Origin of the sequence: Pseudomonas sp. IT-93MI4 (genome assembly GCF_949767635.1) — a bacterium.
Lineage (GTDB): Bacteria > Pseudomonadota > Gammaproteobacteria > Pseudomonadales > Pseudomonadaceae > Aquipseudomonas > Aquipseudomonas putida_A.
On record NZ_CATKPP010000001.1, the window covers coordinates 1 to 57,671 of the forward strand.

General features: G+C 61.0%; 45 protein-coding genes (1 of these 45 running past the window's edge). 22 read left to right on the forward strand and 23 right to left on the reverse strand.

Going from position 1 to position 57,671, the window contains the following annotated elements; translation table 11 throughout:
* Nucleotides 1-1,827 (reverse strand): DUF6531 domain-containing protein (locus ACM6I7_RS00005; RefSeq protein WP_414887718.1); only part of this gene is annotated, 1,827 nt, incomplete at its 3' end.
* Nucleotides 1,828-2,073: 246 nt separating this feature from the next.
* Here ACM6I7_RS00005 and ACM6I7_RS00010 point away from each other — a divergent pair.
* Nucleotides 2,074-2,769 carry an HAD-IA family hydrolase gene (locus ACM6I7_RS00010; protein WP_027613306.1) on the forward strand — a complete coding sequence of 232 codons (696 nt, stop codon included), beginning with the start codon at nt 2,074-2,076 and terminating at the stop codon, nt 2,767-2,769.
* A gap of 79 nt (nt 2,770-2,848) precedes the next feature.
* On the opposite strand, the gene ACM6I7_RS00015 is transcribed toward ACM6I7_RS00010, so the two are convergent.
* Nucleotides 2,849-3,595 (reverse strand): 3-oxoacyl-ACP reductase family protein, encoded by a 747-nt coding sequence (locus ACM6I7_RS00015; protein WP_027613305.1) that lies wholly within the window; start codon nt 3,593-3,595, stop codon nt 2,849-2,851.
* 126 nt (nt 3,596-3,721) lie between these two features.
* On the opposite strand from ACM6I7_RS00015, the gene ACM6I7_RS00020 reads away from it, so the two are divergent.
* On the forward strand, nt 3,722-4,648 hold the full coding sequence (locus tag ACM6I7_RS00020; RefSeq protein WP_414887719.1) for a LysR family transcriptional regulator: 927 nt from the start codon (nt 3,722-3,724) through the stop codon (nt 4,646-4,648).
* A gap of 131 nt (nt 4,649-4,779) precedes the next feature.
* Here the strand turns inward: ACM6I7_RS00020 and ACM6I7_RS00025 are convergent, their stop codons facing one another.
* The 3 genes from ACM6I7_RS00025 to ACM6I7_RS00035 all read right to left on the reverse strand — a co-directional run bounded on the left by ACM6I7_RS00025 (nt 4,780) and on the right by ACM6I7_RS00035 (nt 8,414).
* A complete protein-coding gene (locus ACM6I7_RS00025) occupies nt 4,780-5,508 on the reverse strand; it encodes an aspartate/glutamate racemase family protein (protein ID WP_414887720.1) in 729 nt (242 codons plus the stop codon).
* 53 nt (nt 5,509-5,561) lie between these two features.
* Nucleotides 5,562-7,100 carry an NCS1 family nucleobase:cation symporter-1 gene (locus ACM6I7_RS00030; RefSeq protein WP_183782132.1) on the reverse strand — a complete coding sequence of 513 codons (1,539 nt, stop codon included), beginning with the start codon at nt 7,098-7,100 and terminating at the stop codon, nt 5,562-5,564.
* A gap of 579 nt (nt 7,101-7,679) precedes the next feature.
* Nucleotides 7,680-8,414 (reverse strand): phosphoadenylyl-sulfate reductase, encoded by a 735-nt coding sequence (locus ACM6I7_RS00035; protein WP_003223260.1) that lies wholly within the window; start codon nt 8,412-8,414, stop codon nt 7,680-7,682.
* 163 nt (nt 8,415-8,577) lie between these two features.
* Between ACM6I7_RS00035 and thrH the strand changes: the two genes are divergently transcribed.
* The gene (gene thrH, locus ACM6I7_RS00040) at nt 8,578-9,195 is read left to right on the forward strand and encodes a bifunctional phosphoserine phosphatase/homoserine phosphotransferase ThrH (RefSeq protein WP_027613301.1); all 618 of its coding nucleotides are present in this window, start codon (nt 8,578-8,580) and stop codon (nt 9,193-9,195) included.
* Nucleotides 9,196-9,305: 110 nt separating this feature from the next.
* Here the strand turns inward: thrH and pabB are convergent, their stop codons facing one another.
* The 4 genes from pabB to ACM6I7_RS00060 all read right to left on the reverse strand — a co-directional run bounded on the left by pabB (nt 9,306) and on the right by ACM6I7_RS00060 (nt 13,928).
* A complete protein-coding gene (gene pabB, locus ACM6I7_RS00045; RefSeq protein ID WP_103369337.1) occupies nt 9,306-10,649 on the reverse strand; it encodes an aminodeoxychorismate synthase component I in 1,344 nt (447 codons plus the stop codon).
* 215 nt (nt 10,650-10,864) lie between these two features.
* Nucleotides 10,865-11,851 carry an alpha-L-glutamate ligase-like protein gene (locus ACM6I7_RS00050; RefSeq protein ID WP_103369338.1) on the reverse strand — a complete coding sequence of 329 codons (987 nt, stop codon included), beginning with the start codon at nt 11,849-11,851 and terminating at the stop codon, nt 10,865-10,867.
* Nucleotides 11,851-13,386, reverse strand: a complete 1,536-nt coding sequence (locus tag ACM6I7_RS00055) for an inactive transglutaminase family protein (protein WP_007960894.1) — start codon at nt 13,384-13,386, stop codon at nt 11,851-11,853. Before ACM6I7_RS00055 ends, ACM6I7_RS00050 begins: the two co-directional genes overlap by 1 nt.
* A 5-nt stretch (nt 13,387-13,391) precedes the next feature.
* On the reverse strand, nt 13,392-13,928 hold the full coding sequence (locus ACM6I7_RS00060) for an ATP-dependent zinc protease (RefSeq protein WP_414887722.1): 537 nt from the start codon (nt 13,926-13,928) through the stop codon (nt 13,392-13,394).
* 404 nt (nt 13,929-14,332) lie between these two features.
* On the opposite strand from ACM6I7_RS00060, the gene ACM6I7_RS00065 reads away from it, so the two are divergent.
* The 6 genes from ACM6I7_RS00065 to prpD all read left to right on the forward strand — a co-directional run bounded on the left by ACM6I7_RS00065 (nt 14,333) and on the right by prpD (nt 22,931).
* Nucleotides 14,333-15,055, forward strand: a complete 723-nt coding sequence (locus ACM6I7_RS00065; RefSeq protein ID WP_169432611.1) for a GntR family transcriptional regulator — start codon at nt 14,333-14,335, stop codon at nt 15,053-15,055.
* Nucleotides 15,052-15,945: a methylisocitrate lyase gene (prpB, locus tag ACM6I7_RS00070; RefSeq protein WP_003223269.1), complete on the forward strand. Its 894-nt coding sequence runs from the start codon at nt 15,052-15,054 to the stop codon at nt 15,943-15,945. The genes ACM6I7_RS00065 and prpB overlap by 4 nt, the downstream gene beginning before the upstream one ends.
* A gap of 137 nt (nt 15,946-16,082) precedes the next feature.
* Nucleotides 16,083-17,210 carry a 2-methylcitrate synthase gene (prpC, locus tag ACM6I7_RS00075; protein WP_027613297.1) on the forward strand — a complete coding sequence of 376 codons (1,128 nt, stop codon included), beginning with the start codon at nt 16,083-16,085 and terminating at the stop codon, nt 17,208-17,210.
* Between the two features lie 199 nt (nt 17,211-17,409).
* Nucleotides 17,410-20,004 (forward strand): Fe/S-dependent 2-methylisocitrate dehydratase AcnD, encoded by a 2,595-nt coding sequence (gene acnD, locus ACM6I7_RS00080; protein ID WP_183782168.1) that lies wholly within the window; start codon nt 17,410-17,412, stop codon nt 20,002-20,004.
* A 54-nt stretch (nt 20,005-20,058) separates the two neighbouring features.
* Complete coding sequence (gene prpF / locus ACM6I7_RS00085; protein WP_414887723.1) at nt 20,059-21,261, forward strand: 2-methylaconitate cis-trans isomerase PrpF; 1,203 nt, start codon at nt 20,059-20,061, stop codon at nt 21,259-21,261.
* Between the two features lie 185 nt (nt 21,262-21,446).
* Complete coding sequence (gene prpD / locus ACM6I7_RS00090) at nt 21,447-22,931, forward strand: 2-methylcitrate dehydratase (protein ID WP_414887724.1); 1,485 nt, start codon at nt 21,447-21,449, stop codon at nt 22,929-22,931.
* Between the two features lie 204 nt (nt 22,932-23,135).
* Here the strand turns inward: prpD and ACM6I7_RS00095 are convergent, their stop codons facing one another.
* Nucleotides 23,136-23,954: a pyruvate, water dikinase regulatory protein gene (locus ACM6I7_RS00095; protein ID WP_007960912.1), complete on the reverse strand. Its 819-nt coding sequence runs from the start codon at nt 23,952-23,954 to the stop codon at nt 23,136-23,138.
* Between the two features lie 174 nt (nt 23,955-24,128).
* Here ACM6I7_RS00095 and ppsA point away from each other — a divergent pair, with 174 nt between their 5' ends.
* From ppsA to ACM6I7_RS00135, 8 genes are all read left to right on the forward strand, one after another.
* On the forward strand, nt 24,129-26,504 hold the full coding sequence (gene ppsA, locus ACM6I7_RS00100) for a phosphoenolpyruvate synthase (protein ID WP_096797095.1): 2,376 nt from the start codon (nt 24,129-24,131) through the stop codon (nt 26,502-26,504).
* 187 nt (nt 26,505-26,691) lie between these two features.
* Entirely contained in the window at nt 26,692-27,681 is a 990-nt protein-coding gene (locus tag ACM6I7_RS00105; protein WP_414887725.1) for an alpha/beta fold hydrolase, read from the forward strand.
* A gap of 226 nt (nt 27,682-27,907) precedes the next feature.
* On the forward strand, nt 27,908-28,399 hold the full coding sequence (gene rraA, locus ACM6I7_RS00110) for a ribonuclease E activity regulator RraA (RefSeq protein ID WP_414887726.1): 492 nt from the start codon (nt 27,908-27,910) through the stop codon (nt 28,397-28,399).
* Between the two features lie 22 nt (nt 28,400-28,421).
* Nucleotides 28,422-29,417, forward strand: coding sequence for a zinc transporter ZntB (locus ACM6I7_RS00115; protein ID WP_027613291.1), 996 nt, complete (start codon nt 28,422-28,424; stop codon nt 29,415-29,417).
* A 63-nt stretch (nt 29,418-29,480) separates the two neighbouring features.
* On the forward strand, nt 29,481-29,729 hold the full coding sequence (locus tag ACM6I7_RS00120) for a hypothetical protein (protein ID WP_003223293.1): 249 nt from the start codon (nt 29,481-29,483) through the stop codon (nt 29,727-29,729).
* A gap of 2 nt (nt 29,730-29,731) precedes the next feature.
* Nucleotides 29,732-30,556: a mechanosensitive ion channel family protein gene (locus ACM6I7_RS00125; protein WP_007916401.1), complete on the forward strand. Its 825-nt coding sequence runs from the start codon at nt 29,732-29,734 to the stop codon at nt 30,554-30,556.
* A gap of 87 nt (nt 30,557-30,643) precedes the next feature.
* Complete coding sequence (gene sigX / locus ACM6I7_RS00130) at nt 30,644-31,234, forward strand: RNA polymerase sigma factor SigX (protein WP_011333251.1); 591 nt, start codon at nt 30,644-30,646, stop codon at nt 31,232-31,234.
* Between the two features lie 107 nt (nt 31,235-31,341).
* On the forward strand, nt 31,342-32,391 hold the full coding sequence (locus ACM6I7_RS00135; protein WP_027613290.1) for an OmpA family protein: 1,050 nt from the start codon (nt 31,342-31,344) through the stop codon (nt 32,389-32,391).
* Nucleotides 32,392-32,453: 62 nt separating this feature from the next.
* Here the strand turns inward: ACM6I7_RS00135 and cobA are convergent, their stop codons facing one another.
* The 8 genes from cobA to ACM6I7_RS00175 form a co-directional block, all read right to left on the reverse strand.
* Entirely contained in the window at nt 32,454-33,218 is a 765-nt protein-coding gene (gene cobA / locus ACM6I7_RS00140) for a uroporphyrinogen-III C-methyltransferase (protein ID WP_097087603.1), read from the reverse strand.
* A 13-nt stretch (nt 33,219-33,231) separates the two neighbouring features.
* Nucleotides 33,232-35,943, reverse strand: a complete 2,712-nt coding sequence (locus ACM6I7_RS00145) for a molybdopterin-dependent oxidoreductase (protein WP_414887727.1) — start codon at nt 35,941-35,943, stop codon at nt 33,232-33,234.
* The gene (gene nirD, locus ACM6I7_RS00150; RefSeq protein ID WP_414887728.1) at nt 35,943-36,260 is read right to left on the reverse strand and encodes a nitrite reductase small subunit NirD; all 318 of its coding nucleotides are present in this window, start codon (nt 36,258-36,260) and stop codon (nt 35,943-35,945) included. Before nirD ends, ACM6I7_RS00145 begins: the two co-directional genes overlap by 1 nt.
* Nucleotides 36,257-38,710 carry a nitrite reductase large subunit NirB gene (gene nirB / locus ACM6I7_RS00155; RefSeq protein WP_414887729.1) on the reverse strand — a complete coding sequence of 818 codons (2,454 nt, stop codon included), beginning with the start codon at nt 38,708-38,710 and terminating at the stop codon, nt 36,257-36,259. The genes nirD and nirB overlap by 4 nt, the downstream gene beginning before the upstream one ends.
* Before the next feature lie 420 nt (nt 38,711-39,130).
* Nucleotides 39,131-40,801 (reverse strand): protein kinase domain-containing protein, encoded by a 1,671-nt coding sequence (locus ACM6I7_RS00160; protein WP_414887730.1) that lies wholly within the window; start codon nt 40,799-40,801, stop codon nt 39,131-39,133.
* A 7-nt stretch (nt 40,802-40,808) separates the two neighbouring features.
* Entirely contained in the window at nt 40,809-42,020 is a 1,212-nt protein-coding gene (locus ACM6I7_RS00165) for a nitrate/nitrite transporter (protein WP_027613284.1), read from the reverse strand.
* Between the two features lie 365 nt (nt 42,021-42,385).
* Nucleotides 42,386-42,961: an ANTAR domain-containing response regulator gene (locus ACM6I7_RS00170; protein ID WP_027613283.1), complete on the reverse strand. Its 576-nt coding sequence runs from the start codon at nt 42,959-42,961 to the stop codon at nt 42,386-42,388.
* A 15-nt stretch (nt 42,962-42,976) separates the two neighbouring features.
* The gene (locus tag ACM6I7_RS00175; protein ID WP_414887731.1) at nt 42,977-44,188 is read right to left on the reverse strand and encodes a CmpA/NrtA family ABC transporter substrate-binding protein; all 1,212 of its coding nucleotides are present in this window, start codon (nt 44,186-44,188) and stop codon (nt 42,977-42,979) included.
* A 222-nt stretch (nt 44,189-44,410) separates the two neighbouring features.
* On the opposite strand from ACM6I7_RS00175, the gene ACM6I7_RS00180 reads away from it, so the two are divergent.
* Nucleotides 44,411-45,430, forward strand: coding sequence for a quinone-dependent dihydroorotate dehydrogenase (locus tag ACM6I7_RS00180; protein WP_097087613.1), 1,020 nt, complete (start codon nt 44,411-44,413; stop codon nt 45,428-45,430).
* Between the two features lie 287 nt (nt 45,431-45,717).
* On the opposite strand, the gene rmf is transcribed toward ACM6I7_RS00180, so the two are convergent.
* Complete coding sequence (gene rmf, locus ACM6I7_RS00185; protein WP_003223300.1) at nt 45,718-45,933, reverse strand: ribosome modulation factor; 216 nt, start codon at nt 45,931-45,933, stop codon at nt 45,718-45,720.
* Between the two features lie 532 nt (nt 45,934-46,465).
* Here rmf and rlmKL point away from each other — a divergent pair.
* Both rlmKL and ACM6I7_RS00195 read left to right on the forward strand, forming a co-directional pair.
* A complete protein-coding gene (gene rlmKL / locus ACM6I7_RS00190; protein WP_096797085.1) occupies nt 46,466-48,736 on the forward strand; it encodes a bifunctional 23S rRNA (guanine(2069)-N(7))-methyltransferase RlmK/23S rRNA (guanine(2445)-N(2))-methyltransferase RlmL in 2,271 nt (756 codons plus the stop codon).
* 147 nt (nt 48,737-48,883) lie between these two features.
* Nucleotides 48,884-51,271, forward strand: a complete 2,388-nt coding sequence (locus tag ACM6I7_RS00195) for a diguanylate cyclase (protein ID WP_027613279.1) — start codon at nt 48,884-48,886, stop codon at nt 51,269-51,271.
* 125 nt (nt 51,272-51,396) lie between these two features.
* Here ACM6I7_RS00195 and dacB read toward each other — a convergent pair whose 3' ends face one another.
* Nucleotides 51,397-52,857 (reverse strand): D-alanyl-D-alanine carboxypeptidase/D-alanyl-D-alanine-endopeptidase, encoded by a 1,461-nt coding sequence (dacB, locus tag ACM6I7_RS00200; protein ID WP_139055672.1) that lies wholly within the window; start codon nt 52,855-52,857, stop codon nt 51,397-51,399.
* 235 nt (nt 52,858-53,092) lie between these two features.
* Between dacB and ACM6I7_RS00205 the strand changes: the two genes are divergently transcribed.
* A complete protein-coding gene (locus tag ACM6I7_RS00205) occupies nt 53,093-53,437 on the forward strand; it encodes a YggL family protein (RefSeq protein ID WP_003223308.1) in 345 nt (114 codons plus the stop codon).
* Nucleotides 53,438-53,474: 37 nt separating this feature from the next.
* Here the strand turns inward: ACM6I7_RS00205 and ACM6I7_RS00210 are convergent, their stop codons facing one another.
* Nucleotides 53,475-54,671, reverse strand: a complete 1,197-nt coding sequence (locus ACM6I7_RS00210; RefSeq protein ID WP_097087620.1) for a benzoate/H(+) symporter BenE family transporter — start codon at nt 54,669-54,671, stop codon at nt 53,475-53,477.
* 360 nt (nt 54,672-55,031) lie between these two features.
* Between ACM6I7_RS00210 and ACM6I7_RS00215 the strand changes: the two genes are divergently transcribed.
* Entirely contained in the window at nt 55,032-55,796 is a 765-nt protein-coding gene (locus ACM6I7_RS00215) for a GntR family transcriptional regulator (RefSeq protein ID WP_027613276.1), read from the forward strand.
* 184 nt (nt 55,797-55,980) lie between these two features.
* Here ACM6I7_RS00215 and guaD read toward each other — a convergent pair whose 3' ends face one another.
* Together guaD and xdhC are read right to left on the reverse strand one after the other, a co-directional pair.
* Entirely contained in the window at nt 55,981-57,285 is a 1,305-nt protein-coding gene (gene guaD / locus ACM6I7_RS00220) for a guanine deaminase (RefSeq protein ID WP_123533139.1), read from the reverse strand.
* Nucleotides 57,286-57,298: 13 nt separating this feature from the next.
* Nucleotides 57,299-57,671, reverse strand: partial view of a xanthine dehydrogenase accessory protein XdhC gene (gene xdhC / locus ACM6I7_RS00225; RefSeq protein ID WP_095138654.1) — the end only. It continues 485 nt past the right edge of the window; only the last 373 of its 858 coding nucleotides appear in the window; the start codon falls outside the window, past its right edge — the gene reads right to left on this strand; its stop codon occupies nt 57,299-57,301.

Genomic DNA, 57,671 nt, shown 5'->3' on the forward strand with positions numbered 1-57,671 from the left:
GACCAGATGCGCCCGGTCATAGCGCAACAACAGCGAGCGGCCCGCGCCATTGTCGAGCCGGACAATCCGCTGCTGCTGATCGCGAGAAACGCTCAGCCGATTGCCATACGCATCACTGACCGCCACCAGCCGCCCGGCACGAAAGTGATAAAACCGCGCCGCATCCCCGGCCAGCGCGAGGATCAGTTCCTCCGGCTCATCGCCGAGAAAAATCGCCGCCCGCGACAGACTGTTGTGAATCGCCGGCCGCTCCACACTGGGCAACGGAAACCGCGTGCGGCGGTTCTCGTGATCGACCCAGATCACCGCCTCGCCATCGAACTCCAGCCGATGCGCCAGCGAGTGACTCCAGCCAAACCCCAGCCCGACATCGATCTCCACCGCGCTGGTGCGGTACAACCGGGTGAACTCGAACGGCAGCAGGCCATCGAGCGTGCCGTCGGTCAGGGTCAGCAATTCCTCGCCGGTAACCATCGACACCGGACAGCCGTTGGTGCAGGTCAGCGGTGCGCAATCGGCGCTGTCGCCGTTGGGGTTTTTAGCCTGGTTCGAAGCATCGTCGCGGGGGTCGTGACGCTCCATCCGGGTGGTGTTCCGCGACTTTTCCCGCGCCATCGGCGCCGGATTCGGCACACTCAGCACGACCGAGTCGGCCTGGCGAATGTTCAGAGGGATCGCTGGTGTCGGCTTCAAAGACACATTGCGTGCATTGACCATCAACGGCTTCAGCGCACCCGCATGCTTGTTCAGATCTGCAGGGGAAGTCAGCTCGCCCAGGCGCAACGCCGACGCTGCCAGCCATTGCCGCGCCCGGGGCGACTTGATCTTGCTCAGCACCTTGCTGCTCAGTCGCACGGGCACGCCAACGCCGCCGCAAACGCGCATCAGCAAAAAGCTGATCAACAACTCGACCCGGACTTCGGCCACCACTTCCGCCAGGTACTGCGGCGGCAGCATCTTCAACCAACTGGTGAAGGCTGCCAGATGGATAAACAGCAACGGCTCGTCACTGAGGATCAGCAAGCCATTGGCGATGGCCTCGCCGGAGGCGTCGAGCAGCGCTTGCAACTCGACATCGCTCAAGTACTGCAGGAGTTTTTCACTGTTGGCCTGCAGGTCGGCGAGCAGGGCAAACAGCTGTTTAACGTCATCCCAGATGTCGTGCAGGGCTTTCTCGAAACCGCGCCAGTCGGCCTGTTGCAACTGCTGGTAACGATCAGCCAAACCGGCGCCGGAAAACTCCGCCCATAGCGGCTGAAACCCGTCCCACTCCTGACGAAGCCAGACCTCCAGCCCGTCCAGAATCTCTTCATAGGAGGCGTACAGCGCTTGGATATGGGCGCTGGAAACATCAGGAAAGAAGGTGATGCGATAACGCTGGCCCCGGTCGCAGTCGCGCACTTCCAGAATGCCGCTCGGGCCGATGGTATGGCGCAGCGGTTCACCGAAACTCAATACCCCGTCGACTTCGCCGATCACCGGTTCCAGCATCACCGGGGTATTGCCGATCGGTACGAAGCGCACTGCCTCGAACAGGTGCACCAGAGTCAACGGGCCGCTGGCGGGGCACATGACCACCGAGGTCTGGATCGGCTGGCGGGATTTGACCGGAGCGCTGAGGTGCACGTCGTCGCCGACCTTGAACACCTGCTCGATATCCAGCGCGGTTCCCGTCCAGAACTGCTCGGCCCAGGCCTCGTAGTCGTTCAGGCACAGGCGGAACTCGCGGATCAGCGTTTCGAAGTCCGGGTGTTGCGGGTTCAGGGCGGCAACCACCAGCAGGCCGATGCTGTTGTTCAGGGCCAGGAGCCGATCGGTTTGGAACATTCGCAAGCACTCGCGCACATGAAAGAGGTGCGCGGACTTTGCGGGGGATCAACATGGAAAGAAGTCGGGAAAGTAGGCGTTATCTGTAGGGCATTTCGCTAAATATCAGCGAGTCTTTCCACCGCCCGTAAACATTGCCCGTTGCTCAATGTCCGCTGGCCTCGCTATGCTGCTGAACCCATTAATCAGATCCGCGTAGCGGCGCCGGCTGGGCCGCCCGGGATGTTTTTGATAACGGATCCGATGATGAATGCACCGATGAAGACGTTTGGCCCGATCAAGGCCGTGATTTTCGACATGGACGGTTTGCTGCTGGACACCGAAGGTATCTACACCGAGGTCACCTCGCTCATTGCCGAGCGTTACGGGCGGACCTTCGACTGGAGTGTTAAACAGAACATCATCGGTCGTGGCGCCAATGACCTGGCGAACTACGTGGTGCAGGCGCTGGATCTGCCGATCAGCGCCGAAGAGTTTCTGCTGATCCGCGAGCCGCTGATGCGTGAACGCTTTCCCAAGGCCCAGGCGATGCCCGGCGCGGAGGAGCTGATTCGCCACCTCAAGGCGCACAACATTCCGATCGCCGTGGGCACCAGTTCGTCGCGGCAGTCGTTCGGCCAGAAAACCACCTTGCACCGCGACTGGTTTGCCCTGTTCGATTTCATCGTCACCGCCGACGACCCCGAAGTTGGCGCAGCAAAACCGGCGCCGGACATCTTTCTCACCGCCGCCCGGCGTCTGGGTGTAGCGCCTGAAGACTGTCTGGTGTTCGAGGATTCGCCGTTTGGCGTCACCGCCGCGAAAGCGGCGGGAATGACTGCCATTGCGATTCCCGACGCGGCCATGGCCGATGAAAAATACGCGCATGCCGACGGGATTCTGCGCACGCTCAAGGCGTTCACCCCGAGTGCCTGCGGTTTGCCGGCGCTGGAGTGGGCTTGATCTGCCGATAAGCGCCGATAAAAAAACGCCGCCCTCTGCAAAGAGGTGCGGCGTTTTTTGTATCCGGGATTCAGCGCAATCAGGCGCCAAAACCACCGTCGATGGTCAGGCTGGCACCGGTGATGTAACCGGCTTCCGGGCCGACCAGATAAGCGACGAAACCGGCGATTTCATCAGCAGTGCCGTAACGGCCCACCGCCATCAGCGGGATCAGGCTCTCGGCGAAATCGCCATGGGCCGGGTTCATGTCAGTGTCGACCGGGCCGGGTTGCACGTTGTTGATGGTGATGCCGCGCGGGCCGAGATCACGGGCCAGGCCTTTGGTCAGGCCGACCAGCGCCGATTTGCTCATCGCGTACACCCCGCCACCGCCAAAGGGCATGCGGTCGGCGTTGGTGCTGCCGATGTTGACGATGCGCGAGCCTTCGCCCATGTGTTTAGCGGCTTCCTGAGACGCGATGAACACGCTGCGTACGTTGATCGCCAGGGTCTGGTCGAAGTCTTCCAGTTTGAAGTCTTCCAGCGGCGCGATGGCCAGGACGCCGGCGTTGTTCACCAGAATATCCAGGCGGCCAAAGGCTTCGACGGTGGCGCTGACAGCATTGCGGATTGCGGCTTCATCGGCGCTGTCGGCCTTGATCGCCAAGGCTTTGCCGCCGCTGGCGGTGATGCTGTTCTGCAACTCTTCGGCCTTGGCGGTGGAGCTGACGTAGGTGAATGCGACAGCGGCGCCTTCGGCGGCCAGGCGTTTGACGATGGCGGCGCCGATACCACGAGAACCGCCTTGAATCAGAGCGACTTTGCCGCTGAGGTGTTGAGTGGTCATGTTCGATCTCCAGAAAATTCAAGGCGGGGTGCCTTGTTGTTGGAGCCGAGTATCGGCCTCGCATCGACAACCGTGTAGACCATGATTGCTATAGTCTGTGTAAACCAGAAGTTTATAGTGGCGATCATGGAAACTTTCAGCAGTATCGAATGCTTCGTGCGCAGCGCCGAAGTCGGCAGCTTTGCCGAGGCCGCCCGGCGCTTGAGCCTGACCCCGGCCGCCGTCGGCAAGAGTGTGGCGAAGCTCGAGGTGCGGCTCGGTGTACGGCTGTTCCAGCGTAGTACACGCAGCCTGACCCTGACCGAGGCCGGCCAGCTGTTTTTGAGTCAGGTCAGTGGCAGTCTGACGACGATTCAGAATGCGGTGGCCAATCTGGCGAGTGTGGAGGGGCTGCCGGCGGGGACGTTGAAAGTCAGCATGGGCACGGTATTCGGACGTTTGTACATCGTGCCATTGCTGAAAGAGTTTTTACGTCGGTTTCCGGCGATCAACCCTGACTGGCATTTTGATAACCGTCAGGTCGATTTGATAGGGCAGGGTTTCGATGCGGCGATTGGCGGGGGCTTTGAATTGCCCCAAGGCGTGGTCGCACGCAAGTTGACACCCGCACATCGCGTGTTGGTGGCGTCTGCTGACTATCTGCAAAAGCACGAAGCGATTGCCGAACCTGATGACCTGCAACGTCACGATGGCATCCTGATTCGTTCGCCGCAGACCGGTCGAGTGCGCTCCTGGCAGTTGATCAGTGGCCGCAGTCAGCTCTGTCAGCCCTTGACCCTCAAGACGCGAATGACCATGAGCGACTCCGAAGCCGCCTGCGCTACGGCAGCACAAGGGCTGGGCATCGCGCTGGTCAGCATGCCGTTTGCCGTGGGTTATCTCGAGGCGGGCACATTGCAACGCGTGCTGCCGGACTGGTACATCGATGACGGCAACATTTCGATCTACTATGCCGAGCATAAATTGTTGCCGGGCAAGACTCGGGCGTTTGTCGATTTTGTGATTGAGCAGTTTGCCGAGCGGGGGTTGGCTCGGCGGTTCAGTGCTGTCTGAGTTTGGCTTTTGACCGAGTTGCGGCCATCGCGAGCAGGCTCACTCCTACAGGAACAGTGTTGTGCCCGAAATCTGTGGGCAACACCGATCACTGTAGGAGCGAGCCTGCTCGCGAAGAGCGATAACCCGGTCTACCGGGCAAACCGCTCCGCCCAGCCAATGATCTGCTTTGGCCGTGGCGTCGCGTAAGTCCGCACTTTGGACGTCGACAACCCCAGCCGCACCAGCGATTCGGCGATGGTCACCGCCGCCGTCACGCCATCCACCACCGGCACGCCGGTGCGGCGGCGGATCTGCTCATCCAGTCCGGCCATGCCGCCGCAACCCAGGCAAATCACCTCGGCCTTGTCCTGAGTCACCGCCAGTTCAGCTTGTTGCACGATGGCTTCCAGCGCGCGCTGTGGTTCGTGTTCCAGCTCCAGCACCGCCAGGCCGCTGGCCCGCACCGATGCACAGCGATCCCACAGGCCCGAGAGTTTCAGCCGGTCCTCGATCAGCGGCACGGTGCGATCCAGCGTGGTCACCACCGAATAGGCGTGACCGAGAAACATCGCGGTACTGGCGGCGGCGTCGGTGATGTCCACCACCGGCACGTTGAGCAGTTCCTGCAAACCTTCGCGACCATGCTCGCCGTAACCGGCCTGAATCACCGCGTCGAACGGTTCATCGTAGGACATCACCCGGTCCATCACGGCGATGGCCGCCAGGTAACTTTCGAAATTGCCTTCCACCGAGTCGGCGCCGAAGAACGGTGTCAGGCCGACGATCTCCGTACCGGGAGACGCGACGGCCTGCGCCGAGCGGGCGATGGCCTGGGTGATGGATTCGGTGGTGTTGACGTTGACCACAAGAATACGCATGGGAAGTCCTTATTGCGGGCAGTTCAGCGGCCCAAATCCGGGCCGCGAGGAAGTTAATGGCTGACGTTGTCGACGGCGATCGATTCGCCGCTGATGTCGGCGTAGTGCGGCTGACGTTTGGCGATGATCAGGTAGAGCATCGCGGCAATGCCGGCGCCCACCAGCCAGGAGAACGGCGAGATGCTGTGGAAGCCCGGCACCAGCGCCAGGACGATGGCGATCAACGCTGCCGGAATGAACGCCGCCACCGCGCGGAAATTCACTCCACGGCTGTAGTAATAGGCGCCGTTGGGGTCTTCGCTGTACAACTGCGGGACGTTGATCCGGCCTCTGCGGATCAGCCAGTAGTCGACCATGATCACCCCGTACAGCGGGCCGAGCAGGGCGCCGAGGCCGGAGAGGAAGTACACGATCACCAGCGGGCTGTTGTAGAGGTTCCACGGCAGGATCAGCACGGCGATGGTCGCGCTGATCAGCCCGGCGCGGCGGAAGGTCAGGTACTTCGGCGCCAGGTTGCTGAGGACGAAGGCCGGGGCGACGAAGTTGGCCATGATGTTCACCGCCACGGTGACGATTAGGAACGCCAGGCAACCGAGCACCAGAAAGAACGTATTGGGAATCGAGGCGATGATTTCGGTCGGGCTTTCGATGATCCGTCCGTTGATCTGAAATTGCGCACCGCAGAGCAGGACGGTGATAGCGGCGAACACCAGAATGTTCACCGGCAGGCCCCAGAAATTGCCGACCTTGATGGTCTTGCGGCACGGCGAAGAACGGGCGAAGTCGCAGAAATTCAGGATCAGCGTGCCGTAGATCGCCAGCCACAAGGCGCCGCCGGCAAAGATGTTGCGCCACATTTCGCCACCGCTCAGCGGTTCGCGGATCGACCAGGCAATCGTGGCGTTGGCCTGGGTGTACATCCACGCGGCGAGGGCGGCGACGGTCAGCAGAATCACCGGGCCGGCAAACGCTTCGTAACGGCGAACCATTTCCATGCCGTAGGCGAGAATCGCCAGTTGCACGAACCAGATCGCCACGAAACACACCCAGCCCAGCGTCGATAGGCCGAGGATCGAGTTGTGGTCGTAATCGGCGAAGCCAGGATGAATCGCCGTCAGCAGCACACGAAATACCACCGACGCCAGATACGTCTGAATGCCGAACCAGGCGATGGCGATCACCGCGCGAATCAACGCCGGAATCTGTGCGCCGTGGATGCCGAAACTGATCCGGCTGATCACCGGAAACGGCACCCCGGTTTTCTGCCCCATGTAGCCGGACAGGTTCATGAAGAAGTACACCAGCGCCGCGCCGATCCCCAGCGACAGCAGAATCTGCCAGCCCCCCAGGCCCAACGCATACAGCCCGATGGCGAACGAGTAATTGGCGATGTTGTGCACATCGTTGGTCCACAGGGCGAAGATGCTGTATTTGCCCCAGCGCCGACCTTCGGCCCGGGTCGGTGCCAGGTCGCTGTTGTGCAGGCGTGGGCTCAGTTGTAACGGTTCGGCCAGACCCGCGTTGGGCAATGGCTGGTCGAGGGCAGAGGCGGGCAGATTCAGCGCGATGTTGTTGGAGAGACTTGTACGCATTCCGGCAGGCTCCTGATGGGCGGGGCCGCGATGACTGTGCATGAGCTCAGGGCTCGACAAATCTTCGTCGCGGCCAGCAGACATCACTGGTTACGGGGCATCTGCAGCCTGTACGGGATAGGGCGCTTCAGGCTTGCGGATCGAAAGTGTGGATTGATGTTTTGCAGTTTTGTATACAAAACATGTATGCACCAAAGCCAGATCTGTGCCAGTCAGCGATCTATGCAGCGCTGTGCTCATTTCGAAAAGTTATCGATGAGCGCTAAGTGTTTGAAAATAATTGGTTATAAATTGACCGATTGAACAGGTATTTATTTTTTGCGAGGGATTTTGCGAAAGTGGCGGAGCGCAGGAGAATTCAGCAGGGATGTAACTTTTCAGGGCGTGAAAGCAAAAATTGCACACATAAATGGCACCGATGGTGACATTCGTGTGTACACATTTTTAAGGTGGCGCAATTGAAAAATGTGGGAGCGAGCCTGCTCGCGAATGCGTTGGATCAGTCAACGAAGATGTCGACTGAGACTACGCATTCGCGAGCAGGCTCGCTCCCACAGAGGATGTCACTGGAATTGGAAATCAGGCCTTGCTGATGATATTCCCCGCATGCAGCCCGCACTCTTTCTGCGTCGCTTCTTCCCACCACCAGCGGCCTTCGCGCTCGTGCTGGTTCGGCAGCACCGGGCGGGTGCACGGTTCGCAGCCGATGCTGATGAAGCCGCGTTCATGCAGGCTGTTGTACGGCAGTTCGAGCATGCGGATGTAACCCCAGATCTCTTCGCTGGTCATCTGTGCCAGCGGGTTGAACTTGTACAGGGTGCGTTCGGGCGTGGAGAAGGCGGTGTCGATCTCCAGCACCGCCACGGCGCTGCGGGTGCCCGGGCTCTGGTCGCGGCGCTGGCCGGTGGCCCAGGCTTTGACGCCGGACAGTTTGCGGCGCAGCGGTTCGATCTTGCGGATGCCGCAGCATTCGCCATGGCCGTCCTTGTAGAAACTGAACAGGCCTTTTTCCTTCACGAACGGTTCCAGCTTCGTGTAGTCCGGCGACACCAGTTCGATATCGATCTTGTAGTGCTCGCGCACCTGATCGATGAAGCGATAGGTTTCCGGGTGCAGGCGGCCGGTGTCGAGGCTGAACACCTTGACGTTCTTGTTCAGCTTCCAGGCCATGTCCACCAGCACCACATCCTCGGCACCACTGAAAGATATCCACAGCTCGTCACCGAACTCGGCGAACGCGAGTTTCAGGATGTCCTGGGCGGATTTGTTGGCATAGGTCGTGGCGAGTTCCACGACATCGAACGTTGGGCTCATCAGGGCGGCTTCCTACAGGTCGGTGGCGCTGGGCGCTCTATATGGCGGCGATGGTAACAAAAAGCGGCGGGATAGGGGGCGCCCGCTGCGTTGCGCGGTCGCGGGGGAGTCGCTAGAGTTCGGGCTCGCTCGACTCAATAATCACTACAAACGGGAGTGTCTTGTGGAAATTGCTTGCCTGGATCTTGAAGGGGTACTGGTGCCGGAAATCTGGATCGCCTTCGCCGAAAAAACCGGAATCGAATCCCTCAAGGCCACCACCCGGGACATTTCCGATTACGACATGCTGATGAAGCAGCGTCTGCGCATCCTCGACGAGCACGGCCTGAAGCTCTCGGACATCCAGGAAGTAATCGCCACCCTCAAGCCGCTGGACGGCGCGGTGGAGTTCGTCGACTGGCTGCGCGAGCGCTTTCAGGTGGTGATTCTCTCGGACACCTTCTACGAATTTTCCCAGCCGCTGATGCGGCAACTGGGCTTTCCGACCTTGCTCTGCCACCGCCTGATCACGGACGACAGCGGGCGGGTGACCGGCTATCAATTGCGTCAGAAAGATCCCAAGCGTCAGTCGGTGCTGGCGTTCAAGAGCCTGTACTACCGGGTGATTGCGGCGGGGGATTCGTATAACGACACGAGCATGCTGGGTGAGGCGGATGCGGGGATTCTGTTCCATGCGCCGGACAACGTGATTCGCGAGTTCCCGCAGTTTCCGGCGGTGCATACGTTTGTCGAGTTGAAGCAGGAATTCCTCAAAGCCTCTAACAGAGCGTTGAGTTTGTAGTCGTCTGGAAGGACGCTTTCGCGAGCAGGCTCGCTCCCACAGGGAAATGCATTCCTAATGTGGGAGCGAACCTGCTCGCGAAGCTTTCAAGCTTTCAAGCTTTTAAGCTTTTAAAGGTTTTGCAGGGTTTCGAGGAGGATTCTGACCTTGGTAATCGACTCCTGATACTCCGCCTGCCAGTCCGAATCGGCCACGATCCCGCCGCCACCCCAGCAACACACTTGCCCATCCTTGACCAACAGACTGCGAATCGCGATGGAGCTGTCCATCTCGCCGCGTACGTCCAGGTACAGTAACGAACCGCAATACAAACCGCGCCGGGTCGGTTCCAGTTCATCGATGATCTGCATCGCACGGATCTTCGGTGCGCCGGTGATCGAGCCGCCGGGGAAACTGCCGGCAATCAGATCCAGCGCATCGCGATCCTCGGCCAGTTCGCCGGTCACGCTGCTGACCAGGTGATGCACGTTGGGATAGCTTTCCAGGCTGAACAGCTCCGGCACCCGCACCGAACCAATCCGGCAGGTGCGGCCGAGGTCGTTGCGCAGCAGGTCGACGATCATCAGGTTTTCTGCGCGATCCTTGGGGCTGGCCAGCAGTTCGGCGGCGTTGGCGGCGTCTTCGGCAGGCGTCAGGCCGCGAGGGCGGGTGCCTTTGATCGGGCGGGTTTCCACCTGACGCTGGCTGACTTTTACGAAGCGCTCCGGCGACAGGCTCAGCACCGCGTCACCGTCGGGCAGGCTCTGGAAACCGGAAAACGGCGTCGGGCAGGCCTCGCGCAACGCGCAATAGGCCAGCCACGGATCGCCCTGACAGGTCGCGCGGAAACGCTGGGCGAAGTTGACCTGATAGCAGTCGCCGGCCTGGATGTATTGATGAATGCGTTCCAGCGCCTGGCGATAGTCATCGGCCGACAGATCGGCGGTCATCGGCGTGTCCAGCTTGAATGGGGTCAGCGGCGCCGAGGTCGGTTGGCTGAATAGCGTGATCAGCCGTTGCCGCTCGCTGTCGGCCAGCGACGGGTGAAACACCAATTGACTGGTGGCGGTCTGGTGATCACTGATCAGCGCCCAGTCGTACAGACCGAACCGCGCGTCGGGCAATTGCAGATCGTCCTTGGCCTGGCTCGGCAGATTCTCGAGATGTCGGCCGAAGTCGTAGCTCAGATAGCCGATCAGGCCGCCAGCGAAGGGCAGGTCATATTCGCCAGGCAGCTGCGCTTCGCCCAGGCGGGTCAGGTTATTGCGCAGGCGTTGCAGGAAAACGCTGCCGCTTTCGTCGGGCAACACCGCCAGTTGTTCCAGCGGCCAGGCGCTGAGCAGGTCATAACGGCCACGGTCAGCACTCGGCCGACCGCTGTCGAGCAGCACGGCGCCGGGCGCATGGCGGATGGCCGCGAAGTAATCGGCGGGGTTGGCGCGGTAGGGCAGCGGGTGTACGGAACAGGTCAACATGGGCGGGGCAGATCAGCCATCGAGGCGGGGTGGGGATTGTAGTCCTCTGCGGGAGTTGCTCCTAGAGGGGATGTCGGGGATGAGCAGATTGGGGGCAGGGTTGAGTCTTGTAGTGGCGGTAAGTCCGCTATCGCGAGCAGGCTCACTCCTACAATTTGGAATGCGTTCCCCTGTAGGAGTGAGCCTGCTCGCGATAGCCGCGCCTCAGTGCTGGATCAGCCCTCGACCGCCGGAATATGCCCAAACATCTCCTGAGTAAACGCCACCCGTTCCTCGACCGACTCCGTCACCCCGCGTGCCTTCAGCTCTTCCAGATGCGCCTCGACCGCATGCGTACGCAGGGTCAGCCCGCAATCGTTGGCAATCTGGATATTCAGCCCCGGCCGCGCGTTCAGCTCGAGAATCAGCGGGCCTTTCTCCTGGTCGAGCACCATGTCCACACCGATGTAACCCAGGCCGCACAGCTCGTAGCAGCCGGCGGCGAGCTTCATGAAACCGTCCCAGTAGGGCAGTTGCACGCCGTCCACCGCGTTGGTGGTGTCGGGGTGTTTGGTGATGATGTTGTTCAGCCAGGTACCGCGCAGGGTCAGGCCGGTGGCGAGGTCGACACCGACGCCGATGGCGCCCTGGTGCAGGTTGGCCTTGCCGCCGGACTGACGGGTCGGCAAACGCAGCATGGCCATCACCGGATAGCCCATCAGCACGATGATGCGGATGTCCGGCACGCCTTCGTAGCTGATGCTCTTGAAGATCTGGTCCGGGGTCACCCGGTATTCGATCAGCGCGCGGTCGCGGTGGCCGCCCAGCGAATACAGGCCGGTAAGAATGCTCGAGATGTGATGTTCGAGTTCTTCATGGGCAAGGATCTTGCCCGAGACCGTGCGATAGCGGCCCTCGAAGCGGTCGGCGATGACGATGATGCCGTCACCGCCAGCGCCCTGGGCTGGCTTGATCACGAAGTCGTTGCGCCCGCCGATGATCTCGTCGAGCTTGTCGATTTCCTTCTCCGTGGAGATCACGCCGTACAGTTCCGGCACATGAATGCCGGCCTCGATCGCGCGCTCCTTGGTGATGATCTTGTCATCGACGATCGGGTACAGGCTGCGCTTGTTGTACTTGAGCACGTAGTCGGCGTTACGCCGATTGATGCCCATGATGCCCCGCGCCTCCAGCGCCTTCCAGGTCTTCCAGAAACCGAACATCAGGCGTCAGCCTTTTTCAGGAAAGCCTTGAAGCGCACCAGTTCGGTCAGGCGGTAGCCGCGATAGCGACCCATCGCCAGCATGAAGCCGACCAGAATCAGCAGGATCGCCGGGAAGGTGAACACGAAGTACACCAGCTCCGGCACGGTCATGATCAGGTGTGCCAGCGAGGCGGCGAACAGGGTGCCGATCGCCACTTTCATGGCATGGCTGGCGCCGCGTTCTTCCCAGGTGATCGACAGGCGTTCGATGGTCATGGTCAGAATCACCATCGGGAACAGCGCCACCGACAGACCACGCTCCAGACCAAGCTTGTGGCTGAACAGGCTGATGGCGGCAATCAGCACAACCACGAAGGTCAACACCACCGACAGGCGCGGCAGCATCTGCAGCTTCAAATGTTCCAGATACGAACGTAATGACAGGCCCAGCGCGGTGATCACGGTAAACAGCAGGATGCCGAAGCCCAGTTGCGTTTCGCGGAAGGCCAGGGCGATCAGTACCGGGGTAAAGGTACCAAGGGTCTGCAGGCCGATCAGGTTGCGCAGGATCAGGATCACCAGCACGCCGATCGGGATCATCACCATGATCATGAACGTCTGCTGGGTCTGCAGCGGCAGGCCGTACAGCGAGTATTCGAGGAAGTTGGCGTCGGTGTTTTCGTCGGTCAGCTTGGCCAGACGAATCGCGTTCATCTCGCTGTTGTTCAGGCTGAAGGTCACGTTGGCTTTCTTCGCGCCCTCGATGGTGATCAGGTTTTCATCACCGGTCCACCACAGCAGGCGGTCGGTCGGCAGGCCTTGCTCGCCGGTTTCCGGGTTGAAGTACAGCCAGTCGTTGCCGTTGAAACTGCGCAGCCACAGTTCCGGGGTTTGCGGCTGATCGGCGACGAGGCGGATGGTGTGGACTTTTTCCACCGGCACGTGAGCGATCGACAGCAGCAGTTCGACGATCTTCGCCTTGTGCGGTGTCGACGGGTCGCCTGCCAGCAGCAGTTTGACGTTGTCATCGTTGGCGTTGTTGACGCGTTTGATGGCTTCGCCGATGAAGGTTTCGACGTCGGCCGAGTGCTGGCGGATCGGCGCGAGCAAGGCTTCGGCGGCGATTTTTTCCGGGCCTTCGATGGCGATGCTGTCGCGGAAGGTCGGGCCTTTGATCTTGGATTTTTCCGCGGTGTAGCGCTTGGTCAGCACCAGACGGTAATAAAGGGTCTGGTTGCCCTTGGCCCGGCGCGCCGACCAGGTGACCTTGCGGTTGCCGTCGACGCGGTTGACTGCCACGCCGTAGTTATTGGAGATAAAGCTTTCGTTGAGGCTGACGTAATCGCGGCTCAGCGGTGGCACGAACATCTGGACCTTCACCGGGTCCTTGGTGCTGGCGACGAACTCGACTTTGGCGTCGATGTTCCACAAGTCGTCGGTGGCATCTTCGGTCACCGGGATGCCGAGCACGAAAATCTGATAGGCCGTAACCGAAACGCCCAGGAGCACCAGAATGGTGATCAGGATTTTCAGGTGGAAGGTTAGAGAACGCATGGAAATTACTCGGCGGTATGAGCGGCGATGGTGCAGGCAGGTTTGCCGGCAGCGTATTTAAGACTGGGGTCGACCAGCGCGTCGAAGCGTTTCAAGGCTTCGGAGCCGATCAAAAGCGGATATTGGAACGCACTTCGGTCGGTCAGGTTCACTTCGATGCTGCGCAACGCCGTGCCCATGCAGATATCCAGCTGGATCACCGGGCGCGCGGTGTACTTTTTACCTTCTTCCGGGTCGTAGTCGCCGGCGCGGCGCTTGATCTTGCTGACCCGGGCCAGCGGCCGCTCGATCGGGTGCGAATGCGCCGCGTCGATCGCCAGGTAGAAACGCACCCAGGACTCGCCGTTGCGTTTGAAGCGTTTGATGTCGCGGGCACTCAGTGAGGCGGTCTTGGCGCCAGTGTCGAGTTTGGCCGCGACTTGCAGATTGATGCCGTCAAGCGATGCGTATTCGTTGAGGCCGTACACGGTTTTTTCCCCCGCCGCGGCGAGGCCGGGCAGGCAAAACAGCGCAAAAAATGTGGGGAAGGGCTTGAGTCTCATAAATCCTGGTGCGCAGCGTTCCGTTTTCGGTTCAGGTTCCTGGCAATACTGCGCAAGCTCCTTCGTGTGCCTATCAGCTTTTTATGACAAGCCGTACAAATGGCCAGCAAATGCGGGCGGCATTCTAGCACGGTGGTTTTATGGCGCCAGCGCTCGCGCCGGTCTATACCCCTTGGGTAATCCTGTGGGAGCGAGCCTGCTCGCGAAGGCGGTGCTTCATCCAGGCAGATGCTGGCTGACACTACGCTTTCGCGAGCAGGCTCGCTCCCACAGGGATTAAGTGATCAGCGGGAGATTGCCTAGGGCTATTAGACGATTGTCGACAATATCCATTTATCCTTTGACTGATGCCGGCTAATTGGCTAGTTTTTGCCGCATTGGATTTTAAGGTGTCGACAATCATGCTGGATCAACTCGATCCCCCGGTCATCAGCGGCGACGATTCCGAGACGCTCTCGGAAAACGTCTTCCGGCGCATCCAGGCGGCCATCGTCAAAGGCGAGATCGCCCCAGGCAGCAAGATCTCCGAACCCGAGCTGGCGCGCACCTACGGCATCAGTCGCGGGCCGCTGCGCGAGGCCATCCATCGGCTCGAAGGCCAGCGTCTGCTGGTGCGCGTACCGCATGTCGGCGCGCGGGTGGTGTCGCTCAGCCACGCCGAATTGCTCGAACTCTACGAAATCCGCGAATCCCTTGAAGGCATGGCCTGTCGGCTGGCGGCCGAACGCATGAGCGTCGAAGAAATCGACGAACTGCGCCGGGTGCTGGAAACCCACGAGCGCGACGCGGCGTTCCAGGCCGGGGTCGGCTATTACCAGCAGGAAGGCGATTTCGACTTTCACTACCGGATCATCCAGGGCAGCGGCAACCGCACGCTGACGCAAATGCTTTGCGGCGAGCTCTATCAACTGGTGCGCATGTACCGCATCCAGTTTTCCACCACGCCCAACCGCCCGCGTCAGGCCTTCGCCGAACACCACCGGATTCTCGATGCCATCGCCGACCGTGACGGCGAACTCGCGGAATTGTTGATGCGCCGCCACATCGGCGCCTCGAAACGCAACATCGCCCGTCATTACCAGGACGGCGCCGACAATAAGACAGCCACTGAACGAGGTGAGTCATGAGTTCCAAGCAGAACACTCCAGGCCAGCGTTTCCGCGATGCGGTCGCCAGCGAGCACCCATTGCAGGTGGTCGGCGCGATCAACGCCAACCACGCGCTGCTGGCCAAGCGCGCCGGTTTCAAGGCGATCTACCTGTCCGGTGGCGGGGTGGCCGCAGGCTCGCTCGGCGTGCCGGACCTGGGCATCACCGGCCTGGATGATGTGCTGACCGACGTGCGGCGCATTACCGACGTCTGCGACTTGCCGCTGCTGGTGGACGTCGACACCGGTTTCGGCGCCTCGGCGTTCAACGTGGCGCGCACCGTGAAGTCGATGATCAAGTTCGGCGCGGCGGCGATTCACATCGAAGACCAGGTTGGCGCCAAGCGCTGCGGCCACCGTCCGAACAAGGAAATCGTCACCCAGCAGGAAATGGTCGACCGCATCAAGGCAGCGGTCGATGCCCGTACCGATGACAGCTTCGTGATCATGGCGCGCACCGATGCGCTGGCGGTGGAAGGTCTGGAGTCGGCACTGGATCGCGCCGCCGCGTGCATCGAGGCCGGCGCCGACATGATCTTCCCGGAAGCCATCACCGAACTGGAGATGTACAAGCTGTTCGCCAACCGGGTGAAGGCGCCGATCCTCGCCAACATCACCGAGTTTGGCTCGACGCCGCTGTACACCACCGAGCAACTGGCTGGCGCCGATGTGTCGCTGGTGCTGTACCCGCTGTCGGCGTTCCGCGCGATGAACAAGGCAGCGGAAAATGTCTACACCGCGATCCGCCGCGACGGCACCCAGCAGAATGTCATCGACACCATGCAGACGCGCATGGAGCTTTACGATCGTATCGACTATCACACCTTCGAGCAGAAGCTCGATGCGTTGTTTGCACAAAAGAAAGGCTGAACAAGATCCCCTGTGGGAGCGAGCCTGCTCGCGAAAGCGGTGAGTCAGGCAATAACAAAGTGACTGACACGACGCTTTCGCGAGCAGGCTCGCTCCCACACGTTTCCCCTACAAATTCAAGAAGATTGGAGACAGCAATGGCCGAAGCAAAAGTACTCAGTGGCGCCGGGCTCCGGGGCCAGGTTGCCGGGCAAACCGCATTGTCCACCGTGGGCCAGGCCGGTGCCGGGCTGACCTATCGCGGCTACGACGTGCGTGAACTGGCAGCCGACGCGCAGTTCGAAGAAGTGGCTTACCTGCTGCTGTACGGCGAACTGCCGACCCGTGCACAACTCGATGCCTACCAGCAAAAGCTGAGCAAGCTGCGCGACCTGCCGCAAGCACTGAAAGAAGTGCTGGAGCGCATCCCCGCCGACGCCCACCCGATGGACGTGATGCGCACCGGTTGCTCGTTCCTCGGCAACCTCGAGCCGGAGAAAGACTTCTCCGAACAGCGCGACAAGACTGACCGTCTGCTCGCCGCATTCCCGGCGATAATGTGCTACTGGTATCGCTTCAGTCACGACGGCAAACGCATCAACTGCGTTAGCGACGAGCCGACTATCGGCGGCCACTTCCTGCACTTGTTGCACGACAAGAAGCCGAGCGAACTGCACGTCAAAGTGATGAACGTGTCGCTGATCCTTTACGCCGAGCACGAATTCAACGCCTCGACGTTTACCGCTCGCGTTTGCGCATCGACCCTGTCCGACCTGTATTCCTGCGTCACGGCGGCTATCGGTTCGCTGCGTGGCCCGCTGCATGGCGGCGCCAACGAGGCGGCAATGGAAATGATCGAGCGCTTCTCGTCGCCGGAAGAGGCGATCAAAGGCACCCTCGGCATGCTCGAGCGCAAGGACAAGATCATGGGCTTCGGCCACGCGATCTATAAGGACAGCGATCCGCGTAACGAGGTGATCAAGGGCTGGTCGAAAAAACTCGCCGACGAAGTCGGTGACAAGGTGCTGTTCCCGGTCTCCGAAGCCATCGACAAGACCATGTGGGAGCAGAAAAAACTGTTCCCCAACGCCGACTTCTACCATGCCTCGGCGTACCACTTCATGGGCATCCCGACCAAGCTGTTCACGCCGATCTTCGTTTGCTCGCGCCTGACCGGCTGGGCCGCGCACGTGTTCGAACAGCGCGCCAACAACCGCATCATCCGTCCAAGCGCCGAGTACATCGGCGTCGAACAGCGCAAGTTCGTGCCAATCGAACGTCGCTGAATGGTGGGCTGACCCGGAACCAGAGAACACCGCTAGACCCTGTGGGAGCGAGCCTGCTCGCGAAGACGGACTGACATTCACCATGGATGTCGACTGATCTACCGCTTTCGCGAGCAGGCTCGCTCCCACAGTGGATGGTGTGTAACTCAGGTTTGTGTCAGCCACCCTTTGAAACTACCGTGACCCGAGTCCTGACCCGATGAACACAGAATTCCGCAAAAACCTGCCCGGCAGTTCCCTGGATTATTTCGACGTCCGCGCGGCGGTCGAAGCGATTCAGCCCGGCAGCTACGACACCTTGCCGTACACCTCCCGCGTGCTGGCGGAAAACCTCGTGCGTCGCTGCGATCCGGCCACGCTCACCGATTCCCTGAAACAACTGATCGAACGCAAACGCGACCTCGACTTCCCGTGGTTCCCGGCGCGTGTGGTGTGCCACGACATTCTCGGCCAGACCGCACTGGTCGACCTCGCCGGCCTGCGTGACGCGATCGCCCTGCAGGGCGGTGACCCGGCGCAGGTCAACCCAGTGGTGCCGACGCAACTGATCGTCGACCACTCGCTGGCGGTGGAAGCGGGCGGTTTCGACAAGCAGGCGTTCGAGAAGAACCGTGCCATCGAAGACCGGCGCAACGAAGACCGTTTCCACTTCATCAACTGGACCAAAAAGGCCTTCAAAAACGTCGACGTGATCCCGCCGGGCAACGGCATCATGCACCAGATCAACCTGGAGAAAATGTCCCCGGTGATTCAGGTGCGCGACGGCGTGGCGTTCCCCGACACCTGCGTCGGCACCGACAGCCACACCCCGCACGTCGATGCGCTGGGCGTGATCGCCATCGGCGTCGGTGGCCTCGAAGCCGAGAGCGTGATGCTCGGCCGCGCCTCGTGGATGCGCCTGCCGGAGAGCGTCGGCGTCGAACTGACCGGCAAGCTGCAACCCGGCATCACCGCCACCGACATGGTGCTGGCGCTGACCGAATACCTGCGCAAACAGAAAGTCGTCGGCGCCTGGCTGGAGTTCTTCGGCGAAGGCGCGTCCGCGCTGACCCTCGGCGACCGCGCGACCATCTCCAACATGGCCCCGGAATACGGTGCCACCGCAGCGATGTTTTACATCGACCAGCAGACCATCGACTACCTGAAACTCACTGGCCGCGAAGACCAGCAAGTGCAGCTCGTCGAGCAGTACGCCAGGCTCAACGGCCTGTGGGCCGACAGCCTGAAAGGCGCGCAATACGAGCGTGGCCTGACCTTCGATCTGTCGTCGGTGGTGCGCAACATGGCCGGCCCGAGCAATCCGCACGCCCGTGTGGCGGTAGCGGATCTGGCGGCCAAAGGCATCTCCGGGCAGTGGGATGACGTGCCGGGGCAAATGCCCGACGGCGCGGTGATCATCGCTGCCATCACCAGCTGCACCAACACCAGCAACCCGCGCAACGTGATCGCCGCCGGTCTGCTGGCGCGCAACGCCAACAAGCTCGGCCTGACCCGCAAGCCGTGGGTCAAATCCTCGCTGGCACCGGGGTCGAAAACCGTGGCGCTGTATCTCGATGAGGCGGGGCTGACCACGGAGCTGGAGCAACTCGGTTTCGGCGTCGTCGCGTTTGCCTGCACCACTTGCAACGGCATGTCCGGCGCACTCGATCCGGTGATTCAACAAGAGATCATTGACCGCGATCTGTATGCGACGGCCGTGCTCTCCGGCAACCGCAACTTCGACGGCCGCATTCACCCGTACGCCAAACAGGCGTTCCTCGCGTCGCCGCCGCTGGTGGTCGCGTACGCCATCGCCGGAACCATCCGTTTCGACATCGAGAAAGATGTGCTGGGCGTGGTCGACGGCAAGGAAATCCGCCTGAAAGACATCTGGCCGAGCGACGAAGAAATCGACGCCGTGGTGAAGTCGTCGGTCAAGCCGGAGCAGTTCCGTCAGGTCTACATTCCGATGTTCGCCGTCCACGAAGACACCGGCCCGAAAGTCACGCCCCTGTACGACTGGCGCGAGATGAGTACCTACATCCGCCGTCCGCCGTATTGGGAAGGCGCGCTGGCCGGCGCGCGGCCGCTGAAGGGCATGCGCCCGCTGGCAGTGCTGCCGGACAACATCACCACCGATCACCTGTCGCCCTCCAACGCGATCATGCTCGACAGCGCCGCCGGCGAATACCTGGCGAAAATGGGCCTGCCGGAAGAGGACTTCAACTCGTACGCCACGCACCGTGGCGACCACTTGACCGCGCAGCGTGCAACCTTCGCCAACCCTAAACTGTTCAACGAAATGGTTCAGGAAAACGGCAAGGTCAAACAGGGCTCGCTGGCGCGGGTCGAGCCGGAAGGCCAGGTGATGCGCATGTGGGAAGCCATCGAAACCTACATGGAGCGCAAGCAGCCGCTGATCATCATCGCCGGTGCCGACTACGGTCAGGGTTCGTCCCGCGACTGGGCGGCGAAGGGCGTGCGTCTGGCAGGTGTCGAGGCGATCGTCGCCGAAGGTTTCGAGCGCATCCACCGCACCAACCTGGTGGGCATGGGCGTGTTGCCGCTGGAGTTCAAACCGGGCACCGACCGCCACACCTTGGCCATCGACGGCAGCGAAACCTACGACGTGATCGGCGCCCGCACCCCGCGCGCCGACCTGACGCTGGTGATCCATCGCAAGTCCGGCGAGCGTGTTGAGGTGCCGGTGACCTGCCGTCTGGATACCGCTGAAGAAGTGTCGATCTACGAGGCCGGCGGCGTGTTGCAGCGCTTTGCCCAGGACTTCCTCGAAGAGTCGGCGGTTGCCGTTTAAATCACGTAGTGCGAGCGCGGGTCGGTTGACCCGCGTTTGCGGATAAGGAGCACCATGGCTCACGCAGCTCATTTCGCACCGCAGATCAAAATCCCCGCCACCTACATGCGCGGCGGTACCAGCAAAGGCGTGTTCTTCAGCCTCAAGGATCTGCCCGAAGCCGCGCAGATTCCCGGCCCGGCCCGCGATGCCTTGCTGCTGCGGGTGATCGGCAGCCCCGACCCGTACGACAAGCAGATCGACGGCATGGGTGGTGCTACGTCGAGCACCAGCAAAACCGTGATCCTGTCGAAAAGCATCAAGGCTGATCACGACGTCGATTACCTGTTCGGTCAGGTCTCCATCGACAAGCCGTTCGTGGACTGGAGCGGCAACTGTGGCAACCTCTCGGCAGCGGTCGGTTCGTTCGCCATCAGCAACGGTCTGGTGGAGGCCAGCCGCATTCCGCACAACGGTGTGGCGGTGGTGCGCGTGTGGCAGGCCAACATCGGCAAAACCATCATCGCCCACGTGCCGATCAGCAACGGCGAAGTGCAGGAAACCGGTGATTTCGAGCTCGACGGCGTGACCTTTCCGGCCGCCGAAGTGCAGGTCGAGTTCATGGACCCGGCGGCGGAAGAAGAGGGTGGCGGCGGTTCGATGTTCCCCACCGGCAACCTGATCGATCAGCTTGAGGTGCCGGGTGTCGGCACGTTCCAGGCGACCATGATCAACGCCGGGATCCCGACGATTTTCGTCAACGCCGCAGACATCGGCTACACCGGCACCGAACTGCAAAGCGCGATCAACAGCGACCCGAAAGCCCTGCAGATGTTCGAAACCATCCGCGCCTACGGTGCATTGCGCATGGGCCTGATTTCCAGTCTGGATGAAGCGGCCAAGCGACAGCACACGCCGAAAGTCGCGTTTGTCGCCAAGCCTGCGGATTACATCGCGTCCAGCGGCAAGGCGATTGCCGCCGCTGATATCGATCTGCTGGTGCGTGCGTTGTCGATGGGCAAGTTGCACCACGCGATGATGGGTACTGCCGCCGTGGCCATCGGCACCGCTGCAGCGATCACCGGCACCCTGGTGAACCTCGCCGCCGGTGGCGTTGAACGCACGGCAGTGCGCTTCGGCCATCCGTCCGGGACCTTGCGTGTCGGAGCCGAGGCCAGTCTGGAAAACGGTGAGTGGGTGGTGAAAAAAGCCATCATGAGCCGCAGTGCCCGCGTCCTCATGGAAGGCTACGTACGCATCCCAGGCGACTCCTTCTGACACTACACCGAACAAAACTGTGGGAGCGGGCTTGCTCGCGAAGGCGGCGCACCAGGCAAAAATGATGTCGACTGACACCACGCCTTCGCGAGCAAGCCCGCTCCCACAGGGAATTGCATTTCAAATATAAGAAATCAGCCTGAACCGAGGTCCCATCAACGAACCACTGCCAGAGTGAATCGAACATGAGCGCCAACGTCGACCAGAACAATCGCCCCGACTACGACCGTGTCCTGCAGGACATCGCCGATTACGTCCTCACCTACAAAATCGAATCTGCCGAAGCACTCAACACCGCCCGCAACTGCCTGATGGATACCCTCGGCTGTGGCCTGCTGGCGTTGCGTTTTCCCGAATGCACCAAGCACCTTGGCCCCATCGTCGAGGGCACCGTCGTGCCGTTCGGGGCGCGGGTGCCGGGCACTTCCTATCGCCTCGACCCGGTGAAAGCCGCGTGGGACATCGGCTGCATCGTGCGTTGGCTCGACTACAACGACACCTGGCTCGCCGCCGAGTGGGGGCATCCGTCGGACAACCTCGGCGGAATTCTCGCGGTGGCCGATCACCTGTCGCAAAAACGCGTTGCCAATGGTGAGAAGCCGCTGACGATTCGCGATGTACTTGAAGCGATGATCATGGCCCACGAGATCCAAGGCGTGATCGCTCTGGAAAACTCGTTCAACCGCGTCGGCCTAGATCACGTGCTGCTGGTGAAAGTCGCTTCGACCGCCGTCACCGCCAAACTGATGGGGGCCAATCGCGAGCAGCTGCTGTCGGCGTTGTCCCATGCCTTCGCCGATGGTCAGGCGCTGCGCACCTATCGCCATGCGCCGAACGCCGGGTCGCGCAAATCCTGGGCGGCGGGGGATGCGACCAGTCGCGGTGTGCGTCTGGCCGACATCGCCCTGCGTGGCGAGATGGGCATTCCCGGAGTGTTGACGGCCAGACAGTGGGGCTTCTATGACGTGTCGTTCAGCCACACCAACAACGATCTGGCGCTCAAGCCCGAAGGCAAACGCGCCTTCAGTTTCGCGCGGCCCTACGGCAGTTACGTGATGGAAAACGTGCTGTTCAAGATCAGCTTCCCCGCCGAGTTCCACGCGCAGACGGCCTGCGAAGCGGCGGTGACCTTGCATCCGCTGGTGCGCAACCGCTTGCATGAAATCGACCGCATCGTCATCACCACCCACGAGTCGGCGATTCGCATCATTTCCAAAGTCGGACCGCTTGCCAATGCGGCGGACCGCGACCACTGCATTCAGTACATGACCGCCGTGCCGCTGGCATTCGGCAATCTGCTGGCCGAACAGTACGAGGACGACTTCCACGCTGCGCACCCGATCATCGATGTGCTGCGCGAGAAAATGGTCATCGTCGAAGACCCGCGTTTCACCCGTGAGTATCTGGAGGCCGACAAGCGCTCGATTGCCAACGCGGTGCAGGTGTTTTTCAAGGACGGTTCCAGCACCGAGAACGTGGAAGTCGAATACCCGATCGGCCACCGTCGCCGCCGCGCCGATGGCATTCCGTTGCTGGAGGACAAGTTCAGGGCGAATCTGCTGACACGATTCACCGGGCAGCGCAGTAACGAGATCTTCGCGTTGTGCAAGGATCAGGCGAAGCTTGAAGCGACCCCCGTGAATCGTTTCATCGACCTGTTTGTGATCTGACAACGCGAGAATTGAAGACCCATTGCGGGCGTGAGCCTGCTCACGCTAGCGGTGTGTCAGGCAACATCAATGCTGGATGTGCCGCCGCCTTCGCGGGCAAGCCCGCTCCCACAAGGTTTTGTGCCTGGCACAACATGCACCAACACTCTGAAACCCTGTGGGAGCGAGCTTGCTCGCGAAGGCGCCAAAGCAGACGCCGCCAATCTATTTGAAACGCCGCTCCACACCTTTCTCCACCAGAATCTTCGCCGAAATCTCTTCCACCGAAAAATGCGTGGAGTTGATGTGCGGGATGTTCTCGCGGCGGAACAGGTTTTCCACTTCGCGCACTTCGAATTCGCACTGGGCGTAGCTCGAATAGCGGCTGTTGGGCTTGCGCTCGTTGCGGATCGCGGTGAGGCGGTCGGGGTCGATGGTCAGGCCGAACAGCTTGTGCTGATGGGCGCGCAGGGCGGTCGGCAGGGTCAGACGCTCCATGTCGTCTTCGGTCAGCGGATAGTTGGCCGCGCGGATACCGAATTGCATTGCCATGTACAGACACGTCGGCGTCTTACCACAACGCGACACGCCCACTAGTATCAGGTCGGCCTTGTCGTAATAGTGGGTGCGCGCGCCGTCGTCGTTGTCGAGGGCGAAGTTCACCGCCTCGATGCGCTCCATGTAATTGGAGTTATGCCCGATCGAGTGCGATTTGCCGACGGTGTAGGAAGAATGCTCGGTCAGTTCCTGTTCGAGCGGGGCGAGGAAGGTCGAGAAAATGTCGATCATGAAACCATTGGAGGTTGCGAGAATCTCACGAATGTCCTGATTGACGATGGTGTCGAAGATGATCGGACGGAAGCCGTCGGTTTCAGCGGCTTTGTTGATTTGTTGTACCATGGCCCGCGCTTTGTCCGCGTTGTCGATATACGGCCGCGTGAGCTTGGTGAAGGTAATGTTTTCGAACTGCGCCAGAAGGCTTTGACCCAGGGTTTCGGCGGTAATGCCGGTGCCATCGGAGATAAAGAAAGCAGATCGTTTCATTTGCACCTTGGGCCTTAAGCTAAAGAGTATTTCTGGATATGATAGGCGCGATTTGCCGGCCGCCATTGGCCCGCATTCTCACTTATTTTCCAGGTCCAGGCCATACAGCCGGCCAACGCTCCCCCGAGCCGCCGGTTTCTGAGCTTTTCCAACACAGTTAGTGGAGAGATCACCTTGGTAGAGTACGTAGTTTCCCTCGATAAGCTCGGCAAACACGATGTTGAGCATGTGGGGGGCAAGAACGCATCCCTGGGCGAGATGATCAGCAACCTGGCGGGTGCCGGTGTGTCGGTCCCCGGCGGCTTTGCCACCACCGCGCAGGCCTATCGCGACTTTCTCGAACTGAGCGGCCTCAACGACCAGATCCACAAGGCTCTCGACGCCCTGGACGTCGATGACGTCAATGCACTGGCCAAGACCGGTGCGCAGATCCGTCAATGGATCATGGACGCCGAATTCCCTGAAAAACTCAATACCGAGATCCGCACCGCGTTCGCCGCGCTGTCGGCCGGCAACCCTGACGTGGCCGTGGCCGTGCGTTCTTCCGCCACCGCCGAAGACTTGCCGGATGCTTCGTTCGCCGGCCAGCAGGAAACCTTCCTGAACATCCGTGGCGTGGAAAACGTTATCCGCGCCGCCAAAGAGGTGTTCGCTTCGCTGTTCAACGACCGGGCGATTTCCTACCGCGTGCACCAGGGCTTCGACCACAAACTGGTCGCCCTGTCGGCTGGCGTGCAGCGTATGGTGCGTTCGGAAACCGGTACCGCTGGCGTGATGTTCACCCTCGATACCGAATCCGGTTTCCGTGACGTGGTGTTCATCACCGGCGCCTACGGTCTGGGCGAAACCGTTGTTCAAGGCGCGGTCAACCCCGACGAATTCTATGTGCACAAAGGCACCCTGGAAGCCGGTCGCCCGGCGATCCTGCGCCGCAACCTGGGCAGCAAAGCGATCAAGATGATCTACGGCGACGAGGCCAAGGCCGGTCGTTCGGTGAAGACCGTCGATGTCGACAAGGCCGAACGCGCGCGTTTCTGCCTGACCGACGCCGAAGTCAGCGAGCTGGCCAAGCAGGCGATGATCATCGAGAAGCACTACGGCTGCCCGATGGACATCGAGTGGGCCAAAGACGGTGACGACGGCAAGCTGTACATCGTGCAGGCCCGTCCGGAAACCGTGAAAAGCCGCACCCAGGCCAACGTCATGGAACGTTACCTGTTGAAAGAAACCGGCACCGTGCTGGTGGAAGGTCGTGCCATCGGCCAGCGCATCGGCGCCGGCAAAGTGCGGATCATCAAGGACGTCTCGGAAATGGACAAAGTCCAGGCCGGTGACGTGCTGGTCTCCGACATGACCGACCCGGACTGGGAGCCGGTGATGAAACGCGCCAGCGCCATCGTCACCAACCGTGGCGGCCGTACCTGCCACGCGGCGATCATCGCCCGTGAACTGGGGATTCCAGCGGTCGTGGGTTGCGGCAACGCCACCCAACTGTTGAAAGATGGTCAGGGTGTGACCGTGTCCTGCGCCGAAGGCGACACCGGTTACATCTTCGAAGGCGAGCTGGGCTTCGACGTCAAGAAGAACTCCGTCGACGCCATGCCGGAGTTGCCGTTCAAGATCATGATGAACGTCGGCAACCCGGACCGCGCCTTCGATTTCGCGCAGCTGCCGAACGCCGGTGTCGGCCTGGCCCGTCTGGAATTCATCATCAACCGCATGATCGGCGTACACCCGAAAGCGCTGTTGAACTACGACGGCCTGCCGCAGGAAATCAAGGACAGCGTCGACAAGCGCATCGCCGGCTACAACGATCCGGTCGGTTTCTACGTCGAAAAACTGGTGGAAGGCATCAGCACCCTCGCGGCAGCGTTCTGGCCGAAGAAGGTCATCGTGCGTCTGTCGGACTTCAAGTCCAACGAATACGCGAACCTGATCGGCGGCAAGTTGTACGAGCCGGAAGAAGAAAACCCGATGCTCGGCTTCCGTGGCGCTTCACGTTACATCAGCGAATCGTTCCGTGACTGCTTCGAACTCGAATGCCGCGCGTTGAAACGCGTGCGCAACGAGATGGGCCTGACCAACGTCGAAATCATGGTGCCGTTCGTCCGTACCCTCGGCGAAGCCAGTCAGGTAGTCGATCTGCTCGCCGAAAACGGCCTGGCCCGTGGCGACAACGGCCTGCGCGTGATCATGATGTGCGAACTGCCATCCAACGCGATCCTGGCTGAAGAATTCCTCGAATTCTTCGACGGTTTCTCGATCGGTTCCAACGACCTGACTCAGCTGACCCTGGGCCTGGACCGTGACTCCGGGATCATCGCGCACCTGTTCGACGAGCGTAATCCGGCGGTCAAGAAGCTGTTGGCCAACGCGATTGCCGCGTGCAACAAGGCCGGCAAATACATCGGCATCTGCGGTCAGGGCCCTTCGGACCACCCGGATCTGGCCAAATGGCTGATGGAGCAGGGCATCGAAAGCGTGTCGCTGAACCCGGACTCCGTGCTGGAAACCTGGTTCTTCCTCGCCGAAGGCCAGGCCCAGGCTTGATCCATATGTGAACGGCCATCCTCCCCTGTGGGAGCGGGCTTGCTCGCGAAGACGGAATAAGATCCGCCACAAATGTTGGCTGATACACCGCTTTCGCGAGCAAGCCCGCTCCCACAAAGGTTGGGGGCTTTGAGATTGAAGTAGGGCGGGCTCCTGTAGATGCCGCCCTTTTTTGTGCAAGAGCATTATGCAAAGCAGCAGCAACCTGTTTCCTGTCGCCCTGATCAGCGCCGAACGACGCGGTGATCTGAGCGAAGACGTGTATCGACTCAAACCCGGCAACAGTCCCGACTGGTCCGTGGAAATCGCCGTTACCCGTTTGGGCATGGCCGACGATACGACACCGCGCGGCGTGCCGGTGATTTTGTTGCACGGCAGTTTTTCCAATCGGCGCTTCTGGTTTTCCCCCAAGGGCCTCGGGTTGGGTGCGTACCTGACGCGCTTGGGTTTCGACGTGTGGATCCCGGAGATGCGCGGTCACGGCCTGTCGCAGCGCAACGAGGACTACCGGCGCAACCGCGTGGCTGACTACGCCCGTTACGATCTGCCGGCGATTGCTGCGTTCGTCCGCGAGCAGAGCGGGCAGGTGCCGCACTGGATCGGCCATTCGCTGGGCGGTATCACGCTGGCGGCGGCGCTGGGTGGCGAATACCTCGGCGAGCCGGCCGTGGCCTCGGCGGCGTTTTTCGGCACGCAGGTCAGCCGCACGTACTGGCCGCTGAAGATTCCACCGGTGGAGTGGAGCGGGCGCTTCATTCTCAAGCGTTTCGCACAGTTGTCCGGCTCACGCCTCAAGCGCGGCCCGGAAGACGAGCCGATCGGGCTGGCGCTGGAAAGCATGCGCTGGTACGGCTTGTTCGGGCGTTTTGGCGACAAGGACAAGGACTGGTGGGCCGGCCTGGCCGAGGTTCAGGTGCCGGTGCTGGCAGTGACCGCGGCGGGCGATCATCAGGATCCGGCATGGGCCTGTCGCAAACTGTTCGAGCAGATCGGCTCCGAGCACAAACAGTTCGTCAATCTGGGGCGCGAGCAGGGCTTCAGCGACAACTTCGGGCATGTCGAGATGTTGGTGAGCAAGGCGGCGCAGGCCGAGGTCTGGCCGCTGGTGGCACGCTGGTTGAACGATCAGCAGACGCCGTTGCTCGGCTACAAGCCGGATCTTGCCGCTGCGGTCTGAGTCCGGGGCTCTGAAAAGGGCATTTCGTTCAGGTCGGCTTGCGGCTAAGATATGACGCATTGTGCGGTTCTGGTCATATTTGGTGGGGGTTTAGCTATTACGTTTCAGCGTTTGTTCAGGTTCATTCAGCGAGCATTGCATGAACTAAGGTAAACAGCGACCGCCGGGACTCGTTTCAAAAGAGTGCGACATCCTTGATCGTCTTCCTTTTTACAGGAGTTTTTCGATGAACCATTACCTCACGCCTGACCTGTGCGACGCCTATCCGGAGCTGGTGCAGGTGCTGGAACCGATGTTCAGCAATTTCGGCGGCCGTGATTCCTTCGGCGGCGAAATCGTGACCATCAAATGTTTCGAAGACAACTCGCTGGTCAAAGAGCAAGCCGAACTCAAGGGTAACGGCAAGGTGCTGGTGGTCGATGGCGGCGGTTCGCTGCGGCGCGCGCTGCTGGGCGACATGATCGCCGAGAAAGCCGCGAAAAACGGCTGGGAAGGGGTGGTCATCTACGGTTGTATCCGTGACGTCGACGTTATTGCCCAGACCGATCTCGGCGTTCAGGCGTTGGCCAGCCATCCGATGAAAACCGAAAAGCGCGGTATCGGCGATCTCAACGTACCGGTGACTTTCGCCGGCGTGACGTTCCATCCGGGCCAATACATCTATGCGGACAACAACGGCGTGATCGTTTCGCCAAGTCCGCTGCAGATGCCTGAATAAGTTTTTCGACAAAGGGATGCGGATGTTCGAGGAAGAAAACGCGCAGTGGGGGCTGGTGCATGCCCTGGTGCTGGACGGTAAAGGCGGTGCGCGTTCGATTGCCCGGACTGAGCTCGACGATCTGCAACTGCAGGCCCATGAGAGCCTGTGGTTGCATTGGGATCGCAGCCATCCGCAAACCCAGACCTGGCTGCGCAAATCCAGCGGCCTGAATGAATTTGCCTGCGACCTGCTGCTGGAAGAGAACACCCGGCCACGCCTGTTGCCGTTGCCGGATGCCGAACTTCTGCTGTTTCTGCGCGGGGTCAACCTCAACCCCGGCGCTGAGCCGGAAGACATGGTCTCGGTGCGGATTTTCGCGTCGGCGCAACGGGTCATCTCGCTGCGTTTGCGTCCGCTGCGTGCCACCGATGAGCTGCTGGCGCTGCTAAGCGAAGGCAAAGGCCCGAAAACCTCATCTGAACTGATCCTGTATCTGGCGCAATTCCTCACCAACAAGGTGCAGGATCTGGTCACCTGCCTGTCGGAACTGGTCGATGAAGAGGAAGAAAAACTGGATGCCGACGAACGGTACACCCCCGAGCATGGCTCGATTTTGCACATCCGTCGCAGAGCTGCCGGGCTAAAGCGTTTCCTGGCACCACAACGGGATATTTTCGGACAACTGACCCGGATAAAACTGCCGTGGTTTGTCGACGATGACGCTGACTACTGGAACGAATTGAACAACAGCCTGACGCGCTATCTCGAAGAGCTGGAGTTGACCCGAGAGCGCATGGGGCTTGTGCTGGAGGCCGAAGACCGGCGTTTGAACGTGCGCATGAATCGCACGATGTACCGCTTCGGCATCATCACCTGCATCTTTTTGCCGATGAGTTTTCTCACCGGCCTGCTGGGCATCAATGTGGGCGGCATTCCGTTCTCGAGCAGCCCTTATGGTTTCCTGATTGCCTGTCTGACGGTGCTGGCGATGGCCTTCGGTCAATGGTGGTTATTCCGCCGTTTGCGCTGGGTGTGAAGATGCAACATGTGACCCGACCAAATTTGCCCGCGTCTTTCACAGACATCACGAGAGGTGCGTATGCACGATCCGTTTGAACAGTCTTTGCGCGACATGCTCAACGCCTCGCCGTCCAGCCGTGACGACGACGCATGCCTGGGTCGCGTACTCAAAACCGCCAACCGCCAGGTGGGCGCCGGTGATCTGTTCAGCCTGCTGGGCCGCTGGCTGCCCGCGCTGATGATCGCCCTGAATAACGGATCGGCCCACGTCTCGCCGGTTTCCCGTCTTCGTAAAACTACTGCACGCACTGCTGATAAGGCTGATTGAATATGGAACTTGATCTCTGGACTCAGAGCCTCGTCACTGCAATGACTGCGTTGTGGACCAAAGTCGCCAACTTCATCCCGAACCTGTTCGGCGCACTGGTGGTGCTGCTGTTGGGTTTCGTGGTGGCCAAGCTGCTCGATACCTTGCTGTCCAAATTGCTCGCCAAACTGGGCCTTGATCGCCTGATGGGCGGCACCGGTCTGACCAAGTTGATGTCGCGGGCCGGCCTGCAAGTGCCGATCTCTACCTTGATCGGCAAGATTGTTTACTGGTTCGTTCTGCTGATTTTTCTGGTTTCTGCAGCAGAGTCCCTTGGACTTGAGCGAGTTTCAGCTACGCTGGACATGCTGGCGTTGTATTTGCCGAAAGTTTTCGGCGCCGCGCTGGTGTTGCTGGTGGGTGTTTTGCTCGCGCAATTGGCCAACGGCCTCGTGCGCGGGGCGGCAGAAGGTGTAGGGCTGGACTACGCTTCGGGTTTGGGCCGTATTGCCCAGGGGCTGGTGATCATCATCAGTATCTCGGTCGCGATCAGCCAGCTCGAGGTCAAGACTGACCTGCTGAACCATGTGATTGTCATCGTATTGATTACCGTTGGTCTGGCCGTTGCGCTGGCCATGGGTTTGGGAAGCCGGGAAATTGCCGGTCAGATTCTTGCGGGAATCTATGTGCGTGAGTTGTATCAGGTTGGGCAACAAGTGCGTGTTGGCGAGGTCGAAGGCCAGATCGAAGAGATCGGCACGGTTAAAACCACATTGCTGACCGATGAGGGTGAGCTAGTCTCACTCTCCAATCGGATCCTGCTGGAACAGCATGTGAGTAGCCGCTAACCCGGCAAACCCTGCTAATGTATGCCGCCGCAAAATGCCCTGAGAGGGGTGCGGCGGACATTGACCTGACTGTCGGCACGACTTGTTTTGAATAAAGCCCAAACGCTATCCACGCGCTATGACCCCCGTGAGCTCTCTGATGAGGAGTTGGTCGCGCGCTCGCATACCGAGCTGTTTCACGTGACGCGCGCCTATGAAGAGCTGATGCGGCGTTACCAGCGAACATTATTTAACGTTTGTGCGAGATATCTTGGGAACGATCGCGACGCAGACGATGTCTGTCAGGAAGTGATGCTTAAGGTGCTGTACGGCCTGAAGAACTTCGAGGGGAAATCGAAGTTCAAAACCTGGCTCTACAGCATCACGTATAACGAATGCATCACGCAGTATCGGAAGGAACGGCGAAAGCGTCGCTTGATGGACGCCTTGAGTCTGGACCCGCTGGAAGAAGCGTCGGAAGAAAAGGCGCCGAAACCCGAGGAGAAGGGCGGACTCGATCGCTGGCTGGTGTATGTGAACCCGATTGACCGTGAAATTCTGGTGCTACGATTTGTCGCAGAGCTGGAGTTTCAGGAGATCGCAGACATCATGCACATGGGTTTGAGTGCGACAAAAATGCGGTACAAACGTGCTCTAGACAAATTGCGTGAGAAATTTGCAGGCATTGCTGAAACTTAGTTCAGCGCAAATATCTCTTACGTGTAGGCAAGTTCTGATAGACTTGCCGCCGAGTTGTCCCCCGGTTTGCGGGACTGCTTCACAATCACCAGATGGGGATTTAACGGATGAAACTGAAAAACACCTTGGGCTTGGCCATTGGTTCTCTTATTGCCGCTACTTCGTTCGGCGCACTGGCACAAGGCCAAGGCGCAGTTGAAGGCGAGATCAACTACAAGAAGCAGTACAACGACAGCATTGATCATGTCGAAGACGGCTTCAACCCAGGCGCCAAAATCGGTTACTTCCTGACCGACGACGTCTCGATCAACTTCGGCTGGGATCGTAACAACCACACCCGTTCGAACGACGGTACCGGTAGCCAGAAACTGCGCGGTGACAACTTCGGTCTGACCGCTCAGTACCACTTCAACAACGCTGGCGACGCTCTGCGTCCTTACGTTGAAGGTGGTGTCAAGCACGGCAACCTGACCAACGTAGCTGCTGACGGCCACACCGGTCGCGACCAGTCGACTTTCCTGACTGCTGGCGCTGGCGTTAAGTACTACTTCGCTGAAAACTTCTTCGCCCGTGCTGGCGTAGAAGCTGACTACAAACTGGACAATGGCCGTTGGGACTACGCTCCATCGGTTGGTCTGGGTGTGAACTTCGGTGGCGGCGGCAAGCCAGCTGCTGCTCCAGTTCCAGCTCCGGCTGAAGTCTGCTCCGACAGCGACAACGATGGCGTTTGCGACAACGTTGACAAGTGCCCGGACACCCCAGCCAACGTAACTGTTGACGCTGATGGCTGCCCAGCAGTTGCTGAAGTTGTTCGTGTAGAGCTGGACGTGAAGTTCGACTTCGACAAGTCGGTCGTCAAGCCAAACAGCTACGCTGACATCAAGAACCTGGCTGACTTCATGAAGCAGTACCCAGCCACTCACACCACAGTTGAAGGTCACACTGACTCCGTCGGTCCTGACGCTTACAACCAGAAACTGTCCGAGCGTCGTGCAAACGCCGTTAAGCAGGTTCTGACCCAGCAGTACGGTGTTGAGTCGTCCCGCGTTCAGTCGATCGGCTACGGCGAATCCCGCCCAGTTGCTGACAACAAAACTGAAGCTGGCCGTGCTGTTAACCGTCGCGTAGAAGCGCAGGTTGAAGCTCAAGCTAAGTAATTAGCTGCCGCTACGAGAAAAGCCCGGCTCAGGCCGGGCTTTTCTTTGCCTGCGATTTGGCTTTACAGGGCGTACACAGTTCCCATGGGGGAGCTGCCGGAGACTGCGATCCTTTGCTCTGCAATGGCAGCCACTGCGCCGATGACGAGTATGGCCGGGCTCTTGAGCTCAAACCGGCAGGCGTCGTCACTCATGCTCATCAGATCACTACGGCACTCACGCTGTTCTGGCAGAGAGGCATTCTCGATCATCGCCACCGGCGTATCTGCCGCCATCCCGCCGGCCAATAGCTGATCGCGAATCTCGCCAAGCTTGGCCACCCCCATGTAAATCACCAGTGTCGTCCCACCTCGCGCCAACGCCTGCCAGTTCAATTGACTGTCGTCCTGGGTGTGCGCGGTCACCAGCGTCACCCCGCGCGCCACACCGCGCAACGTCAGCGGAATATCGCATTGCGTCGCGCCGGCGAGTCCGGCGGTAATACCGTTGACCAACTCGACCTCAATCCCACGTTCGCGTAACCACTGCGCCTCTTCGCCGCCACGACCGAAAATGCACGGGTCACCGCCCTTGAGCCGCACCACGCAGTTGCCTTGGCGCGCATAACGCAACATCAGCCGATGGATGAACGCCTGCGGTGTCGAGCGACAGCCGCCGCGTTTGCCCACGGCAATGATTCGCGCGGTGGGGCAATGCTCCAGCACCGCGGCATTGACCAGATCGTCAATCAACACCACCTGCGCTTCACGCAATGCGCGCACCGCTTTGAGCGTCAGCAGTTCGGGATCACCGGGACCTGCCCCCACCAGCCAGACTTTTGCATTCATGGTGTTTTCCTTATCAGCTGGATACCGGCTGCAGATCGGCCGCCAGCAATCGTTTGATTTCCGGGACGCACGAACCGCATTGCGTGCCGCATCCCAGTTGTTGTTTGAGGCCTTGCAGATCGAGACCCTGGCGAATCCCGGCACATACCGCGCTGTGGCTGACGTTTTGGCAGTTGCATAGGGTTTTTCCCGGATTGGCCTGCAAACTGGCACTGCCCGGCGGCGCACTCATCGGCGCCAGCAGCCAGCGTCGCAGTTGTTCATCGGCGCGGCCCTCCAGCCATAGCCCCTGCAGCCAATGCCGGGCCAGGGTTTCGCCGGCCAGGCGGATCGCGGTGATGCGGCCGTTTTCGATGCGTACCCGTTTGCCGATGGCGCGACGCGCGTCGTCGTAGGCCAGTACCGGCCCGTCGAGCAGCGCCAGACACTGATCGATATCGCGCAGCAGTTGCGGCTCCGGCGCCGTGGCGTTGGCAGCGCGTATCAGCAGCGCGGGCCGTTCACGTCCGGCAAGGCTGAGGCTGACGTAGGAAAACGACTCACACAGGGGGCGTAGTGTCTCGAAATGCCGTTGAACATCACCCTCGATGAGTGCGAAGAGCTGCCATGGCAGATTCACCGGTTCCAGACGCACGCCGCTGTGCTTGAGTTCGGGCTGCTTTGACAGCGGGTCGAAGGCCGCCAGGGTCAGGCTGTTTACTCCGCCCTTGAGAAAGCGCTCGCCCCAGTGCATCGGCAAAAAAGCCTGACCCGGACGCACGCCGTCGTCGCTGCCGACAGCCACAATCACCGCACCGCGTCGACTCTTCAGATTGACCAGATCTCCCGGCTGCAAACGATGACGGCGCATTTCGTCCGGATGCAGGCTCAACAGCGCTTCGCTGACATGCCCGAACAATTGCGCTGCGGTGCCGGTGCGGCTCATGCCGTGCCATTGATCGCGCAGACGGCCGGTGATCAGGGTCAGCGGAAACCGTGCATCGCGTTGTTCTTTGGCCGCACGATAAGGATCGGCAACAAACTGTGCACGACCGTTGGCCGTGGGAAAAATCCCGTCGCCATACAAACGCGCGGTGCCTTGTCGGGCGCCGGTGGGGAAGGGCCACTGCTGCGGTCCCAGTTCATCGATCAATTGATGGCTGATGCCCGACAGGTCCAGATCGCGTCCACGGGTCAGTTGTTTGTATTCGTCGAACAACTGCGCCGGATGCTCGAAAGCAAACAGGCTTGGTTGTTGCGGACGCAGACGTTGCTCCAGCCGTTGTGCGAAATCCACGGTGATCGCCCAGTCGGGCCGCGCTTCACCAGGTGGGAGAATGGCCTGGCGCACGTGGGAAATGCGCCGTTCGGAGTTGGTCACCGAGCCTTCCTTTTCGCCCCAACTGGCAGCGGGTAACAACAGGTCGGCGAAGGCGGCGGTTTCGGTGGTGCGGAAGGCTTCTTGCAACACCACGAACGGGCAGGCCTGCAGGGCCTCGCGAACCGCGTGTTGATCGGGCATGGACTGTGCGGGGTTGGTGCAGGCAATCCACAGCGCCTTGATCTGGCCGCTGCGCATCCGCTCGAACAGCTCGATGGCGCTCAGTCCAATGTTTTCAGGCAGTTGATCGACGCCCCAATACGCTGCCACTTCGGCGCGGTGTTCGGGGTTGGCTGCCTCCCGGTGACCGGGCAGCAAATTGGACAGGCTGCCGGTTTCCCGCCCGCCCATGGCATTTGGCTGACCGGTTAATGAGAAAGGTCCTGCGCCTGGCCGGCCGATCTGCCCGGTGGCCAGGTGCAGATTGATCAGCGCGCTGTTTTTCGCGCTGCCAGCGGTGGACTGATTCAGGCCCATGCACCAAAGCGACAGGAAACTTGGCGCCGTGCCCACCCATTCCGCGCACTGCTGCAATTGCTCGACACTGATCCCGCACAGTTGCGCGACCATTTGCGGGGTGTAATCGCGCACCCGATTTTTCAGCTCGGGCAAGCCGTCGGTGTGCGCCTTGATAAAGTCGCGGTCGATCCAGTCTTCCCACAGCAGCAGATGCAAAATCCCATGGAACAGAGCGACATCGGTGCCGGGCAAAATCGCCAGATGCAGGTCCGCCAACTCACAGGTGTCGGTGCGTCGGGGATCGATGACGATGACCTTCATCTGCGGTCGGCGCGATTTTGCCTCTTCAAGACGACGGAAAAGGACCGGGTGGGCGTAGGCCATGTTACTGCCGGCGATCATCACGCAATCGCTCAGCTCCAGATCTTCATAGCTGCACGGCGGCGCATCGGCGCCGAGGCTGCGCTTGTAACCGACCACCGCTGACGACATGCACAGTCGGGAATTGCTGTCGATGTTGTTGGTCCCGACCAGCGCTCGCGCCAATTTGTTGAAGGCGTAGTAGTCCTCGGTCAGCAACTGCCCGGAGATGTAAAACGCCACGCTGTCCGGGCCGTGTTCGGCGATGGTCTCGGCAAAGACTTGGGTCGCGTGATCCAGCGCCGTATCCCAGTCGCAACGGCTGCGTGCCAGGCCTTTGCCCAGACGCAGTTCCGGGTACAGCGCCCGGGCGGCCGGATCGCCGGTCAGGTGCAGGGTCGAGCCTTTGCTGCACAATTTGCCGAAGTTGGCCGGGTGCGCCGGATCGCCGCTGACGCCGAGAATGCGCTCGCCGTCATGCTCGATCAGCACGCCGCAGCCGACGCCGCAATAACAGCAGGTCGAGGCGGTCGTCTGGCGGTTCATCAGACCGCATCCCGCAGTGCCAACTGCACGCGGCCGTTTTCGACTCGGGCCGGATGATGGTACGCGCAGCCGATGTCCGGCGCCTGGGCTTCACCGGTTTGCAGGTCGATCTGCCAGTTGTGCAGCGGGCAGGCCACGCGTTTGCCGTAGATCAAACCCTGTGACAACGGCCCGCCCTTGTGCGGGCAGCGATCGTCGAGGGCGAAAACTTCGTCGTCGCTTGTACGAAAAATCGCGATGTCACCTTTCGGCCCGGCAATGATCCGCGAACCGAGGGCATTGATCTCTTCCAGGGCACAGATATCGAGCCAATTCATGCCGGCACCTCCAGGTTTTTCACGGGGATCACCTCGAATTCTTTCTTCAGTTGCGGCTGCGCCAGACGCTCTTTCCACGGGTCCTGTTCGAACGACAGGGAGAACTGCAGACGCTCGTTCAGGGCCTTGCGCCGCTCCGGATCTTCAAGCACGGCCTGCTTGATGTGCTCCATGCCGACCCGTTGCAGGTAGTGCACGGTGCGTTCGAGGTAAAAGGCTTCTTCGCGATACAGCTGCAGGAACGCGCCGTTGTATTCACGAACTTCCTCGGCGGTTTTCAGCTTGACGAAGAACTCGGCGACTTCGGTCTTGATCCCGCCGTTGCCGCCGATGTACATCTCCCAGCCGGAGTCGACACCGATGATTCCTACGTCCTTGATCCCCGCTTCCGAGCAGTTGCGTGGGCATCCGGAGACAGCGAGTTTCACTTTGTGCGGCGACCACATGTTGAACAGGTCGTGCTCAAGCTCAATGCCCAACTGCGTCGAGTTCTGCGTGCCGAAGCGGCAGAACTCGCTGCCGACGCAGGTTTTCACGGTGCGAATGGATTTGCCGTAGGCGTGGCCGGACGGCATGTCGAGGTCTTTCCAGACGCCCGGCAAGTCCTGCTTCTTGATCCCCAGCAGGTCGATGCGCTGACCGCCGGTGACCTTGACCATCGGTACGTTGTACTTGTCAGCCACGTCGGCAATCCGGCGCAATTCCGAGGGGTTGGTCACGCCGCCCCACATCCGTGGCACCACCGAATAGGTGCCGTCCTTCTGTATGTTGGCGTGGGCGCGTTCGTTGATCAGGCGCGATTGCGGATCGTCCCTGGCTTCGCCGGGCCAGGTGGAAATCAGGTAGTAGTTCAGCGCCGGCCGGCAGGTGGCACAGCCGTTCGGGGTGCGCCAGTTGAGGTAGCTCATGGTGTCGGCGATGGTCAGCAGATGCTGTTCGCGGATCGCCTGGCGGATCTGCCCGTGGTTGAGGTCGCTGCAACCGCAGATGGCTTTTTCGCTTTTCGGTTTGACGTCCGCCGCGCCGCCGACGGTGTTGATCAGGATCTGCTCGACCAGCCCGGCGCAGGAGCCGCAGGAACTTGCAGCCTTGGTGTGCTTCTTCACGTCATCGACGCTGAACAGGCCGTGTTCCTGAATCGCCTTGACGATGGTGCCTTTGCACACGCCGTTGCAGCCGCAGACTTCGGCAGTGTCGGCCATGCTCATGGCTTTGTCCTGGCCCTGATGTCCTACGTCGCCGATAGAATTTTCACCAAACATCAGGTGATCGCGGATCTCGCCGATGGCGTGATTCTCACGAATCTGTCGGAAATACCAACCGCCATCTGCCGTATCGCCGTACAGACAGGCGCCGACCAGCACGTCATCCTTGATCACCAGTTTTTTGTACACGCCGCCGATCGGGTCGGAGAGGGTGATGGTTTCGGTGCCTTCGCCGCCCATGAAATCACCGGCGGAAAACAGGTCGATGCCGGTGACTTTCAATTTGGTCGAGGTCACCGAGCCCTGATAGCGGGCGAAACCCAGTTGTGCGAGGTGATTGGCGCAGACCTTGGCCTGTTCGAACAGCGGCGCCACCAGGCCATAGGCGATGCCGCGATGGCTGGCGCACTCGCCGATGGCATAGATGCGCGGATCGTAGGTTTGCAGGGTGTCGTTGACCAGAATCCCGCGATTGCAGGGGATGCCGGCGCGTTCCGCCAGTTCGGTATTGGGGCGGATGCCGGCGGCCATCACCACCAGATCGGCGGGGATGATCTCGCCGTTCTTGAATTGCACCGAGCCGACCCGGCCGTTGCCTGCGTCGTGCAGGGCCTGCGTCTGTTCGCACAGGCGAAAATGCAGGCCACGGGCTTCGAGCGCCGTTTGCAGCAGTTGGCCGCTGGTCTTGTCCAGTTGTCGCTCCAGCAGCCATTCGCCGATGTGCACCACGGTGACGTGCATGCCGCGCAGCATCAGGCCGTTGGCGGCTTCGAGGCCGAGCAGGCCGCCGCCGATGACCACCGCGTGCTTGTGGGTTTTGGCGGTGTCGATCATCGTTTGGGTGTCGGCGATGTCGCGGTAGCCGATCACACCCTGCAAGTCGTTGCCCGGAATCGGCAGGATGAACGGCGTCGAGCCGGTGGCGATCAGCAGGCGATCATATTCAGCCTCGGTGCCGTCCTCGGCGATCACCCGGCGTTTGACTCGGTCGATCTGCACCACCTTGCGGTTGAGCAGCAACTTGATGTGGTTTTCCAGGTACCAGTCGAGGTCGTTGAGCACGATCTCTTCGAAGGTCTGTTCACCGGCCAGCACCGGCGACAGCAGGATGCGGTTGTAGTTGGTGTGCGGTTCGGCACCGAAGACCGTGATGTCGTACAGCTCGTTGCTCAACTTGAGCAGTTCTTCCAGGGTGCGAACCCCGGCCATGCCATTGCCGATCATCACCAGTTTGAGTTTTTTCATCAGGTTCTCCGGGGAGCGGTGGCTGGCCTCTTGTGGGCAGTCAGGCCGTGCTCGACAAATGTTGCGCAAACAAAAAAAGGCGTCCCGCTAGTTGCCTAGCGAGGACGCCTTTGTCCTGGTCCCGTTCTCTCGGGAAGCGCAGCCTTCGTCGTTGAAGGTTGGGCTTTATGTATGGTGAAACGGGTAATGCAGTGGTTGTGCCAAGTGGGAGAATGGCGTGTTTATTAGGCGAAAGCGGTTATAGACGGGGATTTTTTGCACCGAATCGACGCGGGTTGCTCGTTCGCGGGGCATTCAGGCAGACAGAATTGTTGTGATTGGGCTGGCCTCTTCGCGAGCAGGCTCGCTCCCACAGTGGAACCGAGTCGTTCACAAATCCCCTGTGGGAGCGGGCTTGCTCGCGAAGGGCGCGACGCGGTATCAACGATGAAACAACACCACCAGCAGCACCAGATTCCCCAGCAAAGCCAGCAATGCAACCGTCCGCCAAATCGTCAACGGCTCACGCTCCAGCAAAGGCCTGGGTCGCACACTCAAACTGCGCCGCTCACCTTGTTCCAGCACCAGCAACCATTCCTCAGCCGTTTCAAAGCGCTGTTGCGGATCCGCCGCCACGCCACGCTCCAGACTCTGCGCAATCCATTCCGGCACGTCCGGGCGGTAGCGACCAGCACTCACCGGCAGGCCGAATCGCGGCCGCTGGAACGCTTCGACCTCGCCATAGGGAAAATGCCCGGTCAGCAGGAAAAACAGGGTCACGCCCACCGCGTACAGATCCTGTTGCGCACTCGGTGGCTCGCCGCGAAAGGCTTCCGGGGCGATATAGCTGGGCGTTCCCGGCAGCGTTGACGGGGTGTCTGCGGACAGACCGGGGCAGTACGCCAGACCAAAATCCAGCAGGCGCAACTCGCCATCGTCACCCAGATGCAGGTTTTCCGGCTTGATGTCGCGGTGCAGAATCTGCCGCCGATGCAGCAGGCCTACCGCCCGCAGCAAACGCTCGGCAATCTCCTGCCACTGCGCCAGCGGCAATGCAGGGTGGTGTTGAAACAGCTGCGCCAACGTCATCCCGGAATATTCGCGCATCACGTAGTACAAATGCTGACGCTGAGTGCCGCTGTGGACTTCAGGAAAATGCCGCCCGGCGACACGCTTGAGGAACCATTCTTCCGACAGCAAGGCTTGCCCGGCCTGGGGATCATCGGCCAGCCTCGCCGGCAATGTTTTCAACAACCAGCCCCGACCTTGGCCATCCAGCACTCGATACAGTAGCGATTGCTGGCTCTGAGCGACAACGCCCTGCACCTGCCAGCCTTCGAACATCTGCCCGGTTTTCAGCGCTGGCGGTAGCGGCCATTGCTGTAAGTGAATCAGCGCATCGCCGATGTTCGCTTCGCCGAGCGCATCGACCCGCACCAGCAGCGCACTGGCATTATCCTGACTGCCGGCCAGATGCGCAGCGTTGACCAACGTGTGTGCGGCGCTATCGAGATCCGGCTGATCGCGCAGAATCGCCGCGATTGCGGTATCGCCCAGAGACGACCACACGCCATCGCTGAGCAGCACGAAACATTCGCCCTCGCGTAATTCACCGTCGAGAAAATCCAGCACCAGATGCTGATCCAGCCCCAGCGCGCGTTTGAGCACGTGCTGCATGCCCGGCTGCTCCCAGACATGATCCTGCGAAATCCGCTGCAAAGCGTCGGCCTGCCAGCGATAGACCCGGCAATCGCCGACGTGGGCCAGGGTGAAACGCCGACCGCGCAGGACCAGCGCGCTGACCGTGGTCAGCAGCGGTTGCCCGCCGCCATTGGCCTGTAACCAGCGATTTTGCGCGAGCAGCAGGCGATCCAGCGCCTGCGCCACGCTCCAGGTTTGCGGCGTGGCGTAGTAGTCCAGCGCCAGTGCCTGCAGGGTCGAGCGTGCGGCCAAGCCGCCGTCGGCGCATTGGCTGACACCGTCGGCAATGGCGACCAGATAGCCTTTGCTGGCGGCCAGCGCCGGGGCGGGCGTCACCAGGCGCAGGGCGTCCTGGTTTTCCGCGCGCGGGCCGGTGGCGCTGGCCTGGGCAAAGCTCAGTTGCAGGGGCATCGACGCCTCAGACTCGCGCAGCGGTGACCGCCGCCGAACCCCAGGTGGTTCTCCAGCGACGTTTGACCCCGTGCAGACCGAACCACGCCAGCACGCCGAGGCTGGCGAACAACCACAGCGCCAGTTGATAGCTGCCGGTGCTTTGCTTGATCGCGCCCATGCCGGCCGCCAGGGCAAAGCCGCCGATGCCGCCGGCCATGCCGATCAGCCCGGTCATCACGCCGATCTCCAGGCGAAAACGTTGCGGCACCAACTGGAACACCGCGCCGTTGCCGGCACCGAGACCGAGCATGGTGCAGACGAACAGCGCCAGTGCGGCGTAGGAGCTGGGCAGGTTGAAACCGACGGCGGCGATGCAGATTGCCGCTACAGTGTACATCGCCAACAAGGTGCGGATGCCACCGAAGCGATCTGCCAACGCGCCACCCAGCGGACGCATCAGGCTGCCACCGAACACGCAGGCAGCGGTGTAGTAACCCGCCGTGACAGGACTCAGGCCGTATTGGTCGTTGAAGTAGCCGGGCAGTGCGCTGGCCAGGCCGATGAAGCCGCCGAAGGTCACGCTGTAGAAAAACATGAACCACCAACTGTCGCGGTCGCCGAGGGCTTTGAAGTAGTCGGCCATGGCTTTGGCCTTGGGCCGCTGCGGGGCGTTTTTTGCCAGCCAGGCGAACAGCACCAGCGTCAGGATCAAGGGAATCAGGGCGAAACCGAACACGTTGCTCCAGCCGAACGCCGCAGCCAGCACCGGGGCGATCAGCGCGGCGAACACGGTGCCGGAATTACCGGCGCCGGCGATGCCCATGGCCTTGCCCTGATGCTGCGGTGGATACCACTGCGAAGCCAGCGGCAGGGCCACGGCAAACGAAGCACCAGCCATGCCGAGGAACAGTCCCAGAATCAGCGCCTGTTCATAACTGTGGATGCCGAGTTTCCACGCGCCGAACAGCGCGCAGATCACGATCACCTGACCGATCAGGCCAGCGGTTTTCGGCGACAGACGATCGGCCAGCATGCCCATCACAAAGCGCAGCACCGCGCCGGCGAGAATCGGTGTCGCCACCACCAGACCACGTTGTTGCGTGGTCAGGTGCAGGTCGGCGGCGATCTGCACCGCCAACGGACCGAGCAGGTACCAGACCATGAAGCTCAGGTCGAAATACAGGAACGCTGCGAACAGGGTCGGGGTGTGGCCGGATTTCCAGAAGCTTGAATTCATCGCGCACCTCAGCTGAAAAGAATCTCGAAAGGAGTCACAGCAGGTGGCGCGCCGCCACGGCCGCACCACCGGCCCCGGGCTGTGGGGCCAAAACGCAAAAACGCCGCTACCTGGTTCGCCGATGTGGGCGAGCGGGGTGAGCGACGTCTTTGTCGTGGGTGGGGCAACCGCCGTTGGTTACCTGTGCGGAATGCTTAGCCAGATTTGTGCCAATGAGTGAAACGGCGTCGCGGCCTTCGCGAGCAAGCCCGCTCCCACAGGGAATGCATTTCAAAGTGGAACCCCGACCTGCTTCACAGGGGAATGCGTTCCAAATGTGGGAGCGGGCTTGCTCGCGAAGGGGCCGGGAAAGCCAGCGCAGGCCTTCAGCCCAGCAACTCACTCATGGCAATGATCTGCTCCGCCACCTGAATCAGCTTCTGCTGGCGGCTCATGGCCTGGCGGCGCATCAGGGTGTAGGCCTCTTCTTCGTTGCAGTCCTTCATTTTCATCAGCAGCCCTTTGGCCAGTTCGATGCGTTTGCGCTCCGCCAGTTGCTGGTCGCGGGCCAGCAGTTGCGCGCGCAAGGCCTGATCGCTTTCGAAGCGCGCCATGGCCACATCGAGAATCGGCTGCAGGCGCTGGGCGTGAATGCCCTCGACGATGTAGGCACTGACCCCGGATTTGATCGCCTGGCGCATCACCCCCGGGTCATGTTCGTCGGTGAACATCACGATCGGCCGGGGCTGGTCGCGGCTGACCAGCACCACTTGCTCCATGACATCGCGGCTCGGTGACTCGGTATCGATCAGGATCACGTCCGGGCGCACTGTTTCGACGCGGGCCGGCAGGTCGATGGTCAGGCCGGACTCATCGATGACCTCGAAACCGGCCTCGGTCAGCGCGGCCTTCAGGCGCCCGACTTTTTTCGCGGTGTCGTTGATCAGCAGAATGCGCAGCATATTGGCGGTCTCCTGTCAGCGGCGGGCGAGCAGAGGAGCGGCGTCGCTCAGGGCGTGCAGCTTGAAACTGCGGGCGTAACCAGCCGGATCGCTGCCGTCCCAGACTTTGCCATCGAGCAACTGGCTGCTGCGCATCTCCTTGCCCCACGCGGCGATACCGACGGCGGTGGCTGCTTCGCGGTAAATGTCCAGTTGCTGAACCTGGCGGGCCACCGCGAGGTAGTCGGGATCCTCGCGTAACAGGCCCCAACGGCGGAATTGGGTCATGAACCACATGCCGTCGGACAGGTACGGCAGATTCACCTCGCCGTTGCCGTGAAAGCGCAAGGCGTGCGGGTCCTGCCAGCGATTGCCGAGGCCATCGGCGTAATCACCGAGAAAACGCGGTTCGATGCAGGGCAGCGGGGCGTCGAGGTATTCCGGGGCGCTCAGCAGCTGCGCGGTGCTGCGGCGGTTTTCCGGGTTTTGCTCGATGAAGCGGCTGGCCTCGAGGATTGCCATCACCAGCGCCCGTGCGGTGTTGGGGTATTGCTCGACGAACACGCGGGTGCAACCAAGGACTTTTTCCGGGTGGTCAGGCCAGATGCTCTGGCTGGTAGCGAGGGTGAACCCCAGATCCTGTTGCACGGCGCTGGCCGCCCACGGCTCACCGACGCAGAAGCCATCGATACGCCCGGCTTGCAGGTGAGCGACCATTTGCGGCGGCGGCACCACCACGCTGTCGACGTCCTGCAACGGATGAATGCCCTGACTCGCCAGCCAGTAATACAGCCACATCGCATGGGTGCCGGTGGGAAAGGTCTGGGCGAAGGTCAGTTTTGCGCGGGTTTGGTGCGCCTGCCGATCGAGTGCTTCAGGACTGGTCACGCCCAGTTGCTGCAAACCGTGAGACAGGTTGAGGCTCTGGCCGTTCTGGTTCAGCCCCATCAGCACCGCCATGTCGCTCGGCGCCACGCCACCGATGCCCAGGTGCACCGCGTAAATCAGCCCGTACAGGCTGTGGGCGACATCCAGTTCACCGCTGACCAGTTTGTCGCGCAAGGTCGCCCAGGACGCCTGGCGCTTGAGGTTGATCGTCAGGCCGTAGGGCTGGGCGAAGCCCTGTGTCGCGGCCACGACCACCGAAGCGCAATCGCTCAGGGCCATGAAGCCGAGGTTGATCACGCTTTTTTCCGGAGCATCACTGCCGTTGACCCAGGCCAGCGGCCCGACGGATGAATCACTCATATAAAGCCACCCTCAAAAAAAACGCCGTCCCAGGCTTTGCCAAGGCAAAACCTGCGAACGACGCCATTGTCCGTGCCCGCACGCCGCCATTGGCCTGTGGGCTGATACCCTGAAAGTGCAAGGCATATGCCAGTCAGGCTGATTTACCTGTGTGCCTCGCGCCGGGGGACGTTGCCCGGCTATAATCGCCGCCTCTTTTCGCCGCCCGAGTCATCGCCGCCCATGTACACCCTGGCCCGTCAGCTGTTGTTCAAACTTTCCCCGGAAACCTCCCACGATCTGTCGCTGGATCTGATCGGCGCGGGTGGGCGTTTGGGCCTCAACGGCATGCTGTGCAAGAAGCCGGCGAATGTGCCGGTGACGGTCATGGGCCTGGACTTCCCGAACCCGGTGGGTCTGGCGGCCGGTCTGGACAAGAACGGCGCGGCCATCGACGGTTTCTCGCAACTGGGTTTCGGTTTCGTCGAAATCGGCACCGTGACCCCGCGTCCGCAGCCGGGCAACCCGAAACCACGGATCTTCCGTCTGCCGGAAGCCGAGGCGATCATCAATCGCATGGGCTTCAACAACCTCGGTGTGGATAACCTGCTGGCGCGGGTCGCGGCGGCCAAATACAAGGGCGTGCTGGGGATCAACATCGGCAAGAACTTCGACACTCCGGTCGAGCGCGCGGTGGACGACTATCTGATTTGCCTGGACAAGGTGTATGCCCACGCCAGCTATGTCACGGTCAACGTCAGCTCGCCGAACACCCCGGGCCTGCGCAGTCTGCAGTTCGGTGATTCGCTCAAGCAGTTGCTGGCGGATCTGGCCACGCGCCGCGCCGAACTGGCCCTGCGCCACGGCAAGCACGTACCGCTGGCGATCAAGATCGCTCCGGACATGACCGACGAAGAAACGGCGCAGGTGGCTCAGGCACTGATCGAAACCGGGATGGACGCAGTGATCGCCACCAACACCACCCTGAGTCGCGTTGGCGTCGAAGGCATGGAGCACGGTGACGAGGCGGGTGGTCTGTCCGGCGCCCCGGTGCGTGACAAGAGCACGCATACCGTGAAGGTGTTGGCGGCGGAGCTGGGTGGTCGGTTGCCGATCATTGCGGCCGGTGGCATCACTGAAGGCAAGCATGCGGCGGAGAAGATCGTGGCGGGTGCGAGCCTGGTGCAGATTTACTCGGGCTTCATCTATAAGGGCCCGGCGCTGATTCGTGAATCGGTGGACGCGATCGCCGCCTTGCGCTGAGGTTTTCTGAGGGCTCTGTGGCGAGGGGATTCATCCCCGATCGGCTGCGCAGCAGTCGTAAAATTTGCTTCCGCCGTTCGCCTGGCACACTTGGGTGGATGGATTCGGGGCCGCTTCGCAGCCCATCGGGGATGAATCCCCTCGCCACAGGGAGTCTGTATCGTCCGGGGCAGGCATAAAAAAGGGCTCCTCGAAGGAGCCCCTGGGCCGTAGCCCGCCGTCCGGGAAGGACGTGCATGGTAAGTCGCTAGAAATTCAGATTGTCGTGTTGCAATAAGTGCCCTGTGTCAGCCGACGGCGTGAAGTTCGTTGAGTCTGTGGATCCCCGCAGTGCCGGTCATACCGTCCCAGTTGTCGCCGCGTCCTTCTCGCCAGCCGTTGATCCAGGCTTGACGTACCGACGGTAGAGTAAATGGGCAAAGCTCGCGGGATTTGCCACCAACGCCATATTGATATCCGCGCAAAAATGCTCTTTCCAACGGATCACGCTTAAGTCTTCTCATAGGGTGTTTCCCTCACTTGTTGACTGTTTTCGTCGCGTTGACCTCAACCGAGGTCTGGCAGAAAAAACTCTGCCGTTGGGCGGCTCGCTGCCGGCGTGGCGAGCCAAGGTGTTGACGCCGTTGCGACGTCAACCTGTGGTCAGTTCTAACCAATGAGTCACACCGAGGGAATGATCGTTTTGTCATAAGGACGTAACGAAAATAGTGCTACAGCCATAAGTAACGACGGGTTTCATGAACGTTTTTTCAGCAAACCCCGGTATGATCGGCCCCGCACTGGATGATGGGGTTAATCCTTTAGTGAGAATGACCCACGTTTACGCTGGGGTAATATTCGACGAAGGGTTGCTTTGAGTCATTTTGTTTCATCAACTTTAATACCTGTCCTTGCATCTAAGCTCTTTTAACCCGAGCAGCGGGGATGGAACGGCACACCTTCGTGCCACGCGGGCGCTCTTTTAGAAAAGCGCCTGATTGAAAACCGGATCGGCAATGCGTTGCCGGTTCACTAGCCAAAGGCTCTGGAAATACCATGTCCGACCGTTTCGAACTCTTCCTCACTTGCCCCAAAGGCCTTGAAGGCCTGCTCATCGAGGAAGCCGTCGGGCTTGGCCTTGAAGACGCCCGCGAGCACACCTCCGCCGTGCGTGGCATGGCGACCATGGAAACCGCTTATCGCCTGTGCCTGTGGTCGCGTCTGGCCAACCGGGTGTTGCTGGTGCTCAAGCGCTTCCCGATGAAAGACGCTGAAGACCTGTACCACGGCGTGCTTGACGTCGAGTGGCAGGATCACATGCTCTCCGACGGCACCCTGGCCGTTGAATTCAGCGGCCACGGCTCGGGCATCGACAACACCCACTTCGGCGCGCTGAAAGTCAAAGACGCGATCGTCGACAAACTGCGTACCCCGCAAGGCGACCGTCCGTCGATCGACAAGCTCAACCCGGACCTGCGCATTCACCTGCGCTTGGATCGTGGCGAAGCGATCCTGTCCCTCGACCTTTCCGGCCACAGCCTGCACCAGCGCGGCTACCGCCTGCAGCAGGGCGCGGCACCACTGAAGGAAAACCTCGCGGCAGCGATCCTGATCCGTTCCGGCTGGCCGCGCATTGCGGCCGAAGGCGGCGCGCTGGCTGACCCGATGTGCGGTGTCGGTACGTTCCTCGTCGAAGCCGGGATGATCGCCGCCGACATGGCGCCGAACCTGCGCCGCGAGCAGTGGGGCTTTACCGCCTGGCTCGGCCACGTACCGGCGCTGTGGAAAAAACTCCATGAAGAAGCGGTCGAACGCGCCGCTGCCGGTCTGGCCAAGCCGCCGCTGTGGATTCGCGGTTACGAAGCCGACCCGCGCCTGATTCAGCCGGGCCGCAACAACGTCGAGCGTGCCGGTCTGAGCGAGTGGATCAAGATCTATCAGGGCGAAGTCGCGACCTTCGAGCCGCGTCCGGACCAGAACCAGAAAGGTCTGGTGATCTGCAACCCGCCGTACGGCGAGCGTCTGGGCGACGAAGCCAGCCTGCTTTACCTCTATCAGAACCTTGGCGAGCGCCTGCGTCAGGCCTGCCTGAACTGGGAAGCGGCGGTATTCACCGGCGCCCCGGATCTGGGCAAGCGCATGGGCATTCGCAGCCACAAACAGTATTCGTTCTGGAACGGCGCGCTGCCGTGCAAGCTGTTGTTGATCAAGGTGCTGCCGGACCAGTTCGTCACCGGCGAGCGGCGGACTCCGGAACAGCGTCAGGCCGAGCGCGAGCAAGCAGCCTACGATCAGACCCCGAACGAGCCGCAAGAGCGCAAGTTCAACAAGAACGGCAACCCGATCAAACCGACGCCAGCCCCGGCGCCAGTGGTCGAGCAGCCGCGCCTGAGCGAAGGCGGGCAGATGTTTGCCAATCGCCTGCAGAAAAATCTCAAGGCGATGAGCAAGTGGGTCAAGCGCGAAGGCATCGACTGCTACCGCGTCTACGATGCCGACATGCCGGAATACGCCATGGCCATCGACCTGTACCACGACTGGGTGCACGTGCAGGAATACGCCGCGCCGAAGTCGATCGATCCGGAAAAGGCCTCGGCGCGCATGTTCGATGCCCTGGCGGCGATCCCGCAGGCGCTGAACGTCGACAAGAGCCGCGTGGTGGTCAAACGCCGCGAGCGTCAGAGCGGCACCAAGCAATACGAGCGTCAGGCGGCGCAGGGCAAGTTCAATGAGGTCAGCGAAGGCGGCGTCAAGCTGCTGGTGAATCTTACCGACTACCTCGACACCGGGCTGTTCCTCGATCACCGGCCAATGCGTATGCGCATTCAGAAAGAGGCCGCCGGCAAGCGCTTCCTCAATCTGTTCTGCTACACCGCGACCGCCAGTGTGCATGCGGCCAAGGGCGGTGCCCGCAGCACCACCAGCGTCGACCTGTCGAAGACTTACCTCGACTGGGCGCGGCGCAACCTGTCGCTGAACGGCTTCTCCGACAAGAACCGTCTGGAGCAGGGCGACGTGATGGCGTGGCTGGAAAGCAGCCGCGACGAGTACGACCTGATCTTCATCGACCCGCCGACCTTCTCCAACTCCAAGCGCATGGAAGGCATCTTCGACGTGCAGCGTGACCAGGTGCAGTTGATCGACCTGGCCATGGCGCGTCTCGCGCCGGGGGGCGTGCTGTACTTCTCCAACAACTTCCGCAAGTTCCAGTTGGAGGAAAACCTCGCCGAGCGTTACGCGGTCGAGGAAATCAGCGCGCAGACCATCGATCCGGATTTTGCGCGTAACACCAAGATCCACCGCGCCTGGAAAATCACGGCTCGTTGACGCTTGGGCGGGTTGGATCCACAGAGCCTTGATTTTTAAAGGCTCTTGGATCCGATCAGCGCTAGCCAAATTAATGGCTAATAGCTATAACTCAACTCATGGCCAATGGGTTTTCCCCCCGAAACAATGGCGTCGTGAGTTGCCCCTATGTCGTTGCACCCCGTGCGCCCAAAGATTCTGGGTTTTATCAGCGAAGACGTCTCGGCCTGGCTGGTCGCGCTGCTGGTATTGCTCGCCGGCGGGATTCTCACGGGGCTGCTCGCCTGGGCTACCCTCAATCAGTTTCACCATCAACTGCGCCAACGCTTCCAGCTGCTGGCCAATGAGCGTTACAGCCGCATCGAAGAACGTTTCCAGGATCAGGAACAGCGTCTCGATGGCCTGCGCCGTTTCTTCGCCAACTCCGATTCGGTCTCACGCAACGAATTCGACGGCTATGCCAAACCGCTTCTATTACGCACCCAGGCCTATTCCTATGCGCCACGGATTAGCCGTGCCGAACGCCCGGCGGTCGAACAGGCCGTGCGTAACGAAGGCTTCAGTACCTTCACCTTTCGTGAACTGAACGCTGACGATCAGTTGCAGACCGCCGCTGATCGCCCCGAATACGTACCGGTGATCTACACCCAGAGCCTCAGCCGCTTGCCCACACCGCTGGGTTACGACTTGCTGGCGCAGCCGCTGCGCCGGGCGACGCTGGAACGCGCCGACCGCACCGGGCACATGGTGGTGTCGCAACCATTGCATCTAGTGGGGATTGATCCGGCGTATGCCCGGGGCGTCTTGCTGCTGGCGCCGGTCACTCGTGAAGGGGCGCCGAAAGGGCCGCCGCAAGGCTATGTGATGGCGGTGATCAGCATGCAGCAGTTGCTGGCCGACGGACTGCCGGAGGAGCACCAGGATTTCCTCAATGTACGCATTCTCGACCTGTCCACCGATGAACAGCATGAAGTGCTCTACGAGTCCGCCAACCAGGCTGGGGCCAGTGATCTGTCCGCCACACGTCTGTTGCGCATGGCCGACCATGACTATCAAGTGGATATGCAGCCCAGCGAAGCGTTTCTGCAGGCCAACCATTCGTCAATCAGCAGCCTGGTGGTGCTGGGGGCGCTGCTGAGTCTGTTGCTCAGCGCACTGCTTTACGTGCTGGTCAGTCAACGCCAGCGCGCCTTGCGCATGGTCGAACTGCGCACCCAGGAACTGCACGCCCGCGAGCAGGAATTGCGCGGCACCCACGGTCAGTTGCGTGGCGTGCTGAATGCCGCAACCCAGGTGGCAATCATCGCCACCGACCTGCGCGGGGTGATCAACACCTTCAACCCCGGCGCCGAACAGATGCTCGGCTACAGCAGCGCCGATGTGGTCGGGCACATGACCCTGGAAAACCTGCATCTGCCGCGAGAGCTGGCGGCGCGTTCGGCGGAGTTGAGTGCGCGTTACGGCAAGAGCATTCCGACCTGCCACGCGATGCTGGTCGAGGGCGGCGAGGTCGGCGGTCATGAGGCGCGCGAATGGACGCTGGTGCGCAGCGACGGCAGTCATCTGCCGGTGAACATGCTCGCCACCCCGGTGCTCGATGAGCAGGGTTTGTGGGTCGGGCATCTGGCGATCTGCATCGACATCACCGAGCGCAAGCGCGTGCACGAAGCGCTGGCGGCGCGCGATGTATTGCTGAAAAAGCTCAGCGCCCACGTGCCCGGCGGCATCTACCAATTCAAGATGGAGTTCGACGGGCGCTTCAGCGTGATCTACGCCAGCGATGGCATCCGCGAGATCTACGAGCTGGAGCCGGACGTGTTGCTGCTCAATGCCGAGGCGATTTTCACCCGCATCCATCCACAAGACGTCTCGCGAGTGCGCAGCTCGATCCGTGCTTCGGCGGACAGCCTCAGCCCATGGCGCGAGGAATACCGTGTGCAGTTGCCCGAGCGCGGCCTGCGCTGGGTGCGCGGCGAGGCGACGCCGGAAGAGCTGCCGGGCGGCGGCGTGCTGTGGCACGGCTACATCTCGGACATTTCCGATTTGAAACGGGTGGAGGAGGAATTGCGGGCGCTATCGGTCACCGACTCGCTGACCGGTATCCACAACCGCCGCTACTTCCAGGAACGCCTGACTACCGAAATGGCCCGGGTCGAGCGCGGCGGCGGTGAGCTGTCAGTAATCATGCTCGATATCGATCACTTCAAACGCATCAACGACCAGTACGGCCATGCCGTGGGCGACCGGGTGCTGCAGGCGGTGTGCGAGCGCATCGGCCATCGTTTACGGCGGACTGATGTGTTCTGTCGTCTCGGTGGTGAAGAGTTCATGGTGCTGTGCCCGGACATCGACGGCGAGCATGCGTACATGCTGGCGGTGGAGTTGTGGCAAGGCCTGCGCAGTGCGCCGGTGGATGTGGTCGGGGTGGTGACGGCCAGTTTCGGCATCGCCAGCTGGCGCCCGGGGGAAGGCGCGGATGCGCTGCTGCTGCGCGCGGATTCGGGGGTGTATGCGGCGAAGCAGGGCGGGCGCGATCGGGTCGAGCAGATGAGCTGAGCCTTGGCACGATCTACCTGTGGGAGCGGGCTTGCTCGCGAAAGCGGTGTGTCATCCAGCAAAAATACTGACTGATCTGACGCCTTCGCGAGCAAGCCCGCTCCCACATTAGAGCGGCTGTGTTTTTACAGGGCTGAAGCCGTCTGCGGCAGGCGCGGCTGCTTGTACAGATCCAGCAGCACCTGATCCAGCACCGACGACGCGCCGAACGGGGCCTTGTCGTTGAGGATCGCCACCACCGCCCAGGTATTGCCGTTGACGTCGCGGCTGAAGCCGGCGATGGCGCGCACGGTGTTCAGGGTGCCGGTCTTGACGTGGGCCTCGCCGCGCATCGCGGTGGTCTTCAGGCGTTTGCGCATGGTGCCGTCGGTGCCGGCAATCGGCAGCGAGCTGATGTACTCGGCGGCGTACGGGCTGTGCCAGGCGGCTTGCAGCATGTTGGCCATTTCGCGGGCGCTGACGCGTTCGGCGCGCGACAGCCCGGAGCCGTTCTCCATCACCAGGTGCGGCGCGGTGATGCCTTTCTTCGCCAGCCACTGACGAACTACTCGTTGCGCGGCCTTGGCGTCGTCACCGTCGGCTTCATTGCGATACTTCTGACCGAGGCTCAGGAACAGCTGCTGGGCCATGGTGTTGTTACTGTATTTGTTGATGTCGCGGATGATTTCCGCCAGATCTGGCGAGTAGGCGCGGGCCAGCAGCTTGGCGCTGCTCGGGGTCGCGGCGAGGCGATCCTTGCCCTGAATGCTGCCGCCCAGTTCTTTCCAGATCGCACGCACGGCGCCAGCGGTGTAGGTCGCGTGGTCGAGCAGCGACAGATAAGTCTGCGAGCTGCAGCCTTCGCCCAGCTGACCGGCGACAGTCACGGTCACGCTGCCATCAGCCTGGGTCACCGGGTTGTAGCGCACGCCACCGGTGCACTGCTTGGAGTTGAGCGCCTTGACCGTGTTTTCGATGCGCACGCTGGCAATCGGTGGCTCCACCGAGATCAACACCCGGCCCCCGTCATTGCGCGCGACGAAGCGCAGGGCCTTGAGGTTGACCAGCAGCGAGTCCGGTTTGACCAGGAACGGCTTGTTCTCGTCATTGCCGTCGTCGTTGAACTCGGGCAGTTGCGGCTGGATGAAGAAGCTGCGGTCGAGGATCAGATCGCCGGTGACCTGGGTCACGCCGTTGGCGCGCAGGTCGCGCATCAACAGCCAGAGTTTTTCCATGTTCAGCTTCGGATCGCCGCCACCCTTGAGGTACAGGTTGCCGTTGAGAATGCCGCCACTGAGGTCGCCGTCGGTGTAGAACTCGGTTTTCCACTGATGGTTGGGGCCGAGCATTTCCAGCGAGGCGTAGGTGGTGACCAGTTTCATGGTCGAAGCCGGGTTGACCGAGACGTCGGCGTTGTAAACGGTCGGATTGCCCGGGCCGTCGAGCGGAATCATCACCAGCGACAGCGCAGTCGGCTGCAGCTTGCTGGCCTTGAGGGCTTTTTCGACGTTAGGGGTGAGGGCGGTGTTGATGGTGGCGGCGGCAACCGGCAGGGCCAGGGGCAGAAGAAGGCCGGCAAGAAACAGAGGACGCAACGATTTGATCATATGAAATAAAACCCTGCAGAAGAGGGGAAAAATAACGAGGGCATGGATGAAAAAGCCCTCAGTGGTCATGAAAGTGTCGGCATTATGCCCCAAGGTGTAACAGCTTGTGCCTTGCCCGAGGCGGCCATTTCGTTATTTTTTTTACAGGCGGTCGACCACCGCGCCCAGAGAGTCGGGCAATTGACCGCTTAAACTGGTAAAGTGCCGGCCGTTATTACTTAAGAGGATTGTTCCAATGGCGACTAACCGTTCCCAGCGTCTGCGCAAAAAACTGTGCGTTGATGAATTCCAAGAGCTGGGTTTCGAACTGAACCTGGACTTCAAAGAAGACTTGTCCGAAGAAGCCATTGACGCTTTCCTCGAAGCATTCATCAAAGAAGCCATGGAAGCCAACGGTCTGGGTTATGTTGGCGGCGATGACTTCGGTCTGGTTTGCCTGCAGAAGCGTGGCTCGGTCAACGAAGAGCAGCGCGCTGCCGTTGAAGCCTGGCTGAAAAACCGTAGCGAACTGACCGGCATGACCGTCAGCCCGCTGCTGGACGTCTGGTATCCGGAAAAGCCGATCAACGCGGCCAAGTGATACTGAAAAAAACGGCGACCTGAGGGTCGCCGTTTTTTTATGCCTGGGCTTTGCGCCAATTCAAAATCAGTAACGTCAAAACCCCCGCGACAATCCCCCAGAACGCCGAGCCGATGGAAAACAGCGTCAACCCCGACGCCGTGACCATAAAGGTGATCAGCGCCGCCTCGCGTTCCTTCACTTCGGTCATGGCAATGCTCAGGCCGTTGATGATCGAACCGAACAGCGCCAGCGCGGCAATCGACAGCACCAGTTCTTTTGGCAACGCGGCAAACAGCGCCGCCAACGTAGCGCCGAATACGCCGGCAATCCCGTAGAAAATCCCGCACCAGACCGCGGCGGTGTAGCGTTTGTTGCGATCTTCATGGGCGTGCGGCCCGGTGCAGATGGCTGCGCTGATGGCCGCGAGGTTGATGCCGTGGGAGCCGAATGGCGCCAGCAACAGCGAGGCGATGCCGGTGCTGGTGATCAGTGGCGAGGCGGGCACGTTGTAGCCGTCGGCGCGCAGTACGGCGATGCCGGGCATGTTCTGCGAAGTCATCGCCACCACGAACAACGGAATGCCGATGCTGATGGTTGCGGCCAGCGAGAAGTGCGGCGTGGTCCAGACTGGCGTCGCCAGTTCCAGGTGGAAACCGCTGAAATCCAGCAGCCCCATGAAACCTGACAGCGCAGTGCCGATCAGTAGCGCAGCCAGTACCGCGTAACGCGGCGACAGGCGTTTGACCAGCAGATAAGTGAAGAACATCCCCAGCACCAGCCCGGTGCGGTGTTGCGCGGCGACGAAGATTTCGCTGCCGATCTTGAACAGAATCCCCGCCAGCAACGCTGCCGCCAGCGACGCCGGGATCTTCTTCACCAAGCGTTCGAAGCTGCCGGTCAGGCCGCAAATCGTCACCAGCACCGCGCAGGTAATGTAGGCGCCAATGGCCTCGCCGTAGCTGACGCCACCGAGGCTGGTGATCAGCAGGGCTGCACCCGGTGTCGACCAGGCGATGGTGATTGGCGTGCGATAGCGCAGCGACAGGCCGATCGAGCACACCGCCATACCGATCGAGATCGCCCAGATCCACGAGGAAATCTGCCCGCTGCTCAAACCCGCCGCTTGCCCGGCCTGGAACATCAGCACCAGCGAACTGGTGTAGCCGGTCATCATTGCGATGAAACCGGCAACGATCGCCGAAGGCGAAGTGTCGGCGAGTGGGCGCAGGCGGGTGTAAGTGGCGTCGTTCATGACGGCGGTGTTCCTTATACAGATGAAGATCCCCGCAATTACCCTGAATCCCTGTGGGAGCGGGCTTGCTCGCGAAAGCGCTGGGTCAGTAAAAGCAGATGTGGTCTGACACACCGCTTTCGCGAGCAAGCCCGCTCCCACAGGGGGATTTGTGTTCTGGCTGCGGATTCTGCGATCAAGCCTAAACTCAAACCTGACGGATCGTTGCAATACAGCCGTGGTCACAAACAGCCGTACAGTCGTGTTGCCACCATTCATTGTGTACAATCGCGCTGTTTTTTACGCGATACTTGCCAGCGACCTACTGTGCCGTATTACAGTCACGGTCTATTCGCCGCAGTTCTCCCGACTCGAGTGCCCATGAACGAACAGTTGCAACCCCTCAAGAAACAACCGCGAGCAGGCAAAGCCGGCCGCAGCGGAACCCAGGACGATATTGTCTACGCACATATCTTCGAGGCCATCCTCGAACAGCGTCTGGCGCCCGGTACAAAATTGAGCGAAGAAGCGCTGGGGGAAATCTTCGGGGTCAGCCGCACCATCATTCGCCGCGCGCTGTCGCGTCTGGCCCATGAAGGCGTGGTCCTGTTGCGGCCGAATCGTGGCGCCGTTGTCGCCAGCCCGAGCGTTGAAGAAGCGCGTCAAGTGTTCATGGCCCGCCGTCTGGTGGAGCGCGCGATCACCGAGCTGGCCGTGCAGCACGCCACCGCCGAGCAGATCGCCGAACTGCGACAGATGGTCAACGACGAGCGCGACAGCTTCTCCCGCGGCGATCGTGGTGCCGGTATCCGTCTGTCGGGCGAATTCCATCTGAAACTAGCCGAAGCGGCGAAGAACGCACCACTGATCAGCTTCCAGCGCAGTCTGGTCTCGCAGACCTCGCTGATCATCGCCCAGTACGAAAGCGGCAACCGCTCGCATTGCTCCTACGACGAGCACACCCAGTTGATCGACGCCATCGAAGCGCGCAACGGTGAGCTGGCGGTGGACCTGATGATGCATCACATGGATCACATCGACAGCAAGCTCAACCTCGATGAGGAAAGTGCGTCGGATGATCTGCATGCGGTGTTCTCGCATTTGTTGCAGACCAAAAAAACTGGGCGCCCGGCGGCCAAGCTTTGAGCTGACACCGAGTCGCGGCCTTCGCGAGCAGGCTCGCTCCCACATTGGATCTTCAGTGAACTCAAGATTTGTGGGTGACTGATATCCCCTGTGGGAGCGAGCCTGCTCGCGAATACGGTCTGATAGGCAACAAAAATCCCACGGGGCTAACACCGCCGGGGGATTTTTTATGCCTTGAAAAAACTCAGCGCTGATGCACCAAAGCCCCCGCCGCATAAGTCTGCTGCACCGTGCGGTCATCGCCCAGGGTCATCAGCACAAACAACGTTTCGGCAATGTTGTTGGCCTGTTTCAGGCGATAGCTGAGCAGTGGCGTGGCGTTGTAGTCCAGCACCAGGAAGTCCGCATCGGAGCCCGGCTGCAGGTTGCCGATCTTGTCTTCCAGGCGCAGTGCCCGCGCACCGCCCAGCGTCGCCAGATACAGCGACTTGAACGGACTCAGCCGCGCGCCTTGCAACTGCATGACTTTGTAGGCTTCGTTCAGGGTTTGCAGCAGCGAGAAACTGGTGCCGCCGCCGACGTCTGTGCCCAGACCGACGTTGAGCTTGTGCTTCTCGGCCATCGGCAGGTTGAACAGGCCGCTGCCGAGGAAGAAGTTCGAGGTCGGACAGAACGAGATCGCCGAGCCGGTTTCCGCCAGTCGCGCACATTCGTCGTCGCACAGGTGCACGCCGTGGGCGAACACCGAGCGTTCGCCGAGCAACTTGTAGTGATCGTAAACGTCGAGGTAACCCTTGCGCTCCGGGAACAGTTCCTTGACCCACTCGATTTCCTTGAGGTTTTCGCTGATGTGGGTCTGCATGTACAGATCCGGGTATTCGGTCAACAGTTGGCCGGCGAGGGTCAGTTGCTCCGGGGTGCTGGTAGGAGCGAAACGCGGGGTGACCGCGTAGTGCAGGCGGCCCTTGCCGTGCCAGCGTTCGATCAGCGCCTTGCTCTCGACGTAGCTGGATTCGGCGGTGTCGGTCAGGTAGTCCGGCGCGTTGCGGTCCATCATCACCTTGCCGGCGATCATCCGCAGGTCGAGCTTCTCGGCGGCTTCGAAGAACGAATTCACCGACTGCGGGTGCACGCTGCCGAACACCAGCGCGGTGGTGGTGCCATTGCGCAGCAGTTCCTTGATGAAGATATCGGCCACGTCGTCGGCGTGGGCCTTGTCACCGAACTGGCTTTCGCACGGGAAGGTGTAGGTGTTGAGCCAGTCCAGCAGTTGCTCGCCGTAGGCCCCGACCATGCCGGTTTGCGGCAGGTGGATGTGGGTGTCGATGAAGCCCGGGGTGATCAGCGCGTCCTGATAGTGGGTGATCTCGATGTCCGCCGGCAGGGTCGGCAGCAATTCACTGGCGTGGCCGAGGGCGCTGATCTTGCCGCCATCGACCACCAGCAGGCCGTCCTCGAAATATTCGTAGGAGGCTTCGATCCCGACTTCGGCGGGGTCGGCGATGCTGTGCAGGATGGCGGCGCGGTAGGCTTTGCGAGTCAGAGGCATGAGGGTTCTCTAATCAGTTTGAGGCTTTGAGTTTGGCGGCCTGACTGCGCCGCGAAACCGGCAGCAGTCTGGCAATCGGTTCGGCGCTGGCGCTGTGCTGGCCGAAATTGGCGTTATAGGTGGCGATGATTTCGCCGGCGATGGAGATGGCGATTTCCACAGGCAGTTTGCCTTTGACGTCGCCAATGCCCATCGGGCAGCGCATGCGTTGCACGACGCCGCTGTCGAAGCCGCGATCACGTAGGCGATGTTCGAACTTGGCCCGTTTGGTCTTGGAGCCGATCAGGCCGAAGTAGGCAAAGTCGTTGCGCTTGAGGATCGCGGCAGTGAGTTCCAGGTCGAGTTGATGGTTGTGGGTCATGACGATGCAGTAGCTGCCGGCGGGC

What these genes read in the sequence shown, in the direction of transcription:
- ACM6I7_RS00205 (WP_003223308.1), top strand. Translation starts at nt 53,093, where the DNA reads ATGGCGACTAACCGTTCCCAGCGTCTGCGCAAAAAACTGTGCGTTGAT.
- ACM6I7_RS00010 (WP_027613306.1), top strand. Translation starts at nt 2,074, where the DNA reads ATGAATGCACCGATGAAGACGTTTGGCCCGATCAAGGCCGTGATTTTC.
- ACM6I7_RS00170 (WP_027613283.1), bottom strand. Translation starts at nt 42,961, where the DNA reads ATGCTGCGCATTCTGCTGATCAACGACACCGCGAAAAAAGTCGGGCGC.
- acnD (WP_183782168.1), top strand. Translation starts at nt 17,410, where the DNA reads ATGAACACAGAATTCCGCAAAAACCTGCCCGGCAGTTCCCTGGATTAT.
- nirD (WP_414887728.1), bottom strand. Translation starts at nt 36,260, where the DNA reads ATGAATTGGCTCGATATCTGTGCCCTGGAAGAGATCAATGCCCTCGGT.
- ACM6I7_RS00060 (WP_414887722.1), bottom strand. Translation starts at nt 13,928, where the DNA reads ATGAGACTCAAGCCCTTCCCCACATTTTTTGCGCTGTTTTGCCTGCCC.
- ACM6I7_RS00175 (WP_414887731.1), bottom strand. Translation starts at nt 44,188, where the DNA reads ATGAGTGATTCATCCGTCGGGCCGCTGGCCTGGGTCAACGGCAGTGAT.
- dacB (WP_139055672.1), bottom strand. Translation starts at nt 52,857, where the DNA reads ATGATCAAATCGTTGCGTCCTCTGTTTCTTGCCGGCCTTCTTCTGCCC.
- prpD (WP_414887724.1), top strand. Translation starts at nt 21,447, where the DNA reads ATGAGCGCCAACGTCGACCAGAACAATCGCCCCGACTACGACCGTGTC.
- prpF (WP_414887723.1), top strand. Translation starts at nt 20,059, where the DNA reads ATGGCTCACGCAGCTCATTTCGCACCGCAGATCAAAATCCCCGCCACC.
- ACM6I7_RS00095 (WP_007960912.1), bottom strand. Translation starts at nt 23,954, where the DNA reads ATGAAACGATCTGCTTTCTTTATCTCCGATGGCACCGGCATTACCGCC.
- pabB (WP_103369337.1), bottom strand. Translation starts at nt 10,649, where the DNA reads ATGTTGACCTGTTCCGTACACCCGCTGCCCTACCGCGCCAACCCCGCC.
- ACM6I7_RS00030 (WP_183782132.1), bottom strand. Translation starts at nt 7,100, where the DNA reads ATGCGTACAAGTCTCTCCAACAACATCGCGCTGAATCTGCCCGCCTCT.
- ACM6I7_RS00135 (WP_027613290.1), top strand. Translation starts at nt 31,342, where the DNA reads ATGAAACTGAAAAACACCTTGGGCTTGGCCATTGGTTCTCTTATTGCC.
- prpC (WP_027613297.1), top strand. Translation starts at nt 16,083, where the DNA reads ATGGCCGAAGCAAAAGTACTCAGTGGCGCCGGGCTCCGGGGCCAGGTT.
- ACM6I7_RS00165 (WP_027613284.1), bottom strand. Translation starts at nt 42,020, where the DNA reads ATGAATTCAAGCTTCTGGAAATCCGGCCACACCCCGACCCTGTTCGCA.
- ACM6I7_RS00115 (WP_027613291.1), top strand. Translation starts at nt 28,422, where the DNA reads ATGTTCGAGGAAGAAAACGCGCAGTGGGGGCTGGTGCATGCCCTGGTG.
- guaD (WP_123533139.1), bottom strand. Translation starts at nt 57,285, where the DNA reads ATGCCTCTGACTCGCAAAGCCTACCGCGCCGCCATCCTGCACAGCATC.
- ACM6I7_RS00050 (WP_103369338.1), bottom strand. Translation starts at nt 11,851, where the DNA reads ATGTTCGGTTTCTGGAAGACCTGGAAGGCGCTGGAGGCGCGGGGCATC.
- ACM6I7_RS00055 (WP_007960894.1), bottom strand. Translation starts at nt 13,386, where the DNA reads ATGCGTTCTCTAACCTTCCACCTGAAAATCCTGATCACCATTCTGGTG.
- ACM6I7_RS00015 (WP_027613305.1), bottom strand. Translation starts at nt 3,595, where the DNA reads ATGACCACTCAACACCTCAGCGGCAAAGTCGCTCTGATTCAAGGCGGT.
- ACM6I7_RS00035 (WP_003223260.1), bottom strand. Translation starts at nt 8,414, where the DNA reads ATGAGCCCAACGTTCGATGTCGTGGAACTCGCCACGACCTATGCCAAC.
- ACM6I7_RS00120 (WP_003223293.1), top strand. Translation starts at nt 29,481, where the DNA reads ATGCACGATCCGTTTGAACAGTCTTTGCGCGACATGCTCAACGCCTCG.
- ACM6I7_RS00180 (WP_097087613.1), top strand. Translation starts at nt 44,411, where the DNA reads ATGTACACCCTGGCCCGTCAGCTGTTGTTCAAACTTTCCCCGGAAACC.
- nirB (WP_414887729.1), bottom strand. Translation starts at nt 38,710, where the DNA reads ATGAAAAAACTCAAACTGGTGATGATCGGCAATGGCATGGCCGGGGTT.
- ACM6I7_RS00125 (WP_007916401.1), top strand. Translation starts at nt 29,732, where the DNA reads ATGGAACTTGATCTCTGGACTCAGAGCCTCGTCACTGCAATGACTGCG.
- ACM6I7_RS00105 (WP_414887725.1), top strand. Translation starts at nt 26,692, where the DNA reads ATGCAAAGCAGCAGCAACCTGTTTCCTGTCGCCCTGATCAGCGCCGAA.
- cobA (WP_097087603.1), bottom strand. Translation starts at nt 33,218, where the DNA reads ATGAATGCAAAAGTCTGGCTGGTGGGGGCAGGTCCCGGTGATCCCGAA.
- ACM6I7_RS00195 (WP_027613279.1), top strand. Translation starts at nt 48,884, where the DNA reads ATGTCGTTGCACCCCGTGCGCCCAAAGATTCTGGGTTTTATCAGCGAA.
- ACM6I7_RS00145 (WP_414887727.1), bottom strand. Translation starts at nt 35,943, where the DNA reads ATGAACCGCCAGACGACCGCCTCGACCTGCTGTTATTGCGGCGTCGGC.
- ACM6I7_RS00025 (WP_414887720.1), bottom strand. Translation starts at nt 5,508, where the DNA reads ATGCGTATTCTTGTGGTCAACGTCAACACCACCGAATCCATCACCCAG.
- rraA (WP_414887726.1), top strand. Translation starts at nt 27,908, where the DNA reads ATGAACCATTACCTCACGCCTGACCTGTGCGACGCCTATCCGGAGCTG.
- rmf (WP_003223300.1), bottom strand. Translation starts at nt 45,933, where the DNA reads ATGAGAAGACTTAAGCGTGATCCGTTGGAAAGAGCATTTTTGCGCGGA.
- ACM6I7_RS00215 (WP_027613276.1), top strand. Translation starts at nt 55,032, where the DNA reads ATGAACGAACAGTTGCAACCCCTCAAGAAACAACCGCGAGCAGGCAAA.
- ACM6I7_RS00210 (WP_097087620.1), bottom strand. Translation starts at nt 54,671, where the DNA reads ATGAACGACGCCACTTACACCCGCCTGCGCCCACTCGCCGACACTTCG.
- ACM6I7_RS00020 (WP_414887719.1), top strand. Translation starts at nt 3,722, where the DNA reads ATGGAAACTTTCAGCAGTATCGAATGCTTCGTGCGCAGCGCCGAAGTC.
- rlmKL (WP_096797085.1), top strand. Translation starts at nt 46,466, where the DNA reads ATGTCCGACCGTTTCGAACTCTTCCTCACTTGCCCCAAAGGCCTTGAA.
- prpB (WP_003223269.1), top strand. Translation starts at nt 15,052, where the DNA reads ATGAGTTCCAAGCAGAACACTCCAGGCCAGCGTTTCCGCGATGCGGTC.
- ACM6I7_RS00160 (WP_414887730.1), bottom strand. Translation starts at nt 40,801, where the DNA reads ATGCCCCTGCAACTGAGCTTTGCCCAGGCCAGCGCCACCGGCCCGCGC.